At 46.7% G+C, this 55,435-nt stretch carries 65 protein-coding genes, 2 pseudogenes and 2 riboswitches (1 of these 69 cut by a window edge); of the genes and pseudogenes, 10 read left to right on the top strand and 57 right to left on the bottom strand.

Annotated elements, in window-relative coordinates; translation table 11 throughout:
- The 20 genes from ahrC to spoIIIAA form a co-directional block, all read right to left on the bottom strand.
- Positions 1 to 372, bottom strand: the 5' portion of a protein-coding gene (gene ahrC / locus DRW41_RS19730; RefSeq protein WP_115453746.1) for a transcriptional regulator AhrC/ArgR. Its footprint begins 78 nt before the window's first position; the window shows 372 of its 450 coding nt (coding positions 1-372); its start codon is at positions 370 to 372; its stop codon lies off the left edge, out of view.
- Positions 373 to 527: 155 nt separating this feature from the next.
- A complete protein-coding gene (locus tag DRW41_RS19725; protein ID WP_115453745.1) occupies positions 528 to 1,373 on the bottom strand; it encodes a TlyA family RNA methyltransferase in 846 nt (281 codons plus the stop codon).
- A gap of 3 nt (positions 1,374 to 1,376) precedes the next feature.
- On the bottom strand, positions 1,377 to 3,269 hold the full coding sequence (gene dxs, locus DRW41_RS19720) for a 1-deoxy-D-xylulose-5-phosphate synthase (RefSeq protein ID WP_115453744.1): 1,893 nt from the start codon (positions 3,267 to 3,269) through the stop codon (positions 1,377 to 1,379).
- A 239-nt stretch (positions 3,270 to 3,508) separates the two neighbouring features.
- The gene (locus DRW41_RS19715) at positions 3,509 to 4,393 is read right to left on the bottom strand and encodes a polyprenyl synthetase family protein (RefSeq protein ID WP_245959506.1); all 885 of its coding nucleotides are present in this window, start codon (positions 4,391 to 4,393) and stop codon (positions 3,509 to 3,511) included.
- Positions 4,394 to 4,395: 2 nt separating this feature from the next.
- Positions 4,396 to 4,629: an exodeoxyribonuclease VII small subunit gene (locus tag DRW41_RS19710; RefSeq protein WP_115453743.1), complete on the bottom strand. Its 234-nt coding sequence runs from the start codon at positions 4,627 to 4,629 to the stop codon at positions 4,396 to 4,398.
- Complete coding sequence (gene xseA, locus DRW41_RS19705; RefSeq protein WP_115453742.1) at positions 4,622 to 5,980, bottom strand: exodeoxyribonuclease VII large subunit; 1,359 nt, start codon at positions 5,978 to 5,980, stop codon at positions 4,622 to 4,624. Before xseA ends, DRW41_RS19710 begins: the two co-directional genes overlap by 8 nt.
- Positions 5,981 to 6,043: 63 nt before the next feature.
- Complete coding sequence (locus tag DRW41_RS19700) at positions 6,044 to 6,226, bottom strand: hypothetical protein (RefSeq protein WP_115453741.1); 183 nt, start codon at positions 6,224 to 6,226, stop codon at positions 6,044 to 6,046.
- Between the two features lie 160 nt (positions 6,227 to 6,386).
- Positions 6,387 to 7,247: a bifunctional methylenetetrahydrofolate dehydrogenase/methenyltetrahydrofolate cyclohydrolase FolD gene (gene folD / locus DRW41_RS19695; protein WP_115453740.1), complete on the bottom strand. Its 861-nt coding sequence runs from the start codon at positions 7,245 to 7,247 to the stop codon at positions 6,387 to 6,389.
- A 44-nt stretch (positions 7,248 to 7,291) separates the two neighbouring features.
- Positions 7,292 to 7,684: a transcription antitermination factor NusB gene (gene nusB / locus DRW41_RS19690; protein ID WP_115453739.1), complete on the bottom strand. Its 393-nt coding sequence runs from the start codon at positions 7,682 to 7,684 to the stop codon at positions 7,292 to 7,294.
- Between the two features lie 201 nt (positions 7,685 to 7,885).
- Positions 7,886 to 8,296 carry an Asp23/Gls24 family envelope stress response protein gene (locus DRW41_RS19685; RefSeq protein ID WP_115453738.1) on the bottom strand — a complete coding sequence of 137 codons (411 nt, stop codon included), beginning with the start codon at positions 8,294 to 8,296 and terminating at the stop codon, positions 7,886 to 7,888.
- Positions 8,297 to 8,317: 21 nt separating this feature from the next.
- Positions 8,318 to 9,670 (bottom strand): acetyl-CoA carboxylase biotin carboxylase subunit, encoded by a 1,353-nt coding sequence (accC, locus tag DRW41_RS19680; RefSeq protein ID WP_115453737.1) that lies wholly within the window; start codon positions 9,668 to 9,670, stop codon positions 8,318 to 8,320.
- 5 nt (positions 9,671 to 9,675) lie between these two features.
- A complete protein-coding gene (accB, locus tag DRW41_RS19675) occupies positions 9,676 to 10,191 on the bottom strand; it encodes an acetyl-CoA carboxylase biotin carboxyl carrier protein (RefSeq protein ID WP_115453736.1) in 516 nt (171 codons plus the stop codon).
- A gap of 322 nt (positions 10,192 to 10,513) precedes the next feature.
- On the bottom strand, positions 10,514 to 11,074 hold the full coding sequence (locus DRW41_RS19670; RefSeq protein ID WP_115453735.1) for a SpoIIIAH-like family protein: 561 nt from the start codon (positions 11,072 to 11,074) through the stop codon (positions 10,514 to 10,516).
- 13 nt (positions 11,075 to 11,087) lie between these two features.
- Positions 11,088 to 11,738 carry a stage III sporulation protein AG gene (spoIIIAG, locus tag DRW41_RS19665; RefSeq protein ID WP_342772006.1) on the bottom strand — a complete coding sequence of 217 codons (651 nt, stop codon included), beginning with the start codon at positions 11,736 to 11,738 and terminating at the stop codon, positions 11,088 to 11,090.
- 5 nt (positions 11,739 to 11,743) lie between these two features.
- The gene (gene spoIIIAF / locus DRW41_RS19660) at positions 11,744 to 12,355 is read right to left on the bottom strand and encodes a stage III sporulation protein AF (RefSeq protein ID WP_115453734.1); all 612 of its coding nucleotides are present in this window, start codon (positions 12,353 to 12,355) and stop codon (positions 11,744 to 11,746) included.
- Positions 12,356 to 12,369: 14 nt separating this feature from the next.
- Complete coding sequence (gene spoIIIAE, locus DRW41_RS19655; protein WP_115453733.1) at positions 12,370 to 13,557, bottom strand: stage III sporulation protein AE; 1,188 nt, start codon at positions 13,555 to 13,557, stop codon at positions 12,370 to 12,372.
- Between the two features lie 31 nt (positions 13,558 to 13,588).
- Positions 13,589 to 14,038, bottom strand: a complete 450-nt coding sequence (gene spoIIIAD, locus DRW41_RS19650) for a stage III sporulation protein AD (RefSeq protein ID WP_115453732.1) — start codon at positions 14,036 to 14,038, stop codon at positions 13,589 to 13,591.
- On the bottom strand, positions 13,995 to 14,198 hold the full coding sequence (gene spoIIIAC, locus DRW41_RS19645; protein ID WP_053367087.1) for a stage III sporulation protein AC: 204 nt from the start codon (positions 14,196 to 14,198) through the stop codon (positions 13,995 to 13,997). Before spoIIIAC ends, spoIIIAD begins: the two co-directional genes overlap by 44 nt.
- Before the next feature lie 11 nt (positions 14,199 to 14,209).
- On the bottom strand, positions 14,210 to 14,725 hold the full coding sequence (gene spoIIIAB, locus DRW41_RS19640; protein WP_115453731.1) for a stage III sporulation protein SpoIIIAB: 516 nt from the start codon (positions 14,723 to 14,725) through the stop codon (positions 14,210 to 14,212).
- The gene (spoIIIAA, locus tag DRW41_RS19635) at positions 14,726 to 15,652 is read right to left on the bottom strand and encodes a stage III sporulation protein AA (protein WP_115453730.1); all 927 of its coding nucleotides are present in this window, start codon (positions 15,650 to 15,652) and stop codon (positions 14,726 to 14,728) included.
- A 178-nt stretch (positions 15,653 to 15,830) separates the two neighbouring features.
- On the opposite strand from spoIIIAA, the gene DRW41_RS19630 reads away from it, so the two are divergent.
- Positions 15,831 to 16,484, top strand: coding sequence for an SIMPL domain-containing protein (locus DRW41_RS19630; RefSeq protein WP_115453729.1), 654 nt, complete (start codon positions 15,831 to 15,833; stop codon positions 16,482 to 16,484).
- 183 nt (positions 16,485 to 16,667) lie between these two features.
- On the opposite strand, the gene DRW41_RS19625 is transcribed toward DRW41_RS19630, so the two are convergent.
- From DRW41_RS19625 to DRW41_RS19575, 11 genes are all read right to left on the bottom strand, one after another.
- A complete protein-coding gene (locus DRW41_RS19625; protein ID WP_115453728.1) occupies positions 16,668 to 17,246 on the bottom strand; it encodes a TlpA family protein disulfide reductase in 579 nt (192 codons plus the stop codon).
- 82 nt (positions 17,247 to 17,328) lie between these two features.
- Positions 17,329 to 17,454: a CcmD family protein gene (locus DRW41_RS19620; protein ID WP_115453727.1), complete on the bottom strand. Its 126-nt coding sequence runs from the start codon at positions 17,452 to 17,454 to the stop codon at positions 17,329 to 17,331.
- Positions 17,455 to 17,466: 12 nt separating this feature from the next.
- Positions 17,467 to 18,228, bottom strand: coding sequence for a cytochrome c biogenesis protein (locus DRW41_RS19615; protein WP_115453726.1), 762 nt, complete (start codon positions 18,226 to 18,228; stop codon positions 17,467 to 17,469).
- A 3-nt stretch (positions 18,229 to 18,231) separates the two neighbouring features.
- Positions 18,232 to 18,912 carry a heme exporter protein CcmB gene (locus DRW41_RS19610; RefSeq protein WP_115453725.1) on the bottom strand — a complete coding sequence of 227 codons (681 nt, stop codon included), beginning with the start codon at positions 18,910 to 18,912 and terminating at the stop codon, positions 18,232 to 18,234.
- Positions 18,909 to 19,613: an ABC transporter ATP-binding protein gene (locus DRW41_RS19605; protein ID WP_115453724.1), complete on the bottom strand. Its 705-nt coding sequence runs from the start codon at positions 19,611 to 19,613 to the stop codon at positions 18,909 to 18,911. The genes DRW41_RS19610 and DRW41_RS19605 overlap by 4 nt, the downstream gene beginning before the upstream one ends.
- A 23-nt stretch (positions 19,614 to 19,636) precedes the next feature.
- Entirely contained in the window at positions 19,637 to 20,626 is a 990-nt protein-coding gene (locus tag DRW41_RS19600; protein WP_115453723.1) for a hypothetical protein, read from the bottom strand.
- Positions 20,623 to 20,991 carry a hypothetical protein gene (locus DRW41_RS19595; RefSeq protein ID WP_115453722.1) on the bottom strand — a complete coding sequence of 123 codons (369 nt, stop codon included), beginning with the start codon at positions 20,989 to 20,991 and terminating at the stop codon, positions 20,623 to 20,625. The genes DRW41_RS19600 and DRW41_RS19595 overlap by 4 nt, the downstream gene beginning before the upstream one ends.
- 12 nt (positions 20,992 to 21,003) lie before the next feature.
- Positions 21,004 to 21,507 carry a cytochrome c-type biogenesis protein gene (locus DRW41_RS19590; protein ID WP_115453721.1) on the bottom strand — a complete coding sequence of 168 codons (504 nt, stop codon included), beginning with the start codon at positions 21,505 to 21,507 and terminating at the stop codon, positions 21,004 to 21,006.
- Between the two features lies 1 nt (position 21,508).
- A complete protein-coding gene (locus DRW41_RS19585) occupies positions 21,509 to 23,491 on the bottom strand; it encodes a heme lyase CcmF/NrfE family subunit (protein ID WP_115453720.1) in 1,983 nt (660 codons plus the stop codon).
- 28 nt (positions 23,492 to 23,519) lie between these two features.
- Positions 23,520 to 23,975 carry a cytochrome c maturation protein CcmE gene (locus DRW41_RS19580; protein WP_115453719.1) on the bottom strand — a complete coding sequence of 152 codons (456 nt, stop codon included), beginning with the start codon at positions 23,973 to 23,975 and terminating at the stop codon, positions 23,520 to 23,522.
- A 13-nt stretch (positions 23,976 to 23,988) separates the two neighbouring features.
- The gene (locus DRW41_RS19575; RefSeq protein WP_115453718.1) at positions 23,989 to 25,035 is read right to left on the bottom strand and encodes a hypothetical protein; all 1,047 of its coding nucleotides are present in this window, start codon (positions 25,033 to 25,035) and stop codon (positions 23,989 to 23,991) included.
- 487 nt (positions 25,036 to 25,522) lie between these two features.
- Between DRW41_RS19575 and DRW41_RS19570 the strand changes: the two genes are divergently transcribed.
- Positions 25,523 to 25,879 carry a rhodanese-like domain-containing protein gene (locus DRW41_RS19570; RefSeq protein ID WP_115453717.1) on the top strand — a complete coding sequence of 119 codons (357 nt, stop codon included), beginning with the start codon at positions 25,523 to 25,525 and terminating at the stop codon, positions 25,877 to 25,879.
- A 33-nt stretch (positions 25,880 to 25,912) separates the two neighbouring features.
- Here the strand turns inward: DRW41_RS19570 and DRW41_RS19565 are convergent, their stop codons facing one another.
- From DRW41_RS19565 to DRW41_RS19535, 7 genes are all read right to left on the bottom strand, one after another.
- A complete protein-coding gene (locus DRW41_RS19565) occupies positions 25,913 to 26,572 on the bottom strand; it encodes a c-type cytochrome (RefSeq protein WP_115453774.1) in 660 nt (219 codons plus the stop codon).
- A gap of 113 nt (positions 26,573 to 26,685) precedes the next feature.
- A complete protein-coding gene (locus tag DRW41_RS19560; RefSeq protein ID WP_115453716.1) occupies positions 26,686 to 27,354 on the bottom strand; it encodes a response regulator in 669 nt (222 codons plus the stop codon).
- 574 nt (positions 27,355 to 27,928) lie between these two features.
- A complete protein-coding gene (locus tag DRW41_RS19555; RefSeq protein ID WP_115453715.1) occupies positions 27,929 to 28,414 on the bottom strand; it encodes a DUF6803 family protein in 486 nt (161 codons plus the stop codon).
- Positions 28,415 to 28,630: 216 nt separating this feature from the next.
- Entirely contained in the window at positions 28,631 to 29,188 is a 558-nt protein-coding gene (gene efp / locus DRW41_RS19550; protein ID WP_115453714.1) for an elongation factor P, read from the bottom strand.
- 19 nt (positions 29,189 to 29,207) lie between these two features.
- Positions 29,208 to 30,269 (bottom strand): M24 family metallopeptidase, encoded by a 1,062-nt coding sequence (locus tag DRW41_RS19545; protein ID WP_115453713.1) that lies wholly within the window; start codon positions 30,267 to 30,269, stop codon positions 29,208 to 29,210.
- Positions 30,269 to 30,718, bottom strand: coding sequence for a type II 3-dehydroquinate dehydratase (gene aroQ / locus DRW41_RS19540; RefSeq protein ID WP_115453712.1), 450 nt, complete (start codon positions 30,716 to 30,718; stop codon positions 30,269 to 30,271). The genes DRW41_RS19545 and aroQ overlap by 1 nt, the downstream gene beginning before the upstream one ends.
- Before the next feature lie 99 nt (positions 30,719 to 30,817).
- A complete protein-coding gene (locus tag DRW41_RS19535) occupies positions 30,818 to 31,333 on the bottom strand; it encodes a YqhR family membrane protein (RefSeq protein ID WP_245959504.1) in 516 nt (171 codons plus the stop codon).
- 170 nt (positions 31,334 to 31,503) lie between these two features.
- Here DRW41_RS19535 and DRW41_RS19530 point away from each other — a divergent pair, with 170 nt between their 5' ends.
- Together DRW41_RS19530 and DRW41_RS19525 are read left to right on the top strand one after the other, a co-directional pair.
- Positions 31,504 to 32,448, top strand: a complete 945-nt coding sequence (locus DRW41_RS19530; protein ID WP_115453710.1) for a DUF1385 domain-containing protein — start codon at positions 31,504 to 31,506, stop codon at positions 32,446 to 32,448.
- Positions 32,449 to 32,505: 57 nt separating this feature from the next.
- Positions 32,506 to 32,892 carry an SA1362 family protein gene (locus DRW41_RS19525; protein WP_245959510.1) on the top strand — a complete coding sequence of 129 codons (387 nt, stop codon included), beginning with the start codon at positions 32,506 to 32,508 and terminating at the stop codon, positions 32,890 to 32,892.
- Between the two features lie 23 nt (positions 32,893 to 32,915).
- Here the strand turns inward: DRW41_RS19525 and DRW41_RS19520 are convergent, their stop codons facing one another.
- The 5 genes and pseudogenes from DRW41_RS19520 to DRW41_RS19500 form a co-directional block, all read right to left on the bottom strand.
- Positions 32,916 to 33,800, bottom strand: a complete 885-nt coding sequence (locus DRW41_RS19520; RefSeq protein ID WP_115453709.1) for a patatin-like phospholipase family protein — start codon at positions 33,798 to 33,800, stop codon at positions 32,916 to 32,918.
- 100 nt (positions 33,801 to 33,900) lie between these two features.
- Positions 33,901 to 34,926: a spore photoproduct lyase gene (splB, locus tag DRW41_RS19515; RefSeq protein ID WP_115453708.1), complete on the bottom strand. Its 1,026-nt coding sequence runs from the start codon at positions 34,924 to 34,926 to the stop codon at positions 33,901 to 33,903.
- 110 nt (positions 34,927 to 35,036) lie between these two features.
- Positions 35,037 to 36,800 (bottom strand): annotated as a pseudogene (locus tag DRW41_RS19510) (vitamin B12-dependent ribonucleotide reductase); the annotation flags it as partial.
- 321 nt (positions 36,801 to 37,121) lie between these two features.
- Positions 37,122 to 37,916: pseudogene (locus DRW41_RS19505) on the bottom strand (ribonucleotide reductase barrel domain-containing protein); the annotation flags it as partial.
- 356 nt (positions 37,917 to 38,272) lie between these two features.
- On the bottom strand, positions 38,273 to 39,106 hold the full coding sequence (locus DRW41_RS19500) for a lipoate--protein ligase family protein (protein ID WP_115453707.1): 834 nt from the start codon (positions 39,104 to 39,106) through the stop codon (positions 38,273 to 38,275).
- A gap of 196 nt (positions 39,107 to 39,302) precedes the next feature.
- On the opposite strand from DRW41_RS19500, the gene DRW41_RS19495 reads away from it, so the two are divergent.
- Complete coding sequence (locus DRW41_RS19495; protein ID WP_115453706.1) at positions 39,303 to 39,686, top strand: rhodanese-like domain-containing protein; 384 nt, start codon at positions 39,303 to 39,305, stop codon at positions 39,684 to 39,686.
- Positions 39,687 to 39,922: 236 nt separating this feature from the next.
- Here the strand turns inward: DRW41_RS19495 and gcvPB are convergent, their stop codons facing one another.
- Genes gcvPB through gcvT form a run of 3 tightly spaced genes read right to left on the bottom strand, consistent with a single transcriptional unit; the run spans position 39,923 to position 43,845 of the window.
- Entirely contained in the window at positions 39,923 to 41,383 is a 1,461-nt protein-coding gene (gene gcvPB, locus DRW41_RS19490; protein WP_115453705.1) for an aminomethyl-transferring glycine dehydrogenase subunit GcvPB, read from the bottom strand.
- Positions 41,376 to 42,722 (bottom strand): aminomethyl-transferring glycine dehydrogenase subunit GcvPA, encoded by a 1,347-nt coding sequence (gcvPA, locus tag DRW41_RS19485; protein WP_115453704.1) that lies wholly within the window; start codon positions 42,720 to 42,722, stop codon positions 41,376 to 41,378. Before gcvPA ends, gcvPB begins: the two co-directional genes overlap by 8 nt.
- Before the next feature lie 16 nt (positions 42,723 to 42,738).
- Positions 42,739 to 43,845 carry a glycine cleavage system aminomethyltransferase GcvT gene (gene gcvT, locus DRW41_RS19480; protein ID WP_115453703.1) on the bottom strand — a complete coding sequence of 369 codons (1,107 nt, stop codon included), beginning with the start codon at positions 43,843 to 43,845 and terminating at the stop codon, positions 42,739 to 42,741.
- 158 nt (positions 43,846 to 44,003) lie between these two features.
- A riboswitch (glycine riboswitch) is annotated at positions 44,004 to 44,084 on the bottom strand.
- 3 nt (positions 44,085 to 44,087) lie between these two features.
- Positions 44,088 to 44,175: riboswitch (glycine riboswitch) on the bottom strand.
- A 339-nt stretch (positions 44,176 to 44,514) separates the two neighbouring features.
- Between gcvT and DRW41_RS19475 the strand changes: the two genes are divergently transcribed.
- Together DRW41_RS19475 and DRW41_RS19470 are read left to right on the top strand one after the other, a co-directional pair.
- Complete coding sequence (locus tag DRW41_RS19475; RefSeq protein ID WP_115453771.1) at positions 44,515 to 46,203, top strand: DEAD/DEAH box helicase; 1,689 nt, start codon at positions 44,515 to 44,517, stop codon at positions 46,201 to 46,203.
- Entirely contained in the window at positions 46,181 to 46,972 is a 792-nt protein-coding gene (locus DRW41_RS19470) for a YqhG family protein (RefSeq protein WP_115453702.1), read from the top strand. Before DRW41_RS19475 ends, DRW41_RS19470 begins: the two co-directional genes overlap by 23 nt.
- Positions 46,973 to 47,061: 89 nt before the next feature.
- On the opposite strand, the gene DRW41_RS19465 is transcribed toward DRW41_RS19470, so the two are convergent.
- Genes DRW41_RS19465 through comGA form a run of 9 tightly spaced genes read right to left on the bottom strand, consistent with a single transcriptional unit; the run spans position 47,062 to position 51,815 of the window.
- Positions 47,062 to 47,244: a YqzE family protein gene (locus tag DRW41_RS19465; RefSeq protein WP_115453701.1), complete on the bottom strand. Its 183-nt coding sequence runs from the start codon at positions 47,242 to 47,244 to the stop codon at positions 47,062 to 47,064.
- A gap of 26 nt (positions 47,245 to 47,270) precedes the next feature.
- Positions 47,271 to 47,792, bottom strand: coding sequence for a shikimate kinase (locus DRW41_RS19460; protein WP_115453770.1), 522 nt, complete (start codon positions 47,790 to 47,792; stop codon positions 47,271 to 47,273).
- 11 nt (positions 47,793 to 47,803) lie between these two features.
- Positions 47,804 to 48,181, bottom strand: a complete 378-nt coding sequence (gene comGG / locus DRW41_RS19455; protein ID WP_115453700.1) for a competence type IV pilus minor pilin ComGG — start codon at positions 48,179 to 48,181, stop codon at positions 47,804 to 47,806.
- Entirely contained in the window at positions 48,181 to 48,654 is a 474-nt protein-coding gene (gene comGF, locus DRW41_RS19450; RefSeq protein ID WP_181884650.1) for a competence type IV pilus minor pilin ComGF, read from the bottom strand. The genes comGG and comGF overlap by 1 nt, the downstream gene beginning before the upstream one ends.
- Entirely contained in the window at positions 48,605 to 48,910 is a 306-nt protein-coding gene (locus DRW41_RS22715; RefSeq protein WP_142752256.1) for a type II secretion system protein, read from the bottom strand. The genes comGF and DRW41_RS22715 overlap by 50 nt, the downstream gene beginning before the upstream one ends.
- 10 nt (positions 48,911 to 48,920) lie before the next feature.
- Positions 48,921 to 49,361 carry a competence type IV pilus minor pilin ComGD gene (gene comGD, locus DRW41_RS19445; RefSeq protein WP_115453698.1) on the bottom strand — a complete coding sequence of 147 codons (441 nt, stop codon included), beginning with the start codon at positions 49,359 to 49,361 and terminating at the stop codon, positions 48,921 to 48,923.
- Positions 49,358 to 49,696 (bottom strand): competence type IV pilus major pilin ComGC, encoded by a 339-nt coding sequence (gene comGC / locus DRW41_RS19440; protein ID WP_115453697.1) that lies wholly within the window; start codon positions 49,694 to 49,696, stop codon positions 49,358 to 49,360. The genes comGD and comGC overlap by 4 nt, the downstream gene beginning before the upstream one ends.
- A gap of 15 nt (positions 49,697 to 49,711) precedes the next feature.
- Positions 49,712 to 50,743, bottom strand: coding sequence for a competence type IV pilus assembly protein ComGB (comGB, locus tag DRW41_RS19435; RefSeq protein ID WP_115453769.1), 1,032 nt, complete (start codon positions 50,741 to 50,743; stop codon positions 49,712 to 49,714).
- The gene (gene comGA, locus DRW41_RS19430) at positions 50,730 to 51,815 is read right to left on the bottom strand and encodes a competence type IV pilus ATPase ComGA (protein WP_115453696.1); all 1,086 of its coding nucleotides are present in this window, start codon (positions 51,813 to 51,815) and stop codon (positions 50,730 to 50,732) included. The genes comGB and comGA overlap by 14 nt, the downstream gene beginning before the upstream one ends.
- A gap of 358 nt (positions 51,816 to 52,173) precedes the next feature.
- Here comGA and DRW41_RS19425 point away from each other — a divergent pair, with 358 nt between their 5' ends.
- Both DRW41_RS19425 and DRW41_RS19420 read left to right on the top strand, forming a co-directional pair.
- Positions 52,174 to 52,875: a helix-turn-helix transcriptional regulator gene (locus DRW41_RS19425; protein ID WP_115453695.1), complete on the top strand. Its 702-nt coding sequence runs from the start codon at positions 52,174 to 52,176 to the stop codon at positions 52,873 to 52,875.
- A gap of 84 nt (positions 52,876 to 52,959) precedes the next feature.
- Complete coding sequence (locus DRW41_RS19420) at positions 52,960 to 53,202, top strand: DUF2626 domain-containing protein (RefSeq protein WP_053367130.1); 243 nt, start codon at positions 52,960 to 52,962, stop codon at positions 53,200 to 53,202.
- A 50-nt stretch (positions 53,203 to 53,252) separates the two neighbouring features.
- Here DRW41_RS19420 and DRW41_RS19415 read toward each other — a convergent pair whose 3' ends face one another.
- Together DRW41_RS19415 and DRW41_RS19410 are read right to left on the bottom strand one after the other, a co-directional pair.
- Positions 53,253 to 54,341, bottom strand: a complete 1,089-nt coding sequence (locus DRW41_RS19415; RefSeq protein WP_115453694.1) for a class I SAM-dependent methyltransferase — start codon at positions 54,339 to 54,341, stop codon at positions 53,253 to 53,255.
- A gap of 28 nt (positions 54,342 to 54,369) precedes the next feature.
- Positions 54,370 to 55,017 carry an MBL fold metallo-hydrolase gene (locus tag DRW41_RS19410; RefSeq protein ID WP_115453693.1) on the bottom strand — a complete coding sequence of 216 codons (648 nt, stop codon included), beginning with the start codon at positions 55,015 to 55,017 and terminating at the stop codon, positions 54,370 to 54,372.
- A gap of 169 nt (positions 55,018 to 55,186) precedes the next feature.
- Between DRW41_RS19410 and DRW41_RS19405 the strand changes: the two genes are divergently transcribed.
- Positions 55,187 to 55,360 (top strand): DUF2759 domain-containing protein, encoded by a 174-nt coding sequence (locus DRW41_RS19405; RefSeq protein WP_115453768.1) that lies wholly within the window; start codon positions 55,187 to 55,189, stop codon positions 55,358 to 55,360.
- Positions 55,361 to 55,435: the final 75 nt, after the last annotated feature.

The following is a 55,435-nucleotide window of genomic DNA, read 5'->3' as shown; positions in this document are numbered from 1 at the left end:
TCCGCAGATTGTCCCGAGAATATCGTCCCAATCGAGATTATCAATCAGAACACCTATCGACATCGCATTTCCCGGAAGTGTTTTCATGACGAGCAAATGGCCGGCCGAATCAATCCTAACGAACGCATCCATGAGGGCGCGTTTCAATTTTTGGAGCGGATTGAAGCGCTGATCGGCGGGAAGGCTGTATTTATACCTACCATCCAACAGAGGCACCTTGACAAGATGGAGTTCTTTAATATCCCGGGAAACGGTTGCCTGGGTAACGTTCACCCCTTGGCTTTTCAGTTCATCAACAAGCTCATCCTGGGTTTCGATATCATTATTTGCAATGATTTCCCTGATTTTAATATGGCGTTGGCCTTTGTTCATTTTTATCACTCCATTAGGCGATCAAAACATAAGCGTCATCTTAAAAAAATTGTCGGTTCTACACATATGTTAGCCGATTTCAGCTTCCTTGTACAATGATTCTTTACCAAAAACGTAAACTTGCCGCAAAGGAAAAGAAAAGGATAAGCGATTGCCTATCCTTCTTCTTCCCTGTGTTTAGTTTTCAGGTCAGCGTGGGCCGCTTTGACGACTTCTTCCGGAGTGACGGCAAGAAGGTTTTTTCCTCCCATACCTTCCCCTTCCCATCTTAGGTGGAGGAGAAATTCGATATTTCCGTCTCCTCCTGTAATCGGGGACCATGAAAGGCTGGCCGCATTGAAACCCGAATCCAGGGCAAGCCGGATTGTTTTATCGAGCACCGCGATATGGACCTTTTCATCCCGTACAATCCCCTTTTTCCCCACCTGGTCCCGCCCGGCCTCGAATTGGGGTTTTACAAGCGCAATCACATCACTTGATGGTACCAGCAATGTCGCTAGCACCGGCAGGATAAGGGAAAGGGAAATGAATGATACATCGATGGTCGCGAAATCAGGCATCCCTTCTTTAAGGTCGGCGGGAGTGACGTAGCGGAAATTCGTCCGCTCCATCACAACAACCCGTTCATCCTGGCGGAGCTTCCAGGCAAGCTGATTATAGCCGACATCCAGCGCATAGGACATTTTGGCGCCATTCTGGAGCGCGCAATCCGTGAAGCCTCCGGTCGAAGAACCGATATCCAGCATCGTTTTGCCTGTTACATCAACATTGAAAACCCGCAGGGCTTTTTCTAGCTTCAGCCCGCCCCTGCTTACATAAGGAAGGACGTTCCCTTTGATGGCCAACGGCGAATCGATGCTTATTTTTTCACCGGGTTTATCAAGCCGTTGTTCGTTTGTATACACAAGGCCCGCCATAATAGCGCGCTTCGCTTTTTCGCGTGTCTCCGCAAGTCCTCTTTCGACAAGCAGGACATCAAGCCGTTCTTTTTTCGCTTTCATGCTCTACGCCCTCTGCTGCTTCTTCGCCGCAAGTATTGACAGGCGGCTGATGGCTGAATCGACTGTAAAGCCGATTTCATCAAGCAGCTTGTCGACGCTGCCATGCTCGATGAATTTATCCGGAATCCCCATCCGGTCAATAACATTTTTAAAATATCCATGGTCATGCGCGAATTCGATGACGCTGCTGCCGAATCCCCCTTGCAGGACGGCTTCCTCAATTGTAAGGATCGGCATGCCATCCTCAAGGATACCTGCAAGCATTTCCTCATCGAGCGGCTTAATGAATCTGGCATTTACCACCTTAACGGAAATGCCCTTATTTTCCATTTCGGCTGCGGCTTCCATTGCCATTGGAATTGTCGTGCCGAAAGTGAGAATGGCGGCATCGCGGCCGTCCTTCAATACTTCCCAAGTTCCTATTGGAATGGCCTTGAATGAATCATCCATTTGGACCCCGATTCCATTGCCGCGCGGAAATCTCATGGCGATTGGCCCATCGTCATAAGATAACGCGGTGTAAACCATATGCTGGCCTTCGTTTTCATCCTTTGGCATCATGAGCACAAGGTTCGGGACGTGGCGGAGAAAGGCGATATCGAATACGCCTTGATGGGTTTCCCCATCTGCGCCTACCAGCCCAGCCCGGTCTATACCGATGAACACATTCAGATTTTGCCTGCAAATATCGTGGACAACCTGATCATAGGCCCGCTGCAGGAAGGTGGAATAAATAGCGAGAAAAGGCTTCATATTCTGTGAAGCCAGCCCAGCAGCGACTGTTGCCGCGTGCTGTTCTGCAATTCCGACGTCAAACATCCTGTCAGGGAATTCCTTGGCGAACCCTTCCAGCTTTGATCCGACAGGCATAGCAGGGGTGATAGCCACGACCCGATTATCGGTCCTGGCGATTTTGCGGACTGTTTCGCTGACAAGCCCGCTCCATGATGGAGGAGAAAAGGATGGCTTGACGAAATCGCCGGTTTCAGTTTTATAAGGCCCAGTACCGTGCCATGTACCGATTTTATCCGATTCCGCTGGATGGTAGCCCTTCCCCTTTTTTGTAATTACATGTATTATGACTGGCCCTTCGGTTTTCTTGGCAAAGGCGATATTTTCAAATAAATCTTCAAAATTATGGCCATCCACCGGTCCAAGATAGGTAAAACCCAATTCCTCAAAAAACATGCCCGAAACAAGCATATACTTCAGGCTGTCTTTTACTCTTTCGGCAGTCGCCGCAAGCACGCCGCCCACTGCTGGAATCTTCTTTAGAAGAAGCTCGAGTTCGTCTTTTACCCCGTTATACTTCCCGGAAGTCCTTAGCCTTCCAAGAACATTGTGAAGCGCCCCTACGTTTGGGGCAATGGACATTTCATTGTCATTCAGGATAACGATCATATTTTTCTTTTCATGGCCAATATGATTCAGCGCCTCAAGGGCCATGCCTCCCGTTAACGCGCCATCACCAATTACCGGAAGGATATAGCTTTTTTCTTTTTTCAGGTCTCGCGCGATAGCCATCCCCATCGCTGCCGAAAGCGACGTGGAACTATGGCCGGTTTCCCATACATCATGCTCGCTTTCGGAACGTTTTGGAAAACCGCAAAGCCCTTTAAATTGCCTTAAGGTGTCAAATTCACACGCCCGGCCAGTGAGGATTTTATGGACATAGGACTGATGTCCGACATCCCATATGATTTTATCCTTCGGGCTGTTGAACGCTTTATGAAGGGCGATTGTTAATTCCACCACCCCCAGGTTAGGGCCGATATGCCCACCCGTAACCGATAGTTTCTCGATTAGAAACCGGCGGATATCCTTGCTTAACTTTTCAAGTTGCTGGTTTGTCATCCCTTTAAGAAAGGATGGATCTTTTATGGATGTCAGATCCAATTAGGATCACTCGCTTTCATTGCATATTCGCCAAAATTACATTAACCCCTTTTATTATAAAGGAACGGGAGGAATCCTCAAGGAAATATCGAAATTTAACCTATTATTTCCCTAATTCCGCTCCCGCTTTACCGAGTAAAAAATATGCCGCTAGCACGGTCGTGATAACGGCAACAGGGTCAGTGTTAACTTTATGCTCGATTGTACCATATTTAGGCTTGCCGCTCAAATTGGCTCGCTTAATGGTTTCTCGTGGCGATCAGCTCGGTAATTTCAAGGAGCAGGGTTGTCTCAAGCCCTGTTTGCTCAAGTTCATCCTTCGCCCGTTGAATGTGGGATTCAAGTGCATTCTTCGCCCCTTCTAGTGTTAGGAGCTTTGGATAGGTGCTTTTGTGATTGGCGGTATCACTTCCAACAGGTTTTCCTATCGTGCCGACTTCCCCTTCCAGGTCGAGGATATCATCCCGAATCTGGAACGCAAGGCCAAGGTGGAAAGCGAACCGGGTAAGCATTCCAATCTTCTCCTCATCGGCATCCGACAATATGGCGCCGGCGAGGACACTGAAAGTAAGAAGCCTGCCTGTTTTATTAATATGGATGGCTTCGAGCTGTTCGAGTGTCAGCTCTTTATCCTCGCCTTCCATGTCAGCAGCCTGCCCTCCTACCATTCCGGAAGCCCCAGCGGCTTTTGCCAAACCCATTACAAGCCTAAGTTTGGCGTCCGCGCTGGCCCGCATATTTCCAAGGAGTTCAAAACTGTAAGTTAATAGGGCATCGCCTGCCAGAATGGCCATTGCTTCCCCAAATACTTTATGATTCGTTGGTTTTCCCCTTCTTAGGTCGTCATCGTCCATGCTCGGAAGATCATCATGAATCAGCGAATACGTATGGACCATTTCGATTGCGGCTGCGGCGGCCACTCCCTCCTCGGGATTCCTCCCGAAGGCGTCCATCGCTGCGAAGACAAGCAAGGGCCTGATTCTCTTCCCGCCTGCTTCTAGTGAATACAGCATGGCTTCCTTTAGTGAAGCCGGCGCTTCCAGCTTCCGGACTGATGAACGGAGTTCTTCCTCCAACAGCTGCCTGTATTTAAATGTCGCTTCGTCCAAAAGTCCTTTCCCCACTTCTATTCCTCCCCATCAATGGAAAAACTTTCTTTCCGCCCGTCTTCAGTGATAATTTGGGCCAATTGTTCTTCAACATTTTTCAGCTTATCATGGCACAATTTTGAAAGCTCCATTCCTTCCTTGTAGAAGGAAATCGCCTCCTCCAGGGGAACATCCCCTTCCTCAAGCCGTTCCACAATTCGTTCAAGCTCGTCCATGGCTTGTTCAAAAGTCAGCTTTTTTTCCTCAGCCATTTTTATCGACCTCCCGTTTGTCCTCTATCCTGCATAAAAGGCTTCCATCCGTTAACTGGATAGTCACTCTGTCATTCCGTTCTACCTGTCCAATCTGTTTGATCAACCGGTTATCTTCCGTATATGCAAGGCTGTAGCCCCGTTCCATGATTTTCAGTGGATTGAGCGCCTCGAAAGAAGCAAGGGCCCGGCCGAATTCCGCTTTTTTCCCGAGAAGGATTTGATTCATCGCCCTTAGCAGTTCCTTTTCGGAACGTTCATGCCTTTGCCCGGCCTGGCTGAGAAGCTGAACGGGGTTATTCCTTTTCAGCCGCCTCGCTAAATTGCCGTATTGTTCTTCTTTTACTAACGCAAGCCGTCCGGCGCCCCGGTATAGGTTTTCCGTCAGCCTGTCCAGTTGTTCAAGCTTTTGTTCATACAGGCGGCGGGGGTAGCGGAACGCGTAAGATCGCTGGATCCGCTCAAAGCGGCCTTTTTGAAAGCTTAGCCTCTCCTTCATGGCCCTAATAAGCCTTGTCTGACGCTGAAGGACGCGCTCCAGCAGTTCCTCAATGTGAGGGACGGCAAGCTCGGCGGCCCCGGTTGGTGTTGGCGCCCGCAAATCAGCCACATAGTCAGAGATGGTAAAATCCGTTTCGTGGCCTACAGCTGAAATGACCGGGATGGCGGAAGAGAAAATCGCTCTTGCGACCTGTTCTTCATTGAAGGCCCATAGCTCCTCAATCGAGCCGCCGCCCCTTCCGACAATCAGGACATCGATATCACCAGCCATATTCGCCTTCCGGATTGCTTCGGCGATTGATTTTCCCGCATTGTCACCCTGGACGAGAGCAGGGTACACGATCATTTTTCCAATCGGATAGCGCCTTTTAATTGTGGTTATGATGTCCCGTATCGCGGCACCTGTCGGAGAAGTTATTATACCAATTGTCTTCGGGAATGGCGGAAGGGGTTTTTTCCTGTCCCGTCGGAACAGGCCTTCCGCTTCCAGCTTCTTCTTAAGCTGCTCATAGGCGAGGAATAGCTCTCCAATTCCGTCCGGTTTCATTTCCTTGATATAAACCTGGTATTGGCCGCTTGCTTCATAAACAGAAATTTCGCCTCTAACGATGACTTTCATTCCATTTTCCGGCGCGAATTTCATCGCCCGTGCGTTGCCCGCGAACATAACAGCGAGGATTCTCGACCGTTCATCCTTAAGGGTGAGGTAAATATGTCCGCTGGAGTGCTGTTTAAGGTTTGATATTTCACCCTTGATAAAAATATCCTGGAGATGCGGGTCGGCATCAAATTTTCGTTTTATGTATTTCGTCAGTGCAGTAACGGTTACATAACGGTTTGTTTCCTGCATGATTAAAACTCCCTGCCATACTTTCTTCTGGAAATTTATGTGATGCATTTGTAAATTTGTGATTTACGCTACAGGCGCTTCGCTTTCCGCGGGCAGTCCGGCAGCCTCCTCGGCTAAACACATGCCTGCGGGGTCTCCCCTGGCCAGCTTTTCCCGCAGGACACTGAATGGCATCTTCGAATTTGCCCACGCACGAAGGAAACGCGTTAGCGTTTTCGAGGAGTCGGCACCTTCCGCTCCAATCATCTATACAAACATTCGATGAAGTACCAACTAACTTTTATAAAAGAAAAACGCCCTATTCCATTATAAGTTTAGATTCCCCATCCGTCACGGGCAAGAAATCCAACTTCAATGGACCAGGGCAAATTATTGATCGAATGAAAATCCGGAATACTTTCCGGGCTTATGCTTTGCTAAGAGCTTTTGACTGCCTTGCAGCCTTCAAGGTGTTAAAAAGGAGCATGGTTATTGTCATTGGGCCGACTCCCCCAGGAACCGGAGTCAAATAGGCTGCTTTTTCAGCGACTTCCGGATGTACATCGCCGCAAAGTTTTTCATGTTCATCCCTGTTGATTCCTACATCAATGACCGTAGCGCCTTCTTTAATATGGTTCGAACGGATAAAGTTCGGCTTCCCGAGAGCCGCGACAACGATATCCGCCTGTTTTGTATGGTATTCCAGATCCTTCGTTCTCGAATGGCAATATGTAACAGTCGCATTTTTATTCAGGAAAAGCTGTCCCGCGGGCTTGCCGACAATATTGCTCCTTCCTACAATAACGACATGCTTGCCGGATACTTCAATCCCAGTTTCCTCAAGCATGACCATTACGCCATATGGTGTGCAGGGAAGGAATGAATCCTGGCCCGTCATCATCCTGCCGATATTCAATGGGTGGAACCCATCCACATCCTTTTCCGGTGAGATGGCTTCGATCACCTTTTTTTCTTCGATATGGTCCGGCAAAGGAAGCTGGACGAGAATGCCATGGACATCTTCGCGCTTATTCAGCTCGGCGATTTCCCGAAGCAGCTCCTCCTGGCTTACTTCTTCAGGGAGGGCGATAAGGAATGATTCAATCCCGGCCTCCCTGCACGCCTTCTCCTTATTGTTGACATACGTCTTTGAAGCATGGTTGTTTCCGACAAGTACGACCGCAAGCCCCGGAAAAATGTTTTCTTCTTTTAGCGCCCGGACTTCACTTGCAATTTCCTGCCTTTTTTTCTTCGCAATCTCTTTCCCGTCGATTACTTTTGCTACCATCCCGATTCCTCCTTAGTCGCAGAGAAGACCATCATGACCAAAAGTTAAACCAATTCCTGTTTTACCTTTGATAGGACACCATTAATGAATTTGCTCGATTGATCATCTCCATAAAGCTTGGCTATTTCGATAGCCTCATCCAAAACCACATTGGCAGGCACTTCATCAGAGCAATATTTCAATTCATACACACCTAGCCTAAGCAGGTTCCTGTCAACCGCGGCCAGCCTTTCCATTGACCATTTTTCAAGATTTTTGCCAATAAGCCCGTCAATGTCCTGCTTTTGTTCGACCGCGCCGTTCACCAGCCTGGATAGATACGGATCGGGGGCTTCACCTTCAAGCACATGCTCGATTGCAGACGCCGGGTCAGCCTCACTTACATCGATTTGAAAAAGCGCCTGAAGTGCCTTTTCTCTTGCTGTCCTTCTCTTCATTATACAATTAGCTCCTTTTAGAAAGATAAATACAATTCGGACAAATTTCGCACATTTTCCAAGTATGAATTGTTCGGATTCCCCCAAGGAAATAATAGCATAATCCTCTTCCGAATGCAGTGCGAACGAGCAAAAAAAGGAACCAGCAGCAAGGTTGCCCCGGTTCCCCCTTTTTTATTTTACACCCCGGCCATCGCCTGATTACATTTCCTGTTCGATTTCCGGAGTTTCCTGTTTCTGATTCTCAAACTGGATGCCGACAATATGAATATTGACTTCTTCGGCTTCAAGCGCTGTCATATTCAGAAGTGTTTGGCGGATATTATCCTGGACTTTTTGCGCCACAGCAGGGATGGAAACGCCAAATTTCATCGTACAGAATACGTCAACCTTGATTCCTGAATCCGTCAGTTCAACTTTAATGCCTTTGCCATGGTTCTTCTTGCCTAGGCGTTCAACGACCCCAGTGGCAAAATTTCCCCTCATGGAGGAAACGCCCTCAACCTCGGATGCTGCAATTCCGGCGATTACTTCGATAACCTCGGGCGCGATTTCCACCTTGCCATGCCCGCCCATGCCTTCATTCATTTCCAAAACACTGTTTTCATACATTCCAGACACCTCCAGGTAGATCTAGGATTTCATCACTTCATACAGCTCAAGGAACTTTGTATTGAATTCCCCACCCACGAATTTCTCATGATCAAGAAGCCTTAGGTGGAAAGGAATCGTAGTATGGATGCCTTCGACGACGAATTCCGAAAGAGCCCTTTTCATACGGGCAATCGCCTCTTCGCGGGTGCTTCCATACGTGATGACTTTCGCTATCATTGAATCATAATAAGGGGGAATTGTATACCCCGGATACGCGGCTGAATCAACCCTAACTCCAATTCCGCCAGGAGGGAGATACATTTTGATTCTTCCAGCGGACGGCATGAAATTCTTTTCAGGATTTTCGGCATTGATCCGGCATTCGATGGACCAGCCTGTAAATGTTACATCCTCCTGGTTCATGCCCAGTTTTTCGCCTGAAGCAACCTTGATTTGCTCTTTAATAAGATCGACTCCCGTTACCATTTCAGTAACCGGATGTTCAACCTGGATCCGTGTATTCATTTCCATGAAATAAAATTTCCTGTCACGGTAATCATAAATAAATTCTACCGTACCAGCGCCTGTATAATCAACCGCTTTTGCAGCCTTGACCGCGGCATTTCCCATCTCTTCACGCATTTCGGAATCAAGCGCGGGCGATGGCGTCTCTTCCAGCAGCTTTTGGAGGCGCCGCTGGATGGAACAGTCCCTTTCGCCAAGATGGATTGTGTTCCCATGGGAATCGGCCAAAACCTGGATTTCCACATGGCGGAAGTCTTCAATGAACTTTTCAAGATAGACTCCAGGATTGCCGAACGCAGTCATTGCTTCCTGTTGGGTGATGTTAATCCCTTTAATGAGATCCTGCTCATCCCTTGCGATCCGGATGCCTTTTCCGCCTCCGCCCGCAGTCGCTTTAATGATGACCGGATAGCCGATTTGCCCGGCGATTTCAATGGCGTCATCAATATCCTTAATTATGCCGGCAGAACCGGGAACAATCGGTACCCCTGCTTCCCGCATCGTTTCGCGGGCAACATCTTTTGTGCCCATCTTGCTGATTGCTTCGGGGCTAGGACCGATAAAGATGATATTGACTTCACGGCATAGCTCCGCAAAGGCGGCGTTTTCGGCCAGGAAGCCGTAGCCAGGATGAATGGCATCACAGCCTGTGAGCTTCGCTACCGAAATGATATTTGTAAAATTCAAGTAACTTTCCTTTGATGAAGTAGGACCAATACAATATGCTTCGTCTGCCAGCTGTACATGAAGGGATTCGCGGTCCGCTTCGGAATAAACGGCAACCGATTCAATGCCTAGGTCGCGGCAGGCGCGGACAACCCTAACCGCGATTTCCCCCCTGTTTGCTATCAATATTTTTTTAATCATGCTTCTTATCTCTCCCCGGCCGCTTTTACAAGGAATAACGGCTGGCCGTACTCGACTAGCTGCCCATCTTTGACAAGGATTTCAACAATCTCTCCGCTAACTTCCGCTTCAATTTCGTTGAAGAGCTTCATGGCTTCGACGATGCATACAATTGAGTCAGGGGTTACTTTTGAACCCGGCTTCACATATGCATCGGCATCAGGTGAAGGGGATTGATAGAAAGTCCCAACCATCGGGGAAACAATTTTATGAAGGCCTTCCTGGCTGTTCTCCACAGGAGTTTCAGCCGGTTTTGCGGGAGCCTGCGGCGCAGGGGCTGGAGCCGTGGCCTGGACTGCCGGGGCTGCCTGGGCTTGGGCAGGAACTGCCTGGACTACCTGTATCGGCTGCTGTTGGACAGCTACCTCCTGGGCATGTTTTTTCATTTTGATTTTGGATCCTTCTGTTTCATAAACAAATTCATCAATGCTTGATTGGTCTATTAGTTTAATTATTTCACGAATTTCCTGTACTTTTAACACAGTTTCAGCACTCCTTAGTAATTATGACTAGATATTAATACTATACGATAATACCTTATCAAAATTCAATATTGAAACATGGTACAACATCCACTCTATTATTGTAAACTTTTTTGCGGGAAAAATAAAACCTCGCCGCCACGCAGTTGGAAACTGTTTATTTAATTAGAAAAAGCCGAGCAATTTGCCGGCTTTTCATTGATTGGTTCTTCACCACGAAGTGTGGTTCTTATATTGTTATTGATCCGCGCTCGGCACAGGGAGTCTTCCAGGAATAATTATCAGAGGAACATAAAGGAAATAACCTCCGGATTACATGCTGTTACTTTGCTGGTTTGAATTCCACGGCAGTGACCGCCATTGAGCCGATTTCGTTCCTTACAAGCTGGATGATTTCGTTGGCTGCTTGCGCGGAATGCCCGTTTTTCGATTTAACAGTAACCCTGACATTTCCGCCGTCAGCCATAACAAGCGCGTCCTCATAGCCCATTGTCGATTTTAGCAGCGTTTCAAGGATTTCTTCCTTGTATCCGATTTCTTTCAATTCATCTATTTTATCAAGGTATTCGCTTCTCTTGCTCTCAGGAAGGTTGGTGGTCCCAACCAAAGCTTCAAGTTCTTCCTTCATTTCATTGCGCTGGTCGGTCAGCTTTAGGCGCATTGTTGCAAAACCTTCATCCGCCGAAGCTTCGGTAATGACTGTTTTACCATCCGTTTCAGCTGTTGCAGCCTGCTTTTTCTCGCTCTTCCCATCCTTTGCCTTTTCGCCGGCAGCGGCGAAATTATCCTCACCCTGCGGTTCCGATGTAATATAATAAACCGATAAAACGATAACCAGGCTTAGCATCGTCAAAAGCCAAACGGTCTGTTTTTTCAATAGCATTCTTTTTTCCCCCTTAATTTTTTTGGGCCATCACCGCGACCCTATGGCTTGGCACCCCGAGCGCCCTGGTGACCGCTTCAATGATCCGTTTCTTCACTTCTATGTTATCCGCACCCTTGGCAACGACAAGAACTCCGCGTATTTCCGGTTTTTTTGTTTCAAGGACGATCGGTTCTTCTTTTTCGCCATTACGGATGATGACTAGCTGTTCGTCGACTGAAGCATCCTCGACTTCCCTTGTCCCTCCATCACGGTCGCGTTCATTTGTCATTTGCCTTTTTGTAACGGTATTTTTTTCCAGAACCTTCGACTCGGTGGAATCCAGGTTGACCATCACGGTTGCTTCTCCCACCCCAAGCATGTCCTCAAGGGCATCCTTCAGCTGGCTTTCATAAACTTTTTCATAATCGGTCAAGGCTGATTTTCTTGACGTTTGTTTTTGTCCAAATGCAGCGACATCCCCACCGTTTTGTACGGCGGTTGTTTCAAGAACGGTTTCGCTGTCCTTCCCTGCTGGAAAAAACAAATTGCCAATCAGCATAAAGGCGGCCCCGATACAGAGCACAAGGGCCATATACTGGTACTTCGTCTTTTTTTCCGCCGGCTGTCCGCCAAACAGCCTGTTTTTCAGCCATTCAACCGGGCTGTGTTTATTTTTCACCACCCTCGTCACCCCCCTTCGATGGCAACCTCCAGCGAACTTTCAGGGACACTCCATTTTTCCGCTAAAAATGAGGCTACCGATTGCCGCAGTTCTTCATTGACATTTTTCTTGGCCGGGGATGATACGCTGATGACGACGGCTTCGACCGTCCTGGCATGCCGGCTATCTTCCCGATCTGTAAGCAGTACCGCTACCTTTTTAATGGAATTCGGAATGCCCTGCCCGTCCTTTTTTCCGGCATCTATTTCAACCCCGGCAATCCGGAAACCATACCGTTCCATCAACTCCTCCTCGGCCTCCTTTTTCAGTCGGACAGCCATTTGTTCTAAAATATATGCTTGCTGGGACGCTTGTATTTCTTTTTTCTTCATTTCTATTAATTTTTTGCTATTTTCCATTCCGCCCGCCTCCTGCAATGCTGGAAGCGAGAGGATTGCATTTTCAAAATCCCCTGATATTATCTTTAGCACGGGGCCCAGGAGCACCGCGATCAGAAGAAGGCCGGTCACCATCTTCGTATATTTTTGCATGGAAGAGTTCGGCAAAAGCATATCAATGACTGTTGCCAACAGAATGAAAATAATGATATTGGTAACCCACTCTATTAAAAATCCCATGCCGATTCCTCCTTTTACCTCATCATCATCGTTATATTTCCAGCCGCCACTATTACGGTGATGCATAGGAAGAACATTAGGGAGACAATCCCAAGAGAAGCAAATACGTAGATGATGCTTTTGCCGACCGTGTCAAGGCAGGAGGTAATCGGGCCGCCGCCTAATGGCTGCAGGATCGCGGCCGCAAATTTGTAGATGAACGCAATCATCAGGATTTTAATAGCGGGGAAAGCCGCGATGATGAGCAAAATGGCCACCCCGGCTAGCCCAACTGTATTTTTCAAAAGCACCGATGCTCCAATGACTGTATCGGCCGCGTCAGTAAACGCTCTCCCAATTACCGGCACAAAGTTCCCGGTCACAAATTTCGCGGTTCTGATCGCGATGCCATCCGACACTGCGGTCGAAGCTCCCTGTACGGACAGAACGCCAAGAAAAACGGTGAGAAAAATACCCAAAAGGCCGATGCTCCAGTTTCGCAGCAGGTTTGCGAGCTGGGTCACCTTATATTGGTCGGACATGGCGCTTACAATGCTAAGCAAAGCCGATAGAAACAAAAGTGGCAGGACGATATGCTCAATGAGCACACCACTCGTGTTCATCAGGAAAAGGACGACTGGATGAAAGAACGCGGCTGAGACAACCCCCCCGGATGAAGCAATCAATCCAAGCAGAAGAGGAATGAGCGCCAGGATAAACGACGTCATAGTCCTGATTGTTTCATTGGCAAATTCAATTACGATATGGAAGCTGTTCAATGCGAGGATAACAAGAACCATAAATACGATTGCATACGCCGCCTTGCTAATCGTGCTTTTTTCGAAGGAATTTTGCAGTGATTGCAAAAACATGCTAAAAACAGTTAGCAGGATCAGGGAACCAAGGAGCTTGCCATTGGCTATGAATTCCTGGAAAGCAAATTTCAAAAATCCCTTCCCCCACTCTTTAAGAGAAAACTGTTTGTCACCCTTAAGAAAATCATAAAGGCTCCCTTTCTGGCTTTCCGGCAGAAATCCTCCATACTTATCCGAAATGCCATTCCAAAAACCCATCAGTTCCGACATGTCGATCGATTCCAGCTGTGCATCGGCCAATTCATCAGAAAGCGCCGGCTTGGCTGTAGGAGACGCGTGTGCTTCAGGCAAAAATACAAAAAAGATGAATAGGAATGCTACTGCGGCCTGGCAAGTAAATTGCTTCATGTTTCCACCTCGGCAATACGGGGCCCTTCGGCTAATTTGGTAAAAGCTTGATGATCGTTTCAATCAGGACGGTCAAAATGGGAATGGCCATCGCGAGGATGATGATTTTTCCTCCAAGTTCAATTTTCGAGGCAATTGCGCCCTGGCCGGCATCCTTGGTGACCTGGGCCGCGAATTCAGCTATATAGGCAATTCCGATAATTTTCAGGATTGTCTCGACATAGACAAGATTCACCTTCGCATTCGCGGCAATCCGTTCAATCATCGCGATAATTTCATAGATTTTATCCACGAGGAAAAGGAAAATCATGCAACCGGTAAATAGGATAAGGAGAAACGCAAAATTCGGCTTCTGTTCCTTTAGTATCATCGCCAGGAAGGTGGCTGTAAGGGAAATGCCGACAATTTTTAAAATCTCAATTGGATAGCCCTCCCCTCTATTGGAACAAAAAGACCGACTTGATTTTTTGAAAAAGGCCATCGACGATGACGGCTACCTGGAACAGGATATAAATAAACCCGAACAACGTGACCCATTGCGCATACTCCTTTTTCCCAACCTGGTCAAGGACTGTATGCAAAAAGGCTACAACAATGCCAACCCCGGCGATTTTAAAAATGATGTCAACTTCCAATCCCATTCCAATCCCCCCTAAATCAATACGATGATGAGCAGCAATCCGGAAAGGACGCCGAGGCTTTTCAGCATTTTTTCATATTTAGACTGCCGATCCCGCGCTTCCGATTCCTCCCTTTCCAAATGGGTAAGCGTGAGCTGGATTTGCTTTTGCTGGGAAAAACGGTCATGCCTTCCAAGTGTTTCCCCGAATTGAACCATGATTTCAAGCTCCCCTTCCCCAAGGGCGGTGATCTTCCAAACTTCCCTAAGGCTTGCCTCCCAGGCATCCTTAACCGTGGTTTCCGTCTGGGTAAGCTTTGACCCAAATGTTTCGAATAAAAACGACAAAGGCTTAGGGAGCTGTATGGAAAGCCTCCTCGCTGCCTCATGTAAAGGGGTGTGGCCATACATGATTTCGGCTTCTAGGGATTGCAGGGCCGATTTCAGTTGGCGGAGTTGCTTTGGCCGTTCGCTGAGGTGGCGTGAAAATTCAAAGCCCGTCCAAGTTGTAGCCGATAAAATAAAAAGGGCTCCCAACAATTTCACCATTTACATCACCTTCACTTTTCCGGCGAGAGGAGTCCCCGCGCCATCAAGGATTTGGCTGATTGTTCCCGGCCCTTTACTCCGGCCAAGAATGAGATATCTTTCAAATATGCGGGTGCCGATAATTCCATTTAATGTCGGCCTGTTTCTTATTTCCTCCAGTGAACCGCCGTGGACTGTCGTAATGATTTTAATTCCTGAATGGACTGCTTCCTCGATTGCTTCCGCGTCCTCCCTCCGGCCGATTTCATCCGCGATGATCACATCAGGGCTCATCGACCTGATCAGCATCATGATTCCTTCCGCTTTCGGGCAACAGTCGAGTACATCGACTCGGTTTCCGAATGTTAGCTGGGGAACGCCGTTTACACATCCGGCAATTTCAGACCGTTCATCAACGATGCCAACCTTCCTGGCAGCAAGCCCTCCATAATCATGGCCGCTTGAAATGAGCCTTGCGATATCCCTTAAAAGTGTAGTCTTTCCTGTTTGGGGAGGGCCGATAATCAATGTATGGGCCCAGCTTCCCTTCGTGTGTAAAAAAGGGATCAAAGGGACCGCAATCCCGATCTTTTCCCTTGCAATCCTTACATTGAACGACGATACATCCCTGATGGCCCTCACCTTTCCGCCTTCAAGGATTACTTTTCCGGCCAGCCCGACCCTGTGCCCGCCCGCGATTGTGATATACCCCCTCATCAACTCTTCGTCCATGGCATAAATGGAATGCTGGCTAATTTTTTGCAAAAGCAAGTCCGCGTCCTCCTGCTTTGTTATATACGGAAGGAACAAAGGGGCTCCCCTGACAGTCACTTCAATCGGCCTATTGATTCTAATCCTGATTTCCTCGACTTTCGCTCTATCTGCTGAAGGGATGCCCTCGATAGCATTCGCAACTGCATTGGGCAAAAACACTTTCATAAAGTCCATTGGCATACACCTCCCAAAAGCTTGTTCCATTGTTAAAATGTATGCCTGTACAGGCCTGATATGACTTGTTTCGCTTATTTCAGATACAATGGAATTTGCGGGAAGGTCATTTTTTCACAAAAATTCCCGTACATTTCTATTGGGAAGAGCGGAATTTCCAAGGGGAGGTTGATTTGGAATGGCAGTTGATAGACAAGGAGAATTTGTGGATAAAAAAATCAGGGTCAGGGGAGAAGGAACCGTAACGATAAGGCCCGATACCGCCACAGTTGTTGTCGGGGTATCTACGGAGGAAAAGGACCTGGTTTCCGGGCAGCAGCAGAATGCGCGGGAATCATCGAGGATTGTCAACGCCTTGCTGGGCCTCGGGATTCCAGCAGAGAATATTCGTACTTCCGATTACAGAATAGAGTCCATGTATGACTACAAAGAGGGAATGCAAATTTTCCGGGGATATAAAGTTACCCATCTCCTTCAGGTAAGGGTTACCGATCTTGAAAAGGCTGGGACTATTGTGGATACTGCCGTAAGAAACGGCGCCAATTATGTTTCGGACATTCAATTTATCACAAGCCAACATGATGCCTATTACAGGGAAGCCCTTGCGCTTGCTGTACAAAACGCATATGAAAAGGCGAAAACCATCAGCACGGCGCTTGGTGTTAAATTAAATCCAGTTCCCGTTTCAGTCATAGAAGGAAATGACTTTCCGAGACCAGTCCATGAATACCATACACCTATGGTCAAAGGCGTTTCGACCACGCAAATCCAGCCCGGGAAACTTACAATTGAAGCTTCGGTCACCTCCGACTACATTTTTGATGGCATGTAAACGATAATGCTCAAGTATATATTGGCAAAAGGAATCGTTGAAAGTTTCTTTGTGCCAAGATTATGAATCCTAAGATTACGCTTGTGGAGCTCGATTACAACCACTTATTCCAGTTATCCAATAGGTTCACTTACTATTTTCATGGACGAAGAAAAAGGATTAAGCCCCGAAGAGCTTAATCCTTTATTCATACTTACTGACAAGATTATATAGTTCCATTTTCGTAATTGGCCCCTGGATGTATTCGCGAATGACACCTTTTTTATCGATTACGAATGTTTCAGGCTGCTTAAGCACGCCATACATTTTGGAAACCTTTGAATTATAATCGAATAAATAAGTTGATGAGCCGGTATCGTGCTTTTTAATAAACTTTTTCACCCTGTCGCGGGTTTCACCCCTATCGATGATGAGCAATTTATATTTATCACCATATTCCCTTGAAAAGGCTTCAAGTTCAGGAGCTTCATCCACACATGGAACACACCAGGTTGCAAAATAATTCAGGACGACAACCTTTCCTTCATAATCTGATAGGCTGGCCATATCCCCATCAAGGTTTTCAAGTTCAAATTTAGGAGCCGGATCCCCTTGCCGCGGGATGTCCGCTTTATTCGCCATCGTGTAGGAAAAGTAGCCAAACATCCCGATTGCCAGCAAGAGAATGGTAAGCTTTATTATCTTTTTGTTTAACGATGCTGATTTGGTCAAGTCGCCTGTCTGGGCCTCTTCCGTTTTTTCCTTGATTTCTTCCTGCATCATGGTATTTCCTCCAAATCCAAATTGCTCGAATCCACAGAAACGGCGGTTTCCGGCCACATGTCCTCACCGGCCATGAAAATCCTTACTTATCGTGGAGTTTTAAAAATTCAATTTCCTTCTTAAGCTTGCTTTGGCGTTTTCCCAAAATCACCAGATACGAGAAAATGACAATCCAGGCTACTGAATAGGCCGCATACATGTATTCCATTTTAGTTTCCTCCTAATTTTCAATAGATTCCCTTATCTTTTCTTTATAGTTTGAGACTTTAATTTTCATATTCTCAAGGGTTACACCTTTATTTAGTAAATATGTGTAAAAGAAAGTCAGTGCTGTGATGGTCGCAAGCAGGGCAACGAGCATGGTATCGTCTATGCCGCCGCCCTTTTGGGAAGGCCCTTCACCGAAAACGATTGGATGGAACTTTGAATTCCACCAGCGGATGGCAAACCATACAATCGGTACATCCGCGAAACCGATGATTCCGAATACGGCCGCCAGGCGGGCTTTCTTCTCCCAAACTCCATCCATTTGATGAATCATAATATAAGCCATGTAGATAAACCAAAGGACAAGAGTCGTAGTCAGGCGCGGTTCCCACGCCCACCATGTGTTCCATGATGATTTTGCCCAAATGGGGCCAGTTGTAAGGACGATTGTTGTGAAAACCACCCCGATTTCAGCTGAGACGAATGCATACGTATCAAAAATCCGTTTTCTTTTAAACAAGTATAAAATACTGGAAACAAATGTTACGAAAAATGCAAGGAACCCTGTCCAGGCTGATGCGACATGGATATAGAATATCTTTTGGACAGCTCCCATCGTTACTTCAATCTTCGCATACATAAAAATAAGGTAAATTGCAGCGAGTACGGATACAACGGTTGCGCCGAAAAGGATTTTCGGCATCACCGGTTTGCCGATCGCGGCCGCCCCCGGCTTGGCGAGCGGCTGGTGCTGCTTCTCAATATTTACGCTCATCACCTATACCTCCAACACATAGTCTATTAACAAAAAGCAAAGGACAAAGAAAATAACATCATACGCCCCTATGAGCTGCATCCACGCAATGGCCGTTGGCAGCTTCTCTATATTGGTTAAAATGATCTTCGTCGACTGGACGGCCCCAATCAATATCGGGCTTGTTATTGGAAACAGCAGGAGAGGCAATAGCATCTCGCTGCTTTTCGAATTCGCCGCCAAAGCCGCAAGGAATGTTCCAATCGCAATAAAACCGAAACTGCCTATAAAAAGGACGAGGATGAAATATGGAAAGCTTCCCATATATTTAAAATCGAAAAGAAGGAATAAAAACGGCAGGGAAACGATTTCAACAATCAGCATCATCGCAAAATTGGCGAGCATTTTTCCAAGATAGATGCCCGAAGCTTCAATCGGCGCTATGAGGAGCCCTTGCATCGTATCGTTTCTTTGTTCGGAAATAAACGACCTGTTCAGCCCAAGTATTCCGGAAAAAACAATGATGACCCATATTACCCCGGGAACGACCGCTTTTGTAAAATTGTTCTGTGGGTCGAAGGCTATGCTGAAAATCAGGATGACAAGGCCCGCAAATATAAGCATCGTTGCCAGTACTTGTTTTGTTTTCAATTCCGATTTTAATTCTTTTGATGCGATTAAGAGGGCAGGCCTGAAAATATTCATGATACTCCCTCCACCTGGTGCGAATATTTCTCATTCAGTGTAGTGATGTTGCGATTCCGCAGGATGAAATCGTCGGCTATTTTTCCATTTTTGACAATCACAATCCTGTCGCATAGTTCCGCCGCCTGTTTGAAATCATGGGTGACCATTAAGATGGTGGCTCCATTTTCCTTCATCGAAAGAATAACATTGTTCAGGATGCCAATCGCCCCTTGGTCAAGCCCGGTGTGCGGCTCATCAAGAAGCAGGATGGAAGGTTCATGGATAATCGCCCGTGCGATTGCGATTCTTTGAATCATCCCCCGTGAAAAGTTTTTGACAGGATCGTTCAGGAAAAACGATAATCCCACTTCCTTGACGAGCTGGACCGCCCTCTCTTCCGGATTCTTTACACCATAGATTTTTGCGAAAAAAACAAGGTTTTCAAGAGGAGAATAGTGGTCATAGAGCAGGCTTGAATGGGGAAGATATCCGAACAGCCTCTTTATTTCCCCCGGATTCTTCTTCAAATCATATCCGCCAACCGCCACTTCTCCCGAAGACGGTTTAACAAGGGTGGCCAGCACCTTTAAAAGCGTGCTTTTTCCTGCTCCATTTGGACCGAGGATGCCGACCGTTTCCCCTTTTTTAATGGAGAGGTCAATCCCCTTAAGAATCGTTTTATTGTCCGCCTGCTTCATCAGTTTTTTTATTTCTATCACACAGAGACCCTCCCGCTCGGCTGTTACTCTACGAACCTTCTTAGTCCCAGCTTCACTTTTACAAGATGCTGTTTGTAGGCATCGATTTTGGCATTGTATTCCTCTTCGGTGAGGAGCCCATTCCCATAGGTATCCTCCAATTCAAGGATTTTGTCCATTATCGTATTTTGCTTAGCCATGAGTAGCTTAAAGGCTTTCTCATCCGCGTCATTTTCCAGCCTTTCTGCCTCCGCCCGGTTCTTGAGGCGGAAATAGGAAAAATAGGAGATTCCAGCGATTAGGATGGCAGCTAGGACGATCATTAAAACATGTGGGTTGAAGCTTTTTAAAGGCGATTGATACCACATCCGCAAATGGCCGGGATTGTGAAACGCGGGTGATTGCTTCGTTACTACGTTTTCTTTTCCCTTATCCGCTCCTGCCTGGTTTGCTTCGTCCACCTTTGGCTGAATGTCCTTGTTGTAAATCATTATGACTGGCTCGTTTGCAGGTATGGATTCTACACTGTACCCTACATACTTCTGATCTTCAAAATTGAACAATCCCTGATTGGTTGCTTCGGCGCCCTTGAATTCAATGCTGCCCATCCCTTCCGGTACAAGCACCTGCATGATTTGGGCCGGGTAGTCAAAGGTAAGATTAATTTCTTTGCCCGCCGGCATCCGGTAGCTGTATGGAAGGACGATTGTCTGGCCTCCCGGTATTGGGTCAGTTGTAATAAAACCCTTTTCTGTTTGTTCCATGGCGATTTTTCCATCAAGAAAATTAAGGCTCGTGCTGCCTTCCGGCAATGTCACGGTAAGTACCGCGCCGCTTTTCCCGTCACCCTTATATTCCGAAGGATCCGTATTGGTGTAATTCACCATGTTCATCATATTCGTCGACCCATCCTCCGCCGGGCTTACGACCAGGTAGTGCATATCAATCATGATTTTTGATTCGGCGGCGGCGCTGGCTCCAACGGGCGCAAGCATCAGGAGGCCGAGGAGGAATAACGTGATTTTCTTAATCACTTTCCATCCCCCTTTTTCCTTTTCTGCATGGAAGCTTCGATTTCCCGTTCCACTTCAGCCATTAGGTCACTATCAATTGCTTTTTGAGAGGGAGTTTCTTCCTCACGCATAAGCTTCGCCACCTGGCTCTCGTATTGCCTTTTTAACTGGCGGTAGTCGCTTTCAGAAAGTTTATCCATTTTGAATTCAAACTCTATTTCATTCAATGTTGTAAGCAATGCTTCTTTTGTTGCACCGTTGGACTGGCTTTTCCTTGTATGGTCAAGGAATGATTCTTCCTTGAAAAGCGGCATCAGCACCAGGTAGAGGCAGCCAAGCGCAAACACTGCGGTCAGGAGCATTGAAATGATTGAAATGCCTTCCATTCTGTTCACATCCTAAAGATACTTTTTTCGTTCCTCATCAATGATTGATGAAAGAATTTCACTTTCCACTTCGTCCCGCCCAGTCTCTTCTTCAATTTGTCCGTTTGCCTGGCCTTTCTTTCTGACCCACTTCCGGATAACAAAAACCAGTGCTGTGCCCGCTCCCCCAAGTGCGACAAATGGTAGGACCCATGCTGTCAGGCTGAAGCCTTCTTTTTCCGGAGCTGTCAGGATTTCTTCTCCGTAAATGCCAATATAGTAAGCGCGGATTTCATCTTTATCCATGCCCTTGTTCATCATATCAACAAGGTCTTTTTTGAACTCAACAGTCAGGTTGCACGTATTCGGGTCGCATTCATAATGGTCCTGGCCGCACCCGCAAGTACAGGAAAATTGTGATGCGACAGCCTTGAATTCCTTCGATTTGTAATCAAATTCCTTTGCAAAAGCCGGGAACGCTGCTGCCTGGACAAGGATCACGGCCAGCAGGATAGCTGAATATAGTTTCTTTCGCATATTAAGCAACCTCCCTTGAAGCGCCCGTATACCTTGGAGTTGTGCCCTGGAATCTGCCATTCCAGACTGCGAATATCGAACCAGCCACAATAAGGAATGAACCGAACCACATCCAAGTCATCATTGGGATGACCTTTACTATGAAGGTTGCCCTTCCGTCATCTTCCCACGCGCTGAGAATGATATAAAGGTCTTCCTTGGCGCTTGAAATAAGGGCTACTTCCGAGGACGGCTGATCCCAGTTTCCGTAGAATACTTTTTCCACCTCATAGCTTCCTAGGCGTTTCCCATTTTTGAATATCGTCAGGTCGGCATACACAATATCATTGATGCCTTCGGATTTTTGATCAAGTTTGTCATAATTGATCCTATAATCGTCTATTTCTATCGACTGGCCAATCGGAATTGTTTTCATTGTTTCATGGTCATAGTTCTGTGACCCGATGATTCCAAGCGCAATGAAGGCGATTCCCAAATGCACGATATACCCGCCATAGCGGCGCCGGTTTTTTGTCATTAGCCTGTAAAGCGCGACAGGCACGTTTTCATTCGTCATTTTCCTTCTTGCTTTTACGCCTCTGTAAAATTCAAGATAGTGTGTTATCAAAAGTAGGATAATGACCCCATAGCCGATGACGGCCCATGCCTTTTGGATGCCGAGGACAACCATCAGCGCCATCGCGGCCACAGCGAGGATGGCGGGTATCAGGAAGTTTTTCTTCAGGTTTTTCAATGATGATCTTTGCCATGCAAGAAGCGGACAGACAGCCATGACAAACATCATGGACAGAAGGATGGGCGCCTGGACCGCGTTAAAAAATGGTATGCCGACTGTTACTTTTGTTCCCCTTACCGCTTCAGATACGAGCGGGAAGATGGTTCCCCAGAATACAGCGAATGCGGATCCGACAAGCAATAGGTTATTGATTAAGAAAGAGCTTTCCTTTGAAACGAAAGAGTTGAACTCTCCTGCGCTCCGCTTGATCAGATTGTAGCGGCTCATCAGGACATACATCGCGCCAATGACGGCCACTCCCATGAAAATCAGGAAGTATAAACCCAGATTTGAGTTTGCGAATGCATGGACGGATGTAAGGACACCGCTTCGTACAAGGAAGGTTCCAAAGAGAGTGAGAGCATAAGAGATTATGATTAAGCTAATATTCCATACCTTCAACATGTTCTTGCGTTCCTGGATCATGACCGAATGCAGGAAGGCCGTTGCTGTCAGCCATGGCATGAAGGAAGCATTCTCAACGGGATCCCATGCCCAGTATCCGCCCCAACCAAGCTCCACATAAGCCCATTGGCCGCCGAAAATATTCCCGAGGCTTAAAAACAGCCATGCAATGATGGTCCATCTTCTTGTCATCTTGATCCAAAAATCGTCCATATTTTTTAGAATCAACGCGGCCATCGCGAATGCGAACGGTACCGCCAGACCTACATAGCCCAGATAAAGCGTAAGAGGATGAATAATCATTCCCGGATTCTGGAGCATTGGATTCAAGCCTTTTCCTTCGAGCGGCACATCTGGCAAAATCGCAAATGGCTTTGCGACAAACCCGAGAATCAGGAAGAAGAAAACAGCGTTCCCAAGCAAGATTGACATGATATAGGGAATCATGGGATTCCCTTTCATTTTCCGGGAGAATACGATCATTACAATATAAAGTGTCAGAAAGAACGTCCAAAGGAGGAGCGACCCGGCATTTCCAGCCCAAAGGGCGGTAAGCTTATAAATAATCGGAAGCTCGCTGCTTGTATAATCGTTGACATATTGATATTGGAACTGTGATGTTCCTAACAAATAGAATAATGAAAGCATGGCCAGCGAGGCGCTGATGAATAATCCGAGCACCGCCCCTTTTCCGCTGTTTATCAGCTTTTGCCTCTTAACGGCAATCCCGTAAGTTGTCACAAGCAAGCCATACACGGCAAGGGCAAGGCCAATATAGATTGTTGCATTCGCGAATAAATACATTTGTCTCCACCTTCTTTAGTTTTGGCCTCTACTCTTCGCTGGAAGGCTTTTTATTTAACTTATCCTTATGTTTTTCAGGGTCATAGTTCTTCATATCTTCGCCTTCATACTTCGATGGGCACCTGGTCTTTACGGTTTCCGCGACAAATGTGTTTTTTCCGGTCGGAGCTCCCTGGAGGATTGTAATGACCCCTTCCGAAAAATTGTCTGGCCTTACCCCATTGTGGACCACATGCATGACATTGCCTTCGTTGTCTTTCACATCGAATTTAAGTTCAATTTTATCGGCGTTCCATTTGATTGAGTCTTCGATGAGCAATCCTTCCACAGTGACAAAGTCATCTTTATGCTGTTCCTGGCTGGCGAGCAAATCTTTTAAGGTAAGTTCCACTCCGCTCGATCCGGGAGTCGCGGCCATTAAGAGAAAGACAATTGCCCCCGCGATAATAAACCCGCCAAGCATAACGATCGTATTTTTTTTCATTACCTTCTCCCCCTTAAATTAATTTTTTTACTTGTTCATTGTACGTTTCCTGGTCTATTTTCCCATTTAATAGCTTTTTTCGGAGTTCCTTGATTTCTTCGTCGTTTGATGGTTTCATCTTTTGTTTTTGCGGCGCCTTCCCGCCTTTTTCCTTCTTGTTCTGAGCCGTATTTTTCTTGTTTTCTTTCTTGTTTCTTAACCCAAAGAACACAAACATTCCGGCAATGATGATGGATGCGCCGATGATGACTCCCCCGGCTGCCCCGATGATTGGCCGGTTATTGTCCCCGCCGTTCCCTCCGCTGTTTGCCGTGACCTGGTCAGTTGCTGTTGTGCCATTATGGTTTTCGTCATTCGGCGCCTTGTTTTTATTAATCATTGAGAGAGTTGAAGCGTTGCCTTCTTTTTTGTAGGATACGTTGTATTTATAAGAACTTCCTTTTTCGGCTGCCTTTACTTGATAAAAGGCGATCTGTTCCCCGTAATCGCTTTTTTGCGTGCTGGCGGGCTTTGGCTCGAGTGTGATATCGGTTGATTTCAAAGGTGCGTATACTATGACATCGAGTGCTTCAATGCTTGCCGGAGCCGTATATTCATAGGTAAAGCTTTTCATATCCCCCACTTCAATGGGATTGGAATAATATTCGACAACAAACTTATAAACAGCATCTTTCTTTATCGGGTTTTGCGGGGTAAAGGAGATAACGCCTTTTTCTTTATCAACTTCGTATGGCCGCTGGACTTCCGGTTTATCATCGCTTGGAAATTCCGCAACGAGGTAAACCTGGAAATTTTTCTCCTTGGCCGGTACGGGTACTTCAACCTTTCCGCTGAAATCCTGGCCGGTTTTATTCGTAATTGTTCCGTACTGTCCCACCAATAGGGACGGTTCTTCTTTTGGCCAATTTTCTGGATAATCGAATTCAGGCATTACCTGGATCTGCATTTCCTTGTATGGAAATTGCTCTGGAGAAAAATTTCCTTCCGCTTTTACGCCGGAATCGGCAATATAGATACCGGACGAAGCAATCAGTAAAAAAGCAATCATTTTTTTCAGCATAGTAGTCCTCCTCGGCAAGTGAAAAACATATGACTAGAACGTACTATTTTTCACTATAGTCCTCTTTGGAATAAATATAATCGACGCAGTAACCCAATTGTTGAGGCACTCTTGAACATTTTGTTAAAGGGGGGAAAACGTTGCGGTTTGGACAAAAAAACAACATAATTTGTTCACAAATAACCCCTTACCCAAGCAGCTGTATAATGGACGCTATTTTCCACCAAATATTGCTTTATTAACTATTTGTGAAATTCTTAACAATCGTATTGTTATGAATACAGAAAATAGATTTCCAGGTACCCAGGGCAAAAAAATTTCCATATTCTTCGGTTCTAAGATAACTATAAAGCCTATTGTTTTTTACCGGTAATCATGTTTTTGACTTTTTTGTTAAACATGAGCGAAACAAGTTTTTTCTTCCGCGGTATCCAATGTACCAGTTCTTATTTCTGGCTTATAATCAACTTAGGAGGGCGTGAGTAATTTGAAGAAGTTTTTGTTCCTTTTTATTGCAATTCTTCTGGCGGGATGTGGCGCTGCGAAGTATGAAACGGTTTCAGTGGATGAAGCATTGAAGCTGGTTACTAAAAATGAGGTAAAAATTCTTGATGTCAGAACCCCGGATGAATACAATGGCGGCCATATTCCAGGTGCCGAACTTATTCCCCTGCAGGTCCTCGACGGCCTGGCGGAAAATCTGGACAAAGAGGAAGTCTATCTTATTGTTTGCAGAAGCGGAAACCGTTCCCAACAAGCAAGCGATCTTCTGGCTTCAAAGGGGTTCAAGGTTATCAATATGGAGGGCGGTATGAACGCCTGGACAGGAGAAATTGATCAGTAAAAGAAACCCCGGCGAAATCGGCAGGGGTTTCTTTTATTCTTCTTTTTCAAGGGAACGGATATACGCTACAACATCGGAAATATCCTTTTTGCTTAATTGGCGGACCCCATCAAGCCCTTTTAGCGATGGGGCCATCCTGGTATTTTCCCGGCCATAGGCCGTGTTGATCCAGATTTGTTGATCGGTGGAGTATTTTAGGTAATTAGGATGGGCAAGTACCGTCCCCATCTTCGGTTTTCCTGCTCCTCCTTCCCCGTGGCATTGGATACAGGACCTTTTGTAGATCTTTTCACCGGTTTCGGCATTTCCGGCGATGGGATCCGGGACATCAAATTTCATTTCTCCTTTTTGCCAGTCGCGGATAAAGGCAACCACATTTTTCAACTCTTCTTTGCTGAGCCTCGGCCCATACGCGGGCATGGCCGCTTCCGGCCTTCCCTCTGCTATATAATTGACGAGATCGTCATCACTGGCGGAACTTAAAAATACTTGGCTGTTTAAGGATGTCCCTGCATTAGCGCCTTCTCCTTTTCCATTATCCCCATGGCAAATGGCGCATTGCTGCTTATAGACCTTTTCACCCGCCTGGACAGCTTGGGCATTCTTTCCCTGGAACCCATTAGCCGTCATGAAAACAGCCAGCCCAATGAGCACGATGAGAATATAGAAACCAATCAACACTTTCTTTTTCATGGCAGCACCATTTCTTTGGCCCCGAAGAGGCGGCATGGCCAAAGCCCTTTTCTATCAATTTTTCATCATAACATTTTAAAAATAACCGTGGCTCTCCCACCCCGGGTTGCATACTATACAGTTTTCTGCAGCCATCCTTCCTGGAGAGCAAAGGCAGCTACCTGGGCGCGGTTATTCATATGAAGCTTCTCCATGATATTTCGTATATGGTTCTTAACAGTATTTTCCGAGATAAAAAGAGTGCATGCGATCTGGCGGTTTGTCATTCCTTTTATGACTTCGGAAAGAATCTCCTTTTCCCTTCTTGTTAACATATTGCTTTTCGGAACGGAATTCCCCGAAACTAATGGGTTAGGGAACTTGGTGATATTAGAGATGATTTCCTTCGCTATTGGTCCCGAAATGACATATTCGCCCCTGCTGGCCATGTGGATGAATGCAAGCAGTTCATTTGGCAGCAGGCTTTTCAGTAAATAGCCTTTTGCCCCGTATCGAAGCGCCTCCATCATACCTTCTTCATTGTTGTCCACGGACAGAACAAGGATATTGCTCTCCGGCAAATCCGCTACCAGCTGTTTCATGATCCCGATTCCGTCTTCGGAGGGCATGTTTACATCCATAAGGATTACATCCGGCTTCAGGGAGACGGCCATTGACAAGGCCTCGCAGCCGGTTCGCGCTTCCCCTACCAGTTCCAGGGTTGGCTCCTCATTCAGGATTGTTTCAAGCCCTTTCAGGAACATATAATTTACGTCGACGATTAATACTTTCAGTTTTTCCATCAGGCATGGAGCCTCCCTTATTCTGGGGGCAACGGGAATACCGGCATATGGCTGGCCGCCACACCAATAATCACATTTCCCACTTGATTACGATTGATTATGTTCATTGTAGTCCCCCCTAGCGGACGATTACTAGTTACCCTAGCCGGTTTTAAAAAAATGTTCATAATTACAAATGGAAATCTTCACAATATCTTCATAAGTTTATGCTTAAAAGAAAAGCGTAGGCGCCCGTTTAGCGCCGTATGGACTGGAGGACCCCGATGGAGATAAAGGAAACACGATGAGCCTAAGCGAATCAATGTTGACTTATCGTAGCGAGGGGACCGAAGTACACTAGGCGCTGGGCGCCGGAGCTGGACAAATAGAAAAGCGTAGGCGCCCGGTTAGCGCCGTATGGACTGGAGGTCCCCGATGTTGACTTATCGTAGCGAGGGGACCGAAGTACACTAGGCGCTGGGCGCCGGAGCTGGACAAATAGAAATGCGTAGGCGCCCGGTTAGCGCCTCTTATAGAAATACAAAATCCAAAAAAGGCCGGCTATCGGGGTTACCGATGCAGCCGGCCTTGGGGTTTACATATTGTGCATATCGTGCCCGCCGCCTAGCGTCGGGTCGAGCATGCCAAAAATCATCGCTACATGGGCCACTATGAGGAAAAGCCCGACGAATGAAACATGCAGCTTCATTTTTCTTCGTTCAGGGCTATTTTTCATGACGATTCCCATATCAAGCAGGGCCATTCCGAGCAATGGGACTATACCAAGGAGATAAAAAGTTACCGCGACAAAATCGATCCATCCATGCCATCCACCGTTCAGGGTAAGAGGCAGCCACGCATTTTTCATCAAATAAACAAAGATGCCGGAGAAATAAATACCAGCTATTATGCTCGAGATTTTGTTAACTTTCCGTAACCTGCCATTGTAACTGCCTGTAAATAGTATTCCAAGCTCTGTTATGGCGATCGTTTCCGCGAGAATGACGACCGCTGCCATAAAAATGAGCAGGTTCCAGGGCTGGTTATCCGCTAGCAATCCCATATAGTGAGTCATGTTCATTGTACATTCTCCTTTTTATCCGGCTTACAGTTAATATAAAAAATAAATATGCAGAAACTTAGCAGAATACGCGAACACTTTGTTAACGATGGCACATGATTTGATGGAACAGAAGAATAAAATTTTTGAAATATACTAAGGGTACCTCTGGCAGGAAATGAAAAAATCCGGCTCCCATATAGCGGGGCCGGATTCATTTTAATTTTTTATCGGGAATTACGCGCGTGATACATAGCTGCCATCTGTCGTATTAATGATCAGACGGTCACCCTGGTTTACGAAAAATGGCACATGGACAACAAGGCCAGTTTCCATTGTAGCCGGTTTGGAACCGCCGGAAGCTGTATCTCCCTTGATTCCCGGCTCTGTTTCAGTTACTTCAAGTTCAACTGTATTCGGAAGTTCAACACCGAGTGTTTCTCCATGGTACATCATAATGGAAACTTCCATGTTTTCCTGAAGGAATTTTAATTCGTATTCAATCACGCTTGCTGGCAGCTCGATTTGCTCATAGGATTCATTGTCCATGAAAATGTGCTGCTCGCCGCTTGCATAAAGATATTGCATCCTGCGATTGTCAATTTGAGCTTTCGCGACTTTCTCCCCGGCTCGGAATGTTTTTTCATTCACATTGCCTGTGCGGAGATTGCGAAGTTTTGAACGGACAAAAGCCGCGCCTTTTCCCGGTTTGACATGCTGGAAATCCATAACCCGCCAAATGCCACCGTCTACCTCGATCGTTAGCCCTGTACGGAAATCGTTAACTGAAATCATTTGTGTTCCTCCTAGTTCCTTAAAGAATGATCAGTTCCTTCGTTGAGTGCGTAAGGGATTCATTGTGGTCAAGCGTTATCACAGTATCATCCTCGATACGTACGCCGCCAAGCCCAGGAATATAAATGCCTGGTTCCACGGTGACAACCATGCCCGGTTCAAGGATCGTCTCGGAAATCCTTGACAGGGACGGCCCTTCATGGACTTCAAGCCCGATGCCATGGCCAGTGGAATGGCCAAAATGTTCGCCATAGCCCTTTTCGGAAATAAGGTTGCGGGTTAGCGCATCGGCTTCCTTGCCTGTCATGCCTGGCTTAATGCCGGCCATGCCGCGAAGCTGGGCTTCAAGCACAATATCATAGATATCCCTTAACTTCTGGTCAGCGGCACCCACCGAAACGGTCCTGGTTATATCAGATACATACCCTTTATAATAGGCACCAAAATCAAGAGTTACAAAATCGCCAGTCTCGATCACTTTATCGCTGGCGACCCCATGAGGCAAAGCCGAACGGTGGCCAGAAGCGACGATGATATCAAAAGAAGAGGAAGAGGCTCCAGCCTTCCGCATGAAAAATTCAAGCTCATTTGAAACTTCAAGTTCTGTTTTGCCCGGACGGATAAACTCCAGGATATGTGTAAACGCAGCATCTGCAATGCCCGCTGCTTCCTTTAATATCTTAATCTCTGCATCCGTCTTAATCAAGCGCAACTTTTCAATCGCACCATCGACCGGAACGAGTTCTCCTTCATAAACCTTTTCATACGACTTATACAGCGCATATGTAACATGATTTTGCTCAAAGCCAAGCTTTGTTATTCCCAGTCGCTTTGCCTGCTGGGCAACTTCTTCCTGCATCGTGCCACCGTGCTTTACAACTTCAAAGCCCTCGCATTGATTCGATGCCTGTTCAACATACCTGAAATCGGTAATAAAAAATGCCTTTTCCCCGCTAATCAAAACAGCGCCGGCAGACCCAGTGAAATTGGAGATATAACGGCGGTTAAACCCGCTCGTAATCAGCATTCCGTCAATTCCTAATTTGCCGAACTCATTCCTCAGTTTCTCCAGTTTTGACATTACAGTTCCCTCTCCTTCTCCATTTCCATCAGGGCAATTAAGGCAAGTTCATATCCTTTTGCGCCCAAACCGCTAATTTGCCCGCGGCAAACAGCAGCCGTAACAGAAGTATGCCTGAAATTTTCCCGTGCATGGATATTCGATATATGTACTTCGATAACAGGGACCCGGATTCCTGCAATCGCATCCCGAATCGCATAGCTATAGTGTGTATATGCGCCCGGATTAAAAATAACCCCCGTAAACCCGGCTTCTTCCGCTTCCTGAAGCCAGTCGACAAGGGTTCCTTCATGATTCGATTGCCTGCACTCAACCTCCGCCCCATTGGCGGCGGCAAGATTGGCAACGGCGGACTCGACGTCTTTCAATGTCCCCTGCCCATAGACTCCGGGTTCCCGTTTACCAAGCATGTTCAAATTCGGCCCATTTAACAGCAAAAATTTCTTCATAATCCGATTTCCCCAAATCTTGAATTTGCCCCTAAGCCGGGGCATTATTTTCTAAATCATTCTATCATACTCCGGTCCATTCTCCTACTGGGATACTTTTCAGGACTCCCCCCGATTACGATAGTCCCAGGAAATCGAATACCCGATGAAAACGCCGTAAAGGATGAACAGGCAAATGGAAGTTACCAATGTATTTTTATCAATCGCACCAAAAGGCGAAATTCCGGGAAACATCGGATTTAAAAGGAAAAAAATAAGCAGGAACAAAAGAACCCCATATATGATGCCAGAAAGCAGCCCATCCCTTTTCTTTAACAACGCTGCATAAATAAAGGAAGCCCCAATTGAAACAATCCCAATCAGGACAATTGCGACCAATGTTCCCAACCAGCCATTTTTCCACGACCCAAGCGCCCATGGACCGAGGACCACCCTGGGGGCAATTTTAGTAAAATGAAAATAATAGCCTATTTGGCCGATGAAACTCCAGATTAAACCTCCCCACAAGCCGGTTAGCAAAACGAGCTTTCCAAATCCGTTATCACCGGATAAACCCTTATTTTCCTTAACATTATTGTTTTCCATTGTTACCAATCCTTTTTTAAAAGAGTTCATTTGTCTGGCATAGTATGTACGGTTAATCCATTTTTCCTTCATGATAAGCAGATTTTTAGTCGGAAAAGGAAAGTCAAACCTAGTTGTTTTAGCGTTTTTCTAGTAAAATATAGGCAAGTACATCCAGCCTGCAGCTGAGTGTGCAACTTCATGATTAGGTTGGTGTAAGAATGGCAAATGAAAAAAAACCAATATACGGAGGGCAAGCGGTCGTCGAAGGGGTGATGTTTGGCGGAAAATATCACTATGTTACAGCAGTCCGGCGGAAAGATGGATCGGTCGATTATTTCCGGTTGCCCCGCAAAACCCACCCGTTTGTCGCTTCCTTGAAGAAAATCCCTTTTCTCCGGGGAATCGCCGCAATCGTGGAAGCAAGCGCGAACGGCTCAAAACACCTGAATTTTTCAACTGAACGCTATGATATAGACCCGAAGGACGATGAATTAATTGAAAAGCAGGAAACGTCCAAGCTCTCCATGTATCTTGGCGTCGCGGCAGTGGGGGTTATCTCCTTTCTTTTCGGGAAATTCCTTTTCACGCTCATTCCCGCCTTCCTGGCCCACCTGGCATCACCGATTTTTCCAGGCCGTCCCGCCCAGGTCCTAATCGAAGGCCTTATCAAACTGATCCTGCTTCTTGCATATATATATACTGTATCGCTTACCCCTCTCGTAAAAAGGGTATTCCAATACCATGGGGCGGAGCATAAAGTAATCAACTGTTTCGAAAGCGGATTGGAGCTGACTGTTAAAAACGTCCAGTCCAGCTCACGCCTTCATTACCGATGCGGTTCAAGCTTTATTTTATTTACGGTTATTGTCGGTGTGTTCGTCTACATGCTTGTTCCGGCAGAACCATTGTGGGTCCGCCTATTAAACCGTCTCGCGCTTATCCCTGTCGTGCTTGGAATCTCTTTCGAAGTCCTTCAGCTTACAAATAAGCTCCGTGATGTTCCTATCCTCAGGTGGCTCGGGCTTCCCGGGCTCTGGCTTCAGCTTTTGACAACAAAAGAACCTGACGACAGCCAGGCGGAAATCGCCATCCTCTCGTTTAAAGAACTTCTAAAAATGGAAAAGGATAGTGAAACACAAAAAGCAACAGAAGAAATTGTCTAAATTCCTTCTAGCGCGTGTTTAAAATTGGGGGAATATGCTTATGATGCTCTTAGGGAGGTGGCTATCTTGAAAAAACGGAAATCCGTTCTTTTTGCAGGCGCACTTATACTTTTGGCGGCGATTGGCATGGTCGGGATGCTCGTTGATAATCCCGTAGGCTTTATCCGGAGAATCGCACTCATTGCCCTGATCAGCTTTATTGTATATTTAATTTTCCGCCGATTTATTGGCGCCGGCCCCGGTCCCGCAAGGAAAGAGCAACGGGCATTCCTCAAGGCTGCCAGGGAATCCAGAAAACGGAACGGACATAAAAACGACTCTGCCGGGCGCAATGTCATCCATGGTTCACTCGCATCATTAAGGAAGCCGAAAAAGAAAGCGGCGGCTCACCTGACGGTCATAGAAGGCAAAAAAGGCAAGAAGAAAAACCGGGCTTCCTTTTAGGAAATCCGGTTTTTCTTTTTAGATTAATAGCTCCATTTTCTAAAAAAGGTCTCCGCGCATTGCCGGCCATGGCTAATCAGCTTTTCTTTTTTCTCCGCTGTCAACCCAAACTCCGTGGAGGCCACTCCTGCTGTTGGAATGAAAATGATGTTTTTCGCGTGTTTCCTTGAAATATATCTCGCGTCATGCGCATCTTTCATTGTTTCAAACAATGCCTCAAAAAGCTGGATGGCATTTTTGATTTTGTGCTGTGGATGGTTCTCTGGTTCATGGCTCAGCTGGATTCCAAGGACCGGCCTGACCTTTTTTACGTTTTCCCTGTCAAAAAGCCACATTGGAAAATTGCTCAGCACCCCTCCGTCAACGATAATATTTTTCCCTCCCTCCGCTGCAAGCTTTACCGGTTCAAAAAAATAAGGGATGCTGCAGCTCATCCTAACAGCCTTCGCTACCGGGAAAGTTGTTGGTGATAGCCCGTATTTCGGTAGATCATCGGGAAGGATGATCATCTTTCCGTTTGTCAGGTCGGAAGCCACGACTCGAAGCGCATCCGGGGGAAGGTCACCGAATGTCCTTAATCCCTTTAAGGCAAGTGTTTCAGCAAGCCAATTTTCAAGCGCTTCCCCTTTATATAAGCCCAATTTCCGATACAAGAGGATCCATTTTGTCACCGGGCCCGGGATAAGCAATTTCCTTGAGTCCAATAAATCTGAAAGGTCCAGTTCGTCAAGCAGGGCATGCATCTCCCCACTTGAATATCCCGCGGAAATTAGGCTCGCCACTATAGAACCGGCGCTTGTCCCCGCAACCCTGCAAAACCTGAAGCCCCGCCTTTCGATCGCTTCGCAGGCGCCAACCAGCGCGAATCCTTTTATGCCGCCACCGGAAAAAACTCCATCTATCAGCATGGAAGCCACTCCCGTCGATGTAGTCCTCCTACATCTTTAAGCGGCTTCCTGCCAATATAGTACTGTGGACAAATTGAAAATTTTCACAAATGGCAATTGTTCACGTAAAGTACTGCACTTCGGCTTCGGGGAAATATTCGCTAATGTATCCACGGATTGTCCTTTCAAGTTCCGCGGCTTCTTCCGTCGGGTAAACATATTTGCCAATCCCGTAACGTCCCCATTTATATTTCCGTTTTTCTTCATCCATTTCAAGTTTTGTTTTCGGGTACCGCTTCAGGATGACATTTTTCGCCGGCTTCGTGAACCGGTGCTGAATCATTTCAAATGAAAGCTTGTTGATGAAAACACCATCAAGCGCCGCCCTGAGCCGTTCAAACAGCTCCTGGTAGCCTTCCTCCCAGCCTTCATGCCGGTAAATCGGAGCGACGATAAATCCGAGCGGATAACCGGCGTTGGCCACTTTCCTTGCCGCTTCAAGCCTTTCATCAAAAGAGGAAGTGCCAGGTTCAAAGTTTTTGATGACATACCGGGAGTTTACGCTGAATCTGAAACGGGTTTTGCCATTATGCTCCGCATCGAGCAAATGGTCGACATGATGGTATTTTGTCACGAACCGCAATTGCCCAAATTCAGTCTTTCCGATAAACTCGATGGCTTTTTTAAGGGAATGCGTCAAATGGTCGATTCCGACAATATCCGATGTACAGGCAGCTTCAAATCGGGTGATTTCCGGGGCGCGCTCATCCATGTATTTTTGCGCCTGCTCGAAAATTTCGTCCAAGTTGACGTACGTCCGAATATAGGGCTTTGAACCAAGCGTTGTCTGTAAGTAGCAGTAATGGCAATGGCCCATGCAGCCAGTCGCAAGGGGGATGGCGTACTCGGCCGACGGTTTCGAGGTGTCGAATTTCAGCGTTCTCCTGACACCTACAACCAATGTCGATTTCGCGTTCCGGTACTGCTGCAGTTCATTGTTCCCTGGAATGCCCCGGACCTGGTTATGGGAAGTCGTTTCCCGGATTTCAATCCCCATGCCCTCAAATTTTTCCTTCAGTTCACGGCCAAGCGGATATTCCAAGGCTTGAGGCTCAATATAAACCAATTGCGGCATGAACGGTTTCATTACTCGGCTCCTTTCTTTTGGTCAACTCTATTTAAAGTAGTATTGGCAAAAGAAAGGCAGGAAACAAAAAAAGAGGACGGAAAAATTTTTCCATCCTCCTGTTGATTAAATTATAGACCGCATTTCAGCTGGGCGTTGCAATTTGTGCATGTGTTGCAGCCGCCGATTTCTTTTACTTTCCCTTTGCGGCATACCGGGCATGTGTTGCCGACTTCCGAGCCAATTGTGACATCGGTGGAGCGAAGGTCGCTGATCGTGTCGACAAGGACAACATGCTGCTTGTGTTTCTGTTTCAGCTCAACCGAATCTTCAACTGTGTTTTCTTCAGCCTTTAGGGTAAGCACCTGGGAATCACGCGATCCGTCGACATAGACCGTCCCGCCCTTGGCTCCGCCTTTGTAAAGGCGCTCGTACACTTTTTCCACCTGTTCAACGCTGTAGCCCTTAGGCGCGTTGACCGTTTTGCTGATGGAGCTGTCAATCCAGCGCTGGATGACGCATTGCACATCCGCATGCGCTTCAGGAGCAAGTTCCATGGCGGTCACAAACCAGTGAGGAAGGTTCTCCGGATCCGCTTCTGGATTCTTTTCTAAAAATTCGCTTACAATATCCGCTTTAACTTCGATGAACTTGCCAAGCCTTCCGCTACGGAAGTAAGAAAAGGAAAAATACGGTTCCAATCCTGTAGAAACCCCAACCATGGTTCCAGTAGATCCCGTGGGAGCAACAGTCAATAAATGCGAGTTTCGGATTCCATTTTCCAAAATGGTTTCCCTGACTTCTTCAGGCATTTTTTGCATAAAACCTGTTTCAGTGAATGCCTTCCTTAGGCGGTTCGTTTCCTCATCTGTTTGGCCAACAAGGAATGGGAAGCTTCCTTTTTCCTTCGCCAATTCGACGGAAGTTTTATATGCGGTTACTGCAATGGTTTCGAAAACTTTATCAACAAGTTTGTTTCCCTCTTCGGATCCGTACTCTGTTTCACAATAAATTAATAGATCGTGAAGGCCCATTACTCCAAGTCCTACACGGCGTTCGCCAAGGGCTTGTTTCTTGTTGGCTTCGAGGAAGTATGGAGTCGAGTCAATAACGTTGTCCTGCATCCTTACGCCAGTAGCGACTGTTTTCTTCAGTTTTTCAAAGTTCACTGTCTTTGTTTCTTTGTCCGCCATCGCCGCCAAGTTTACGGCAGCCAAGTTGCAGACGGAATATGGTGCGAGAGGCTGCTCACCACACGGGTTGGTTGCAACTACTTTTTGCCCATATGCCTGGGCGTTTGTCATGTCATTGGCATTGTCGATAAAGAAGATTCCCGGCTCGGCCGAATAAGTGGCGCATATGTTAATCAGGTTCCAAAGTTCTTTCGCTTTAATCTTTTTATAAGTACGGACTTTATAGCCTATTTTTTCCCACTCGCGGACATCTCCGACTTTATGCCATTCTTCGTTATAAATTTTCATCGTTTCCTCGGCGTAGCTTTCGACTGCCGGGAAACGAAGTTCATATTCAGCGTCGTTTTCAACTGCTTCCATGAATTCCTTTGTAAGGGTAACGGAAATGTTTGCCCCTGTTAAAAACTCAGGATTGTGGACGGTGTAATTTCCGCCTTCAGCAAGCTTTTCTTCCGCATCGGCTATGATCCTTTCACTGAACCCGCCATAGCCTGGGATATGTTTATAATTGATGATTCCTTGGTACATTGCCTTTTCCTGCTCTGTAAGCGGGGTGAACTTAAGTTTGTTTTTCGCCTGCTTCTGTATCCAATCATCGGTTGTGTTTTCAATCAGGAACCTAAGGATCCTTGGGTTTTGCATTTTCGAAATAATGAATTCAATGATATCCGGATGCCAATCCGCTAGCATGATCATCTGGGCCAACTATGTTGCGTTGAATCGCTACTTCAACTCTCTAAGTCACCTTAGAGTTCAGACCATATCTTGCACTACAAGAGTACCCTCGCACTTCGGAAACCGCTTGGCCCCTACTCTACTCCCTTCCGCATAAAGCGTGGTTTCGATGGTCGTTGGACCTTCTCCCTATTCTTTAGAACTTAGGAGCTTGGCTGCTGATTGTCTTTATCCACTCGCTGTTTTCAAGCATTCACGCTTACCGTTTCCAGTTGCGTTGTAGCCAGCAAGCCATGTAAAGAGTTCCCAGCAATTCACGAGGTTTATTTATAGACGAGGCACTTCTTCACCACGTCTTGACCCACCTTGCTCAACGAGATGTGTCAGCTTGGCGATGTCATCGAGCCAGGATACCGAACCGGAAGATTTTCCGTTTACCCCTCTGGCTAGTGTCGCACGCGGCCTTAGGGTTGAACCGTTCGTTCCGACTCCGCCTCCGCGGCTCATAATTTCCATGACTTGCTTCCTGTGGTCGGAAATTCCTTCCCGCGAATCCTGCACAAATGGCATGACGTAGCAATTGAAGAACGTTACATCCGTGCCGGCTCCTGCCCCGTAAAGCACACGTCCCGCCGGAATGAAATTCATGTTCACGAGCTCTTCATAAAACTTGTTGAACCACTCGAGCCTTTTTTCTTCTGTTTTTTCAACCGATGCAAGGCCTGTAGCGTTTCTTAGCGCGATCTGCTCATAAAAGATTTCAAGAGGCTTTTCAATCACATCCAAGGACCTTGTAATTACTCCGGTGGTGATTTCCTCCGGAGTGTCAAGAACCCCGCGGAACTCCTCATCGACCATCACCTGGGCTTGTTTCTTTTCCCAGTCGATTTCAAGGATGTAACCCAGTCCCCTTGCCGGGAATTTAGGGTCTTCCTTCACTGTCAGAACGACGAAATCGCCTTTTGTCAGTGTAATCTTTTCGGTGTCCTTGAATGTGTACCTGTCCAGCATGACCAGGCGGGAAACACCTTTGTGGGTAATGTGCATATCCGGCGTAACAGGATGAACCTGCGGGAATAACCTGATATCCTCATTCAGCCTATCAAAATCAATATTTAGTTTTTTTCTTAACGCAACTGACATGATCGCATCTCCTTGTCCAAATTTTCTCATTCCTCATTTGTCGAATTCTTTGCTGTTATGTTAGGTCCAGTTGTTTAATTGGAATACCCTTAACCTATCATACCGAAACCCCCAAAATCAATATATAGTGCCTAAAATATTTTTAGCACCACTATATATTGGGTATAAGGCAAAAGAATAAAATTTTGTCAAAATCAAAATCACTTAAAAAACGAAGATAATGAGAGATTTTGCAGGAATTTCTACATGAGATTATTAATTTTGACATATTTCGAAGGTTGCTCTTTAGAGGAATAATTCAATAGAGAACAGGAAGGGTTTTCCAATCAAACGGAAAAAGAGCGGCATTCCGCTCCCTATCTTCTAAAATTCCATTCATCGTTCTCATAAACGTCCAAAGCAAGTTTTTCGACTTGCAAACGTTGCTCCTCGCTAAGATCATATGGGACCAATTCAATGCCAAGCCCGGTTTCAAACCCATTTTTGAATGCGGATTTCGCTTCTGCCAGGCTGACTGGCTTTTTGCTGACTTCATTAATCGTTACAGCTTTTTTTTTGAAGGAAGCCATCATCCTTTCCTTCACCCTTTCATTCGGGTAACGGAATAAGGAAAAGAGCTTTTCTTCATCAAGATCCAATAAAATGGAGCCGTGCTGGAGGATAACCCCCTTCTGCCTTGTCTGTGCACTCCCGGCAACCTTGCGTCCTTCGACAACAAGCTCATACCAGCTTGGGGCGTCAAAGCAGTTGGACGACCTTGGATTTTTGAGCGAATCCTTCTCTTCCTCCGTTTTTGGAATCGAAAAATTAGCGTCGAGGCCTAAATTCCTGAACCCATGCAGGATCCCCTCGGAAATGACTCGATAGGCCTCGGTTACTGAAGCCGGCATTTTCGGATGGCCTTCGGATACAATCACACTATATGTAAGCTCATTATCGTGCAGGACACCCCTGCCTCCTGTCGGCCTCCTGACAAAGCCAAGACCGAGTCGACGGACCGCCTCCATATTAATTTCCTTTTCAGCTTTTTGGAAATAACCGATTGACAGTGTCGCTGGGTTCCAGCCGTAAAAACGCACCACAGGCGGGATTTTCCCCTCGCTATGCCACTCCAGCATTGCTTCGTCGAGTGCCATGTTAAAGGAGGGAGAACTAGCCCCTGAATCAATGAAATACCATTTTTCCTTCATAACAGCCCTTCTTTACTGGTTAACTAGTACTTGCGCCGTGTTTTAGTCTATCAGAATGAAACTGATAATCCTAGCAGTATGAATTGCCAAAAAGCCCAGCAGAAAAAGAATTTGGGAATTGCCCTTTACTGTACCAAGCTTTGGCTTATATAATAGTACTTGTTGTTGCAGCAAAGCTTGAAAGGGGTACTTTAACGTGAGTCCATTGTATTTTATGCTAGTTATGATTGCCGGTTTCATCGTATACTCGGTCATCATGTGGCTCTATCAGCGCAAAATTGTCAAAACACTTTCAGAGGACGAGTTCCGTGCGGGTTACCGGAAAGCGCAGCTGATTGATGTACGCGAAGCGAATGAATTCGATGCAGGCCATATCCTGGGCGCAAGGAACATCCCGCTATCCCAATTGAAAACACGCATGAAGGAAATTCGTCCTGACCTGCCTGTTTATTTATATTGCCAAAGCGGAATGCGCAGCAGCCGTGCAGCGCAATTCCTTTATCGGAAAGGCTACAAAGATTTAAGCCAGCTTGAAGGCGGATTTAAGAAATGGTCCGGAAAAATTAAAGCGAAAAAATAGTGCGAGGGCCCTTGCAGTAATGCAGGTGGCCTTTTGTATTTGGGGAAATCACCTTTTGTTAAATGTAAAAACCTCAGTCTCATTTGCATGGAAAAGCCCGCACATTTTTACGATGTGCGGGCTTTCCTTTTGATATTCAAAAATGTATAAAACAAGGAACGCTCTCTAAGCATGGCATCTCTCGAAGGAAAAGTGTTTTTCTTTTCCTTGAAGTGCCCAGCGCATGCGACCTTCTATTATTCAGGGCGGTAACGCAGTACCGGTTTCCTTGCCGCAGTTGTTTCATCCAGCCTTCCGACAACGGTCGTGTGCGGGGCTTCCTGGACGATTTCAGGATTTTCTTCCGCTTCCTTTGCGATCTGGATCATTGTGTCAATGAATCCATCGAGGGTTTCCTTCGATTCCGTTTCGGTCGGCTCAATCATAATGCACTCCTCCACATTAAGTGGGAAGTAGATGGTTGGCGGATGGTAGCCGAAATCCAGGAGCCTCTTCGCGATATCGAGAGTACGCACCCCAAGTTTTTTCTGTCTGCGGCCGCTCAATACGAATTCGTGCTTGCAATGGCGGTCGAACGGAAGATCAAAATGAGGCTGCAGCCTTCTCATCATGTAATTCGCATTCAATACCGCATACTCAGTAACAGCTTTAAGCCCATCAGGACCCATCGACCGGATATACGTGTATGCGCGGACATTGATGCCGAAGTTCCCGTAGAACGGTTTGACACGGCCGATTGATTGAGGCCTGTCATAATCGAATACATACTCGTCGCCGCGCTTTGTCACTACCGGTTTTGGCAGGAACGGAATCAGGTCCGCTTTAACGCCGACAGGGCCGGAACCCGGTCCGCCGCCACCATGTGGGCCTGTAAATGTCTTATGCAGGTTGAGGTGGACGACATCGAATCCCATATCGCCAGGCCGGGCCTTCGAAAGGACCGCGTTCAAGTTGGCGCCGTCATAATAAAGCTTTCCTCCCGCACCATGGACGATTTCTGCCATCTCGAGGATGTTTTCTTCAAACAGCCCCAATGTATTCGGGTTTGTCAGCATGAGTGCCGCCGTATCTTCGCCTACAACCCTGCGAAGGTCTTCAAGGTCAACAAGGCCGTTCTCATTTGATTTAACCGTAACGGTTTCAAGACCGGCGACGGTTGCCGAAGCTGGATTGGTTCCGTGGGCGGAATCGGGAACAATTACCTTTGTCCGCTTTACATCATTGTTGGCTTCATGGAATGCGCGGATCATCATCAGTCCGGTCCATTCCCCGTGCGCGCCGGCGGCAGGCTGGAGTGTAACTTCATCCATGCCGGTAATTTCGATCAAATGCTGCTGCAGGTCGTACATCAAACCAAGCGCGCCCTGGACGGAACTTTCGTCCTGGAGCGGATGGATATGGGCGAAACCGCTGTACCTGGCAACATTTTCGTTAATTTTCGGATTGTATTTCATCGTGCATGATCCCAGCGGATAAAAGCCTGAATCGACGCCGTGGTTGCGCTTTGATAGCGCGGTATAGTGGCGCATAATATCGAGTTCGGATACTTCCGGAAGGTTCGGCTCTTCCTCACGTACATAGCCAACCGGGAGTAGACCGTTCAAATCAAGCTCGGGCACATCCATTTCCGGCAGGCTGTAGCCGATGCGGCCTGGTTTGCTTATCTCGAAAATTAGCTGCTGGTCCTGGTTATGCATGTAGATCCCCCAATTCCTTAGCAAAAGTATCAATTTCTTCCTTCGTCCTCTGCTCCGTTACAGCGACAAGCATATGCCCGGCCAAATCCCCGTAATCACGGCCCAGGTCATAGCCCCCGATGATTCCTTTTTGCAGGAGCGCCTGGTTGATTTCCTTGACCGGTTTATTGAGCTTGATGACAAATTCATTGAAGGACGGCCCATCCATGACGATTTCGATGCCATTTTCCTTCAGTGCTTTTTTTGCATAGTGCGCCTTTTGGATATTTGCCGCAGCCATGTCCCTCACGCCTTTTTTGCCGAGGGCGGTCATCGCGACAGACGCGGCAAGCGCGTTCAAAGCCTGGTTCGAACAGATATTTGATGTCGCCTTATCACGGCGGATATGCTGCTCGCGGGCTTGCAGGGTCAACACGAATCCGCGGCGCCCCTGATCGTCATGGGTCTGGCCGACAAGCCTTCCTGGAACCTTCCTCATCAATTTTTCAGTTACAGCGAAATATCCGCAGTGAGGGCCGCCAAACGCCGCGGGGATCCCAAACGGCTGCGCGTCTCCCACGACGATATCCGCGCCGAACTTGCCCGGAGGCGTTAGCACGCCCAATGCAAGCGGGTTGCTCGAGACAACAAACATCGATTTATGCTCATGTGTGATTTCTTCAATTTCTTTCAGCGGCTCAATTCTGCCGAAGAAGTTTGGATACTGGACGATAACAGCTGCGATATCCCCACCCGTCAGCTCCTTCATGGCATCAAGGTCGGTCAAGCCGTCCTTGGATGGGATTTCCACTACATCAATGTACTGTCCCTTCGCATATGTTTTTACAACCTCGCGTGATTCCGGATGCACTGCATCAGAAATCAGGATTTTCTTCCTGCGAGTTTGCGCGGCGCTCAGCATGGCGGCTTCCGCAAGGGCGGTCCCGCCGTCATACATCGACGAGTTCGCGACATCCATGCCAGTGAGCTCGCTGATCATTGTCTGAAATTCAAAAATCGCCTGCAATTCCCCCTGGGAAATTTCCGGCTGGTAAGGGGTATAGGCAGTATAGAATTCGGAACGGGAAAGGACATGGTCGACAATGACCGGCATATAATGGTCATACACTCCCGCTCCAAGGAAAGATGCGTGGCTCTTAAAGTCGGCGTTTTTGCCGGCAAGCACGGCGAGTTCCTTCATAAGGGCTGTTTCTGATTTGGCAGGTTTGATATTGTATTCGCCCTGGAAGCGGACCTTCTCAGGGATATCATTGAACAGCTCATCGACGGAATTGACGCCGATCGTTTCAAGCATTTCCGCCTTGTCTTGTTCCGTCATCGGTAAATAGCGGTGTTTCATCAGGATTTCCCCCTAATTATTTCTTATCCCTTTTGTAAAAAGGGATTGGCACTATTTTCGCTTTCAGCTTTTTCCCTCGGATCTCAACTTCCACTTCGTTGTCCAATTCGGCAAACGCGGTTTTGACCAGAACAAGTCCGATATTCTTTTTCAAGGTTGGGGACTGCGTTCCGGTGGTAACCTCACCAATCAATTCGCCGCCTGAATATACCGGATATCCATGCCTTGGAATGCCCCTGTCAATCATTTCAATTCCGGCAATTTTCCTTGGTACACCATTATCCTTTTGCTGCTTGAGGGCTTCCTTGCCAATGAAGTTATCTTCCTTGTTTAGCTTTACGGCAAAGCCGACTCCTGCTTCAAGCGGTGAAATCTCAGGTGACAATTCCTGTCCGTAAAGGGCAAGGTTCGCTTCGAATCGAAGGGTGTCACGGGCCCCAAGTCCGCATGGAAGCACCCCTTCATCCTTACCTGCTTCAAGGATGCCATTCCAAAGCTTTACCACATCGGCGGGGTCGCAGTAGATTTCAAAGCCATCTTCTCCCGTATAGCCTGTCCTCGATACGAGGGCTTTGGCTCCATTAAGGTCAACAGAGTCTTTAAATTTGAAAAACCCGATATCGGATAGATTATCTTGGCCTGCAAGCTTTTGAAGGACACTCTCGGCAAGCGGGCCTTGGATGGCCAACTGGGCGGTATTGTCAGAAAGATTTTCCATCGTTACGTTACCTTCAAGATGGTCCTTAAGCCATTTATAATCCTTATCCGTATTGGAAGCGTTGACGACCAGCAGATAGTGGTCCGCCCCCATTTTGTATATAAGCAAATCATCAACCGTTCCGCCGTTTTCATAGCACATCGCTGTATATTGCGCGGCACCGTCCTGAACCTTTGAAACATCGTTTGACATCATTTTTTGTAAAAACTTCAGGCTGTCGGGCCCTTTGACTTCAATTTCACCCATATGGGAAACATCGAATAAGCCCGCCCTTGTCCTGACAGCTTCATGCTCTTCCTTAATCCCCGAAAATTGGACCGGTAATTCCCAACCGCCAAAATCAATCGTCTTCCCGCCGTATTGCTTGTAAACATCGAATAACGGCGTCCGTTTCAGTTCCGACATCAATAATCCCCCTTTACTGGAATTCTCCTTCACAAGCCGCAAATTTCCCCCTAGAACCCCAAGCACTCCCGTGGCCTGATTTCCCATTCGCTTCCTTTTTGCCAAAAAGCATTAATCAGCAAAAAAGGACAGAATCCTCCCTTGAATGTAAGAGAGGTCTCTGTCCTTTCACCTGAAAGTTTACCTGAAGCAGGTTTTCCCCTTTGGTGGCTTCATCCTATGTAAAGCGCTCTCCAGAGCCGCGTCCAACAAGGGTTCTTTTGCCTGAGAGATTCGCATGTCTGCTTGCTCCTTCGGCGCTACTGGCGTAGTCTCTCCCCTTGTTATCATCCGCTATTATAATATTTTTCAAACGGGCCATACTAACATTCAGCGAAACTTCAAGTTTCGGGATACTCGTCATGGCACAAAAATGCGCACCCTTGGCCCATAGGCCTCCCTTCAACGTGAAGGTGTCCCAAAAATGCCTTCCTGCTGGGCGGGAAACAAGTGGGAGCGGAGAAAATATTGCATTTATTGAAACTTTTAAAACTATCTTCATCCTATCATTAAACACATCGTTAGGGCAACGGTTTTATGGGTGGTATTGACCCTGATGATTCAAAAAAGAAAACGATTACAATTCCTGGAGGGAATTCTCTTAAACTTTTTGGAAAGGGGTTAATCGCCATGCCTGTTCAAATTGAAATCGATGGGTCCTGGCACGACGATTTCCTGCAAAGGATCGGCCATGACGGCCCATGGGGCAGCTGGGATCTTTACAAACTTGCCGCAGCCGCAGAACAGCATCTAGCCATCCCGGAATTCGAAGGGCTGCAGGCGCCAAAATATCTTCCCGGACTCACCCCTCTCCCTCACCAGCTAGAAGCCGCGAAGCAAGTAGTGGAAAATATGAATGGGAAAGCAATTCTCGCGGATGAAGTTGGCCTCGGCAAAACGATTGAGGCAGGATTAATCTTAAAGGAATATATGATCCGGAGGCTGGTCCGCAAAGTGCTGATCCTCGTCCCCGCTTCCCTTGTTACCCAATGGGCGATTGAATTGAATTCAAAATTCCATATCCCCGCGGTAACGCAAAAAAAATCGTATGTTTGGGAACAGTGCGACGTGGTTGTGTCATCGATTGACACAGCCAAAAGAGTCCCGCACAGGGATATCGTATATAAACAAAACTACGACATGGTAATTATTGATGAGGCGCACAAATTGAAAAATAACAAAACGAAAAATTACGAATTTGTCCAGAACTTGAAAAAGAAATTCTGCCTGCTGCTGACAGCAACGCCGATTCAGAATAAAGTTGAGGAAATTTTCAATCTTGTATCGCTTCTTAAGCCTGGCCACCTCGGCAACGAATCTTCTTTTTTTGATAAATACCGGAAAGATTCCCGCACCGTTGCAGACGATGCCAATTTGAAGGAACTCGTCAACAAAGTCATGATCCGCAACCGTCGCGGAGATACGGGCATCGAATGGACCAAACGCCATGTCCAAACCATACCGATTGAATTTTCCGCCACGGAGCGGAACTTGTACGATGGCATTTCGGATTTGCGTTCTTCCTTGGATTTGGGCGGCACAAGCGCGTTCTCGCTCATTACTCTGCAGCGCGAAGCATGCAGCAGCAGGGAGGCTGTCTATTACACCCTTAAAAATATGCTTCTCCGGAAGGATGGCCCTTCAGGCAAATATGAAGAAAGAATCAATGGTCTAATTGAACTTGTCAACCAGGTGGAGCGGAACTCAAAAGCGGAAAAGGCGCTTGAATTGATTAAAAAAATCGAGGACAAGGTAATCATCTTCACAGAATATCGGGCTACCCAACTCTATTTGCAATGGTTCCTGAAGCAGCACGGAATCAGCTCTGTACCGTTCCGCGGAGGGTTTAAAAGAGGCAAAAAGGACTGGATGAAGGAACTGTTCCAAAAACATGCGCAAGTGCTAATCGCAACCGAGGCTGGCGGGGAAGGGATCAACCTGCAGTTTTGCAGCCACATCATCAATTTTGATCTCCCTTGGAACCCGATGCGGCTTGAGCAGAGAATTGGCCGTATCCATCGGCTCGGCCAGGAAAAGGATGTCATGATTTATAATTTTGCTGTCAAGGACACGATGGAAGAGCATGTCCTGAAGCTCTTATATGAAAAAATCCATTTGTTCGAAAAGGTTATAGGCGAGCTGGACGATATCCTGGCAAAATTCGAATTGGGGAATATGGAAGATCATTTGGCAGATATTTTCGGGCATTCCCTCACGGAAGGAGAAATGAGGATCAAGATGGAAAACCTGGCTTCGATGATTGAATTCGCAAATGGTTTCAGGGAGGGGACTCAGCATGCTGCAGGAGGAAATCCATAAATTTCTCTTAGAATATTTCAGGGCGAACGATTGCGAGGTCTCTGGGCAATCACCTGGCCACTTAACAATACAGCTCACCGAAGAGATCGACAAGGAGCTGATGAACCGGCCTTTTTATTGGCATTATTTAGAAAAGACAGGCGGAGTCCCAAACCCGATGTCGGTTACATTCATTACCGACCCGGAAAAATCACCACCGGAATTAAAAGGGGAACAGATTCATTTTGGGTCACCCCGCCTCCACCAAATTTTTGAATCGTCAAAAAAACTGGCGCGGTTCACCCGGCAATACCACTCCCATACGTCGGGAATGAAAACTCCACTTCTTCCATGGCTTTGCCTGAATGTGAATGTCTCGTATACATGCGACCGAAAAAGGGATGTCTTGAGGTCTGTTGGACTACATTTGATTAATGGCAGAATTGTTGAAGGGTTTCATGAAAAGCTGCTATCCATCCCTCTGACACCGAAAATACCTGACTACTCCTATACAATTTCCCCATTAATAAAGCCAAAAAGCGGCTTTGTCAGGGTGGAGAATTACTTAAGGTCGGGTATCGAGCAAGAGGATCACAGCTGGGCGGATGCTGCCCATGAAAGATGGGCAAAAGACGAGCACCTTCTAGACCATTTTTATGAAGGTTTAACAGTGGATGATTCGGAAAGCTACCGAACTGAAAAAACAGCCTTGCGGGAGCAGTACGAACCAAAGGTAGCCATATCCCTCGTAAACGGAGGACTTTTCTACCTGAAGGAAGATGCAATTTGATAAGAAAAGCGCATGCGCCCGTTTAGCGCCGTATGGACTGGAGGGAAGCAGCTGAATTGTCAAAAAAAACAATGAGAAGCTGCCGCTTCTCATTGTTTTTTCCTTTTCACTCCAAGATAGACGATGTAGGGCAAAATGCCGAACCACCTATACCAAAGGGAGGCCCTGCCCTCCTTTTTGGCGGTGCGGATTCTCTTTCGTTCATCTTTGGGCTGATCAACATATTTTACGAATGACTGGGCTATATAATGGACAAAGTCATTGGTTTTCATAGCGAGCACCTGCTTTCATTTCCCTGCTAGCAAGTATGCCCCATCCCTCGTTCTTTGAAACAGGCGATAAGCTCGCCAATGATTTCTTCTGGCGTTTTCCCGCTTGTGGAAATCCTGATATCAGCTATTTCCAGGTAAATTGGCATTCTTATGCTTAACCTCTCGCGGATTTCCTTATCCTTGTCGCCTTTCAGGAGAGGGCGCGATTGGTCGTAAATAAGCCTCGAAAGGATGACATCTGCGGGGGCGTCCAGAAAAACGGCAATCCCTTTTTCTTTCATAACAACCCGGTTGATTTCTTTAAGGGGAACTCCCCCGCCTGTCCCCACTACGGCATTGCTTTCCGGAAGGCCCGTTAGCAATGCGGTTTCCAATTCCCTAAAATAGGCTTCGCCATCTTCCGCGAATATCTCGTTTATGCTTTTCCCTTCCTTTTCGGCAATTTCTTCATCCGTATCGATGAACCGCACGCCTAGCCTTTCAGCCAAGAGCCGCCCTACAGTTGATTTGCCCGATCCCATGAATCCGATTAAAAAAATAGTTCGCATGTCCAGCTCCGTTAGTTTTTTTCCATCCATTTTACCATTCTTTTAAGCGTGCTGTCATAATAACCATATCCTTCAACCGGAATGCCGCCGTCCACTCTGACGGAAATGGTGATTTTCAGCACCCCTGGCGTTGCCGGGGAGACGGAATACGCCGCCACGCCTCTCCGGTAGGAATGGCTTCCTCCAGCTAAAACACCTTCCTGCATGGATTTTTCAATTTTTTTAAGGGAGGACACCATATAATACTCTTGCAGCATGATGGATTCGGTTTCCTTTGCCATCCTGCTTTCAATTAACAAAAGTTCCGATGCCGCGGCGAGAGTAACAGAGATTGCGAGAAGAACCGCAAGCGTAAGCGGATAAGTGAATCCTCCTTTGCTATTTGCCATTAGCCGCCCTCCCAATTTACGAATGAATGGATGCTCCCTTTGTATTCCTTGCCTTTGATATCCTTCATTGAAATCGTGATAGCCTGTCCATTCCGGATGAATGTAACAGAGGCGATATTCTGGAACAGAACCTCGTGGCCGGTAAGGTTTACCCTTCTCCTAAGCATGCTTCCATACTTTTCATATATAATCGTGTCCTTGCCATTTTTCATGACGAGCTTTCCTGACAGCACATCGACGGAACCGCATACCCTCAGTTCCTTTTTTGCCTGGTTTAAAAAAACATCCCATTCCATTTCCTGCAGCCTGTTGCTTGCTAGTTCCCTGTTGCTTTTAATAACGGAAACGGAAGGGACGAGCAAAAAAGCAATGATGCAAAAAGCTGCGAGTGCGATGACCATTTCGGCAAGGCTTAATCCTTTATCATTCCAAATACCCGCAAACCGTTCCGGTTCCCGCTGCTGGATGTTCATAGGTAACGCATACCTCCCTGCTTCCATCACCATTTGATTTTATGTAGAGCTTATATACCGTCCCGCCGATTTTTTCCGTAATGGAAATCGGGTCTGCTCCTTCAGCCGCACTTCTGATCAGCTCCGTATACATCATCTGCCTGGAGTTTTTCTCCACGCTGGCACGCTCGCCCTTCTCCCAGATAAATGAGATTGCGGGTATAAGGAATAAAGCGGCTATTCCGAGTGCGGCCAATGATAAAAGCATTTCAGCCAAGAAAAAACCTCTACTCTGCCGCAACATAAAATCTTCCCCGGCCAATCTGGATAGTCATTTTGTATTTCTCATCCTTGATAAGGATATAAAAAGAGCCAAAAAGGTTTACATTCCCATCTCCAAGGAATTTAAATGATAGTGGCATCGATCCTTTTGTTATATCGATTTCCCCTGAGTACCGGCGCTCCGTGACGAAAGGCATATCGAATCTTTCGTGCGAGTAATAATAGTTTTTATCCCTGACGATATTCACCGTCACTTCACGCTGATGTGAAATGGCGTAAAGCTGGGAATAATACAGATCCGCTTTCAGGGTATTGAAGAAAGCATCTTTCCTTGCTGTTTCATATAAAGGTACCGCTGAAGCAAGGCTGGCTACGGAAATGACTAGAAATCCCGCCAGCACTATTAGGGCCTCTGCCATGGTAAAACCCTTTTCGGACGCTATCATTGGGCCATAGTTACTTCCGTGGTTTCGATTACCTCACCATTCGGGCCGATTGACAGTTTCGTTTTCCCGCCAGGGCAGCCGCCAGCTTTATCAGGCAAATAGCCTTCTGATATAAGTTCGGCCATCGAAGAAGGATATTTCCCTTTTTCGAGTTCAAATGCCTGTACCTGGGCTTGGACCATCTTTTTGTACGCATCACAGCCTTTGGTATTGATATTTTGATTATGCTTTGTGATATTCGGGATGGTGATGACAAGAAGAACAGATATGATAAGCATGACGACCATCATTTCAATCAATGTAAAACCTCGATTATTTTTAAGGATGCGTTTCATTTTTTCTCCTCCTTCTTAAATACCGTCAAGCATGTGAAACATCGGCAGTAAAATCGCCATGTATATGCAAACAACCAGCAATGCTATCACCAGGAACATAACCGGCTGGATTGCCCTGGTTATTTTTTCGACTTTTCCCTCCAGCTTGGCAAGGCAGTTCTTGCTGTAAAGACGCAGTTCTTCCCCCAGCCTGCCGTTTTCCTGCCCGTGGCGGACAACCCACGGGAACTCCCTTTCAAAAAAAGGCAGTGATGCAAGGATTGTCTCGAGCCTTTCACCGCCTGCAAGCTGTTCCTTAATCAGTGAAGCCGTGTCGCTGTAAAATTCTTGTTCCTTATTTTCCACGAAGAATGAAAGTGCTTCGAAGACAGATAGCCCGCCCGATAGCAAATAGCACAATTGAATGGAGAAATAATGGGTGTGGAGGATTCTTAGCAGGTTCCCGGCAAATGGAACACGAATGAGGAGTTTTCTTTGGGCAAGGGGTGGGAGTGACTTGAACCAAAATTGTTGAAGAATGAAGCCTGCGAAAATCGCGGCCGCCGCACCTCCCATCACAATGGGAAGCGCTTGTCCAAAAGCAGAGACAATGAAAGTGAAAAGGTTCTCTTCAAGTCCCATGGAATCAAATAAAAGCGAAAAACGGGGCAGGAGTGAGTTCTGGACAAAAAATAGCAGGATACTTGTGAAAGCGAGCAATAAGAGCGGATAGTACATGAGTTTCATAAGCTTCCTGGCATCCCTGTCCCGATTGAGCAGCGCATTGCTCCCCTCCAGGACAGCCTCCGCGACGTTCCCGTGCTTTTCTGCGAAAAAAACATATCCCGAAAGCTCCTTGTTAAATCCCATTTCTTCAAGAGCCTTGTGGAAAGGAACGCCGGTTTTAAGCAGGGCCATACAATCGACCAAATCCTGTTTGCGAGTTCCATGAAGCTGGAACGATAAAGATTCAATCGCTTCCGACATGTGGTATCCCCTTTGAAGAAGCTCCCCCGCCTTTTTAAGGAATTCCGCCTGTTCCTTTAATGGCCATTTACGTTTCCTCATGGGAAAATACCAGCCTTTCATATTCCGAATATTTAATATATCCGAGTGCGATTCCCTTCCTGATTGCCTTGCCCAACGTTGGGTATTCCACCCGCACCGCTTCACCCCTTGATGAACGGATCGCTGCTTCAAGGGCTTTTCCGGACAGAAGTTCAAATACACTGGCCCTTTTCCTAACCCCGGTTGAATGGCAATATGGCGGGCATTCCCCGCCGCAAAAAGGGCAGTTAAGTTCGACAATCCGCTGCGCCGTGACAGCGACAAGCGTTTGTTCAACCTCAAGCCAGTTCACGCCGAATTCATGGAGCCTGTGGATTGCCCCCGGCGAGTCCCGCGTATGCATTGTTGTGAGGACCAGGTGCCCCGTCAAGGCGGCCCTTACCGCAACCCGGGCTGTTTCTGCGTCGCGTATTTCACCTACCATGATGATGTCGGGATCGTGCCTAAGGATTGCCTTAAGGCCAGCCGCATACGTTACGCCGGCTTTTTCATTCACCTGAACCTGAAGGACGGTGCCGCATTCCTTTTCAATTGGATCCTCAAGGGTAATTACGCTTCGCTGGTATTTGCTTGCCGTTTCATTAAGAAGGGAATAAAGGGTTGTGGTTTTGCCGCTCCCAGTCGGCCCTGTTAGGATAATCATGCCATGGGAGTGCTTTAGAAGGTTCAGCAATTTTTTTGCCATATCCGGGAAGAGGGACAATCTGTCGAAGGAATATTTATCATGCTGGGGCAGTAACCGGATGACCATGCTTTCCCGGTTATTGGACGGAAGTGTCGAGAGGCGTAGCCCAAACGAACGGCCATTGACATTGGCCAATACAGCACCGCTTTGCGGCCTTCGACGTTCTCCTATATCCATATGGGCGGTAAACTTAAAATGGGATATGAGCCTGTCACATTCATCTTTTGGAAGGGACATGCGCGGGCTTAGTTTGTTGGTAATGCGGAATTGAATCAATGTATCTTCCTTGCGGGGGAGAATGTGGATATCTGTCGCATGATGCTCGACTGCATTCGCGATGATTCTGTCGGCGAGTGATTCTATGGCACTCGTAATGGATAACACCACCTTTCACTTTTATTATACAGTTCTTCCCAAATAATTCTAATTTTATCGAACTGAAATTTATGAATTTTTTGTTAACAAGCCACTAATAGAGTTAATATGGCCTACTGTACGTATGATTAAATACTTTTCTACTATAACCCTTGGTGAAAAAGTAGAATTAAAGGGAAATGTTCAGAAAACGAGTATTGACAGAAATATCGTATATGATTTGTACATGTTTTGTATAATGTTTATCGAATGACAATAGGTCATTTGTGAACACTTTCCAAACATATAGTGTTAACATTGTTAACCTCATTCCAATGGGATTTGTGCTGTATTATAATGGAATAAATTGAGGGGTCCGAGGTGAACCATAATGGAGCAAACATTAAAAATAACGAACGTTTTATCCGATCCAACCAGGTATTACATCTATCAATACATCACTAAACGCCACCAGGAAGTAACTGTCCAGGAGGTAGCAGACAATTTCAATATCCATCCTAACGTCGCGCGCCTTCATCTTACCAAACTCGAGGATGTCAATATGCTGGCATCCGAAACGAAAAAAACCGGTAAGGGCGGCAGGCCAAGCAGGTTATACAGGCTTTCCGACGATGTTATCCAGCTCCACTTTCCTTACCGCGACTATATGCTGCTATCAAAAGTTGCAATCCAGACCATGCTAAGTTTGGGTGAAGAAGGCAAAAAGGCATTGTTTATGACCGGGAAACGTTTCGGAACGGAAATTATGGAACAGGAAATCGCCAAAAGACAGCAGGCCGGGCTGGAAATGGATTTTGATCAAAAACTTGGCGTCTTGAAAAGCGCTGCCACACTCGCGGGCTTTTATCCGGAGTTCGAGGTGAATGGCGATCAGACAAAGATTTTTTTCCAAATCTTCAATTGCCCATTCAAGGAAGTCGCTGTGGACCATTCCGAAGCTGTATGCAGTATGCATCATGAATTTTTGAAAGGCATGTTTGAAGCATTATTCCAATCCGCCGAATTGATTGAGCACCAGAATATAGCCAATGGATGCGACACTTGCACCTACCAGGCATATGTAACGAATTAACTTGGTAGATGATGGTTTACTTTTCCCTCTCTTTTATCTTATAATATGGTACGATGGTATTGCGGGTAAAAGGGAGGGTTACATATGGAGCGAATGTACAGGGTGCTCGGCTTCTGGACCGGGATTTTCACAGTGATGTTTTACTTGGGGCATATGCCAAAAACATCCCTGCTTTTCCTGGCGCAGACCGGATTCTTTGTTCTTTTAAGCTATCTTAAATTATCCGAACGCATGTATATGTACGTTTTTGGGGCATATTTGACAATCTTCTTTGCTGGATTCACCTACTGGACTACCTTCATGATGCCATTAGGCGGAGGCCATTAATTCCTAATATGCTCAAAAAACCGCCGGGGAGGCATTTCCCCGGCGGTTTTTTATGGAAAAATACTTCCGGAATTAAGCTTCCGCCCCTTTTGCTGGATAAGAACATGAAAGGAGGGACTCATACCGGAAGGAAGAACGAGGCTCCTTATTGCCCGATTGCGCCTGCTCCTCTCCGAAAACGGGTTCGGATCATAGTGTTCCTCAAGTTCCGCCAGGATTCCCGCGGAAAGTAGGAATTCATCCTGCCTTAGCTTCAAAAGCGTTTCAAGGCCATTATTCTCCCCCGCCTTTGCAAGGGCATCAAAATGGATGTGCGAGGTTATATCCATCGTTCCTGGATTCTCAAGTATATCATCCATCATTTGATGGTTTTTATATCCCCGCAGGCTCCCGCTTCTCCTTTCGGGCATCATCCACTCCTCCGTCGTATAGCCGTAATCGACGGTGGCGACAATTCCTTCATCGAGGGCAATTGAAATGGCCTTCACCATTTCCTCCATAGCCAATGGAACTTCTATCCGCTGCCCTTCCTTAAGGGCAAACCCATTATCCTCTAGAAAAGAGTATATCTTCGCATTCTCAAGCGGTACGAGTTTTTCATAAAGCCTGCCGCCCGCGATGCCTACCATCGCCTCCATGAGTGTCCCTTGATGATTTTCTACAACATGGACTGGCAAGGCATCAAATAATTCATTCGAAAATACAAGGCCTTTGAATTGCCGGATGCTGTCAATCCCAACGGCTTGTGAGAAACCGGAAAAACCATCGAGCGTCTCGCGCTGCAATTTCTGATGAAAAGGGCTTGCCTCAATGATTGTATAGGCAAGGTTTTCATTGGAATGGTTTTTCCACTCTTCGATGAAGGCCTTCGCAAAACGGCCGTTCCCCCCGCCGATTTCACAAACGGCAGGAACAAGCCCATGGACTTCGACGAGACGTGCAAACCACTTTGAAAAAATGCCGCCGAAAATATCCGAGACATTGCTGGATGTAATAAAATCGCCTGACCGGCCGATTTTTTCCGAATCCCGCATATAATAGCCATCGACAGGATGATACAGAGCCATACCAATATAGTCGGCATAGGAAATAAGCCCATTTTGTGATTTTTCGATTACTTCCTTGAGATAAGCAAGCATACCGGTCCCCCTAATCGTTTTCCAAATGTTAAGGCTTTGATCCAAACCCATGGAGGAACGGATTCGAATCCATTTCATCCTCAATCGTCGTCACAGGGCCATGGCCTGGCAAAACGATCGTGTCCTCAGGCAGGGATAATAGTTTTGAATGGATGCTTTTCATCAGTTCCTTCTCGTTTCCTCCCGGCAGATCCGTCCTCCCGATGCTTCCCATGAATAGCGCATCGCCTGAGACCACAAGGCCATTTTCGGAAAAATAATACGAGACGCTACCCGGTGAATGTCCAGGCGTTTCGAAAATATCAAATTCAAAGCCGTCTAGTTCCATTCGTCCTTCATTTTTAATTAAATGTTCTGCATGCCTCACCCTTACCGGCGGCCCGACTGGAAATAATCCTGACCCATTCAGGGCAGGATCGCCGAGCCATTTCGCTTCCCTTTCATGAAGATAAACAGGGATCCGATAACGGTCCCTGATAGGATCGACCGCTCCTATATGGTCGAAATGGGCGTGTGTAAGCATGATTGCCGCAGGCTCGAGTTTTTTTCCCGAAAGTATATTGATGAGTTTATTCGCCTCTTCCCCGGGATCAAAAATAATGCACTTGCGGTCTTCACTGTAAAGCACATAGCAATTTGTCTGCAGGCCGCCAAGAGGGACCGGAAACCAATTCATCTGAAAACCTCCTGTTGCAGGTGTGATAGCTTTATTGTACACTAATGCTCGACAAATCTGATAAAAAACTATAGAATTGAAGTCGAATGGAAACGTTTTGCTACATAATGGGGCTGGGCTTTTCCGCCCATAGACTAAAGGGTAAAGGGGGCTTTAAATTATGCTTAAAATAGGGCTTGTTATTATTTTCGCGCTTGTTACTTTACTGGCGGGATATAGTTCATTTACTGCATTAAAAAATAAAAATTTCCTCGGACTATTTTTTGCCGTTGCGACACTCCTTGTTTTCGGCTGGTTCACTTTCATGACCATCCTGAAAAGCGGCTACCCTACTGGAACCTAAAACGATGTTAAAAAGGACTGCCCAGAGTGATTGAACTATAACCCGAATAATGGACACTTTTAAAAAAGGTCCATT

Origin of the sequence: Neobacillus piezotolerans (assembly GCF_003362805.1) — a bacterium.
GTDB classification, from domain to species: Bacteria; Bacillota; Bacilli; order Bacillales; family Cytobacillaceae; genus Bacillus_D; species Bacillus_D piezotolerans.
Note: the sequence above shows the minus strand (reverse complement) of the source record. Positions and strands in the feature narration are given on the sequence as shown.

Coding starts and splice junctions, on each gene's coding strand:
- DRW41_RS19615 (WP_115453726.1), bottom strand. CDS start 18,228: ATGAGCGTAAATATTGAGAAGCAGCACCAGCCGCTCGCCAAGCCGGGG.
- DRW41_RS19415 (WP_115453694.1), bottom strand. CDS start 54,341: ATGCTTGCTTATCTCAAGGAAGTAATCGAAAAATCACAAAATGGGCTT.
- DRW41_RS19545 (WP_115453713.1), bottom strand. CDS start 30,269: ATGTCAAAACTGGAGAAACTGAGGAATGAGTTCGGCAAATTAGGAATT.
- spoIIIAC (WP_053367087.1), bottom strand. CDS start 14,198: ATGGGATTGGAAGTTGACATCATTTTTAAAATCGCCGGGGTTGGCATT.
- DRW41_RS19585 (WP_115453720.1), bottom strand. CDS start 23,491: ATGTATTTATTCGCGAATGCAACAATCTATATTGGCCTTGCCCTTGCC.
- gcvPB (WP_115453705.1), bottom strand. CDS start 41,383: ATGCATAACCAGGACCAGCAGCTAATTTTCGAGATAAGCAAACCAGGC.
- DRW41_RS19575 (WP_115453718.1), bottom strand. CDS start 25,035: ATGCTGAAAAAAATGATTGCTTTTTTACTGATTGCTTCGTCCGGTATC.
- DRW41_RS19535 (WP_245959504.1), bottom strand. CDS start 31,333: ATGAACTCTTTTAAAAAAGGATTGGTAACAATGGAAAACAATAATGTT.
- DRW41_RS19620 (WP_115453727.1), bottom strand. CDS start 17,454: ATGGAATACATGTATGCGGCCTATTCAGTAGCCTGGATTGTCATTTTC.
- spoIIIAE (WP_115453733.1), bottom strand. CDS start 13,557: ATGAAGCAATTTACTTGCCAGGCCGCAGTAGCATTCCTATTCATCTTT.
- spoIIIAD (WP_115453732.1), bottom strand. CDS start 14,038: ATGGCCTTTTTCAAAAAATCAAGTCGGTCTTTTTGTTCCAATAGAGGG.
- DRW41_RS19500 (WP_115453707.1), bottom strand. CDS start 39,106: ATGAAGGAAAAATGGTATTTCATTGATTCAGGGGCTAGTTCTCCCTCC.
- folD (WP_115453740.1), bottom strand. CDS start 7,247: ATGGTAGCAAAAGTAATCGACGGGAAAGAGATTGCGAAGAAAAAAAGG.
- DRW41_RS19475 (WP_115453771.1), top strand. CDS start 44,515: ATGCCTGTTCAAATTGAAATCGATGGGTCCTGGCACGACGATTTCCTG.
- accC (WP_115453737.1), bottom strand. CDS start 9,670: ATGATTAAAAAAATATTGATAGCAAACAGGGGGGAAATCGCGGTTAGG.
- DRW41_RS19530 (WP_115453710.1), top strand. CDS start 31,504: ATGGCAAATGAAAAAAAACCAATATACGGAGGGCAAGCGGTCGTCGAA.
- DRW41_RS19520 (WP_115453709.1), bottom strand. CDS start 33,800: ATGCTGATAGATGGAGTTTTTTCCGGTGGCGGCATAAAAGGATTCGCG.
- DRW41_RS19710 (WP_115453743.1), bottom strand. CDS start 4,629: ATGGCTGAGGAAAAAAAGCTGACTTTTGAACAAGCCATGGACGAGCTT.
- DRW41_RS19610 (WP_115453725.1), bottom strand. CDS start 18,912: ATGAATATTTTCAGGCCTGCCCTCTTAATCGCATCAAAAGAATTAAAA.
- DRW41_RS19425 (WP_115453695.1), top strand. CDS start 52,174: ATGGAGCAAACATTAAAAATAACGAACGTTTTATCCGATCCAACCAGG.
- DRW41_RS19465 (WP_115453701.1), bottom strand. CDS start 47,244: ATGAAAACCAATGACTTTGTCCATTATATAGCCCAGTCATTCGTAAAA.
- DRW41_RS19725 (WP_115453745.1), bottom strand. CDS start 1,373: ATGAAAGCGAAAAAAGAACGGCTTGATGTCCTGCTTGTCGAAAGAGGA.
- spoIIIAF (WP_115453734.1), bottom strand. CDS start 12,355: ATGGGATTTTTAATAGAGTGGGTTACCAATATCATTATTTTCATTCTG.
- DRW41_RS19590 (WP_115453721.1), bottom strand. CDS start 21,507: ATGCGAAAGAAACTATATTCAGCTATCCTGCTGGCCGTGATCCTTGTC.
- spoIIIAB (WP_115453731.1), bottom strand. CDS start 14,725: ATGGTGAAATTGTTGGGAGCCCTTTTTATTTTATCGGCTACAACTTGG.
- splB (WP_115453708.1), bottom strand. CDS start 34,926: ATGAAACCGTTCATGCCGCAATTGGTTTATATTGAGCCTCAAGCCTTG.
- DRW41_RS19670 (WP_115453735.1), bottom strand. CDS start 11,074: ATGCTATTGAAAAAACAGACCGTTTGGCTTTTGACGATGCTAAGCCTG.
- DRW41_RS19630 (WP_115453729.1), top strand. CDS start 15,831: ATGGCAGTTGATAGACAAGGAGAATTTGTGGATAAAAAAATCAGGGTC.
- gcvT (WP_115453703.1), bottom strand. CDS start 43,845: ATGTCGGAACTGAAACGGACGCCGTTATTCGATGTTTACAAGCAATAC.
- comGD (WP_115453698.1), bottom strand. CDS start 49,361: ATGATAGCGTCCGAAAAGGGTTTTACCATGGCAGAGGCCCTAATAGTG.
- comGG (WP_115453700.1), bottom strand. CDS start 48,181: ATGGCAAATAGCAAAGGAGGATTCACTTATCCGCTTACGCTTGCGGTT.
- DRW41_RS19460 (WP_115453770.1), bottom strand. CDS start 47,792: ATGCGAACTATTTTTTTAATCGGATTCATGGGATCGGGCAAATCAACT.
- DRW41_RS19565 (WP_115453774.1), bottom strand. CDS start 26,572: ATGAAAAAGAAAGTGTTGATTGGTTTCTATATTCTCATCGTGCTCATT.
- DRW41_RS19410 (WP_115453693.1), bottom strand. CDS start 55,017: ATGAATTGGTTTCCGGTCCCTCTTGGCGGCCTGCAGACAAATTGCTAT.
- DRW41_RS19560 (WP_115453716.1), bottom strand. CDS start 27,354: ATGGAAAAACTGAAAGTATTAATCGTCGACGTAAATTATATGTTCCTG.
- comGB (WP_115453769.1), bottom strand. CDS start 50,743: ATGAGGAAACGTAAATGGCCATTAAAGGAACAGGCGGAATTCCTTAAA.
- DRW41_RS19685 (WP_115453738.1), bottom strand. CDS start 8,296: ATGTATGAAAACAGTGTTTTGGAAATGAATGAAGGCATGGGCGGGCAT.
- aroQ (WP_115453712.1), bottom strand. CDS start 30,718: ATGAAGAAATTTTTGCTGTTAAATGGGCCGAATTTGAACATGCTTGGT.
- DRW41_RS19580 (WP_115453719.1), bottom strand. CDS start 23,975: ATGAAAAAAAATACGATCGTTATGCTTGGCGGGTTTATTATCGCGGGG.
- comGF (WP_181884650.1), bottom strand. CDS start 48,654: ATGAACATCCAGCAGCGGGAACCGGAACGGTTTGCGGGTATTTGGAAT.
- comGC (WP_115453697.1), bottom strand. CDS start 49,696: ATGAAACGCATCCTTAAAAATAATCGAGGTTTTACATTGATTGAAATG.
- DRW41_RS19700 (WP_115453741.1), bottom strand. CDS start 6,226: ATGATTGGAGCGGAAGGTGCCGACTCCTCGAAAACGCTAACGCGTTTC.
- DRW41_RS19470 (WP_115453702.1), top strand. CDS start 46,181: ATGCTGCAGGAGGAAATCCATAAATTTCTCTTAGAATATTTCAGGGCG.
- DRW41_RS19420 (WP_053367130.1), top strand. CDS start 52,960: ATGGAGCGAATGTACAGGGTGCTCGGCTTCTGGACCGGGATTTTCACA.
- nusB (WP_115453739.1), bottom strand. CDS start 7,684: ATGAAGAGAAGGACAGCAAGAGAAAAGGCACTTCAGGCGCTTTTTCAA.
- DRW41_RS19595 (WP_115453722.1), bottom strand. CDS start 20,991: ATGGAAGGCATTTCAATCATTTCAATGCTCCTGACCGCAGTGTTTGCG.
- spoIIIAA (WP_115453730.1), bottom strand. CDS start 15,652: ATGGACTTTATGAAAGTGTTTTTGCCCAATGCAGTTGCGAATGCTATC.
- xseA (WP_115453742.1), bottom strand. CDS start 5,980: ATGCAGGAAACAAACCGTTATGTAACCGTTACTGCACTGACGAAATAC.
- DRW41_RS19625 (WP_115453728.1), bottom strand. CDS start 17,246: ATGATGCAGGAAGAAATCAAGGAAAAAACGGAAGAGGCCCAGACAGGC.
- gcvPA (WP_115453704.1), bottom strand. CDS start 42,722: ATGAAACACCGCTATTTACCGATGACGGAACAAGACAAGGCGGAAATG.
- DRW41_RS19555 (WP_115453715.1), bottom strand. CDS start 28,414: ATGAACATGACTCACTATATGGGATTGCTAGCGGATAACCAGCCCTGG.
- efp (WP_115453714.1), bottom strand. CDS start 29,188: ATGATTTCAGTTAACGATTTCCGTACAGGGCTAACGATCGAGGTAGAC.